This is a genomic window from Streptomyces sp. NPDC049585, from assembly GCF_040675615.1.
Taxonomy (GTDB): Bacteria; Actinomycetota; Actinomycetes; order Streptomycetales; family Streptomycetaceae; genus Streptomyces; species Streptomyces luteosporeus.
In genome coordinates, this window is record NZ_JBFAPE010000031.1 from 1 (window position 1) to 57,671 (window position 57,671).

At 72.9% G+C, this 57,671-nt stretch carries 49 protein-coding genes and 1 riboswitch (1 of these 50 running past the window's edge); of the genes, 38 read left to right on the forward strand and 11 right to left on the reverse strand.

All coding sequences use genetic code 11. The features are described from left to right. Positions 1-118: 118 nt before the first annotated feature. The gene (gene bldD, locus AB0K17_RS25125) at positions 119-619 is read right to left on the reverse strand and encodes a transcriptional regulator BldD (RefSeq protein ID WP_004948690.1); all 501 of its coding nucleotides are present in this window, start codon (positions 617-619) and stop codon (positions 119-121) included. Positions 620-852: 233 nt separating this feature from the next. On the opposite strand from bldD, the gene pyrR reads away from it, so the two are divergent. From pyrR to AB0K17_RS25195, 14 genes are all read left to right on the forward strand, one after another. Further along, positions 853-1,422, forward strand: coding sequence for a bifunctional pyr operon transcriptional regulator/uracil phosphoribosyltransferase PyrR (pyrR, locus tag AB0K17_RS25130; RefSeq protein ID WP_365968596.1), 570 nt, complete (start codon positions 853-855; stop codon positions 1,420-1,422). Between the two features lie 100 nt (positions 1,423-1,522). Further along, positions 1,523-2,506, forward strand: coding sequence for an aspartate carbamoyltransferase catalytic subunit (locus AB0K17_RS25135; protein ID WP_365984320.1), 984 nt, complete (start codon positions 1,523-1,525; stop codon positions 2,504-2,506). Then, complete coding sequence (locus AB0K17_RS25140; RefSeq protein WP_365968598.1) at positions 2,506-3,795, forward strand: dihydroorotase; 1,290 nt, start codon at positions 2,506-2,508, stop codon at positions 3,793-3,795. The genes AB0K17_RS25135 and AB0K17_RS25140 overlap by 1 nt, the downstream gene beginning before the upstream one ends. Then, positions 3,792-4,355, forward strand: a complete 564-nt coding sequence (locus AB0K17_RS25145) for a hypothetical protein (RefSeq protein WP_365968599.1) — start codon at positions 3,792-3,794, stop codon at positions 4,353-4,355. The genes AB0K17_RS25140 and AB0K17_RS25145 overlap by 4 nt, the downstream gene beginning before the upstream one ends. Beyond that, positions 4,352-5,494, forward strand: a complete 1,143-nt coding sequence (gene carA / locus AB0K17_RS25150) for a glutamine-hydrolyzing carbamoyl-phosphate synthase small subunit (protein WP_365968600.1) — start codon at positions 4,352-4,354, stop codon at positions 5,492-5,494. The genes AB0K17_RS25145 and carA overlap by 4 nt, the downstream gene beginning before the upstream one ends. After that, entirely contained in the window at positions 5,487-8,798 is a 3,312-nt protein-coding gene (gene carB / locus AB0K17_RS25155) for a carbamoyl-phosphate synthase large subunit (RefSeq protein ID WP_365984321.1), read from the forward strand. Before carA ends, carB begins: the two co-directional genes overlap by 8 nt. Positions 8,799-8,897: 99 nt before the next feature. After that, positions 8,898-10,022, forward strand: coding sequence for a quinone-dependent dihydroorotate dehydrogenase (locus AB0K17_RS25160; RefSeq protein WP_365984322.1), 1,125 nt, complete (start codon positions 8,898-8,900; stop codon positions 10,020-10,022). 146 nt (positions 10,023-10,168) lie between these two features. Next, positions 10,169-11,029, forward strand: a complete 861-nt coding sequence (pyrF, locus tag AB0K17_RS25165) for an orotidine-5'-phosphate decarboxylase (protein WP_365968603.1) — start codon at positions 10,169-10,171, stop codon at positions 11,027-11,029. A gap of 247 nt (positions 11,030-11,276) precedes the next feature. After that, a complete protein-coding gene (locus AB0K17_RS25170; protein WP_344434097.1) occupies positions 11,277-11,597 on the forward strand; it encodes an integration host factor in 321 nt (106 codons plus the stop codon). 64 nt (positions 11,598-11,661) lie between these two features. Beyond that, positions 11,662-12,252 (forward strand): guanylate kinase, encoded by a 591-nt coding sequence (gmk, locus tag AB0K17_RS25175; protein WP_365968604.1) that lies wholly within the window; start codon positions 11,662-11,664, stop codon positions 12,250-12,252. 34 nt (positions 12,253-12,286) lie between these two features. Then, positions 12,287-12,559 carry a DNA-directed RNA polymerase subunit omega gene (gene rpoZ / locus AB0K17_RS25180; RefSeq protein WP_344434095.1) on the forward strand — a complete coding sequence of 91 codons (273 nt, stop codon included), beginning with the start codon at positions 12,287-12,289 and terminating at the stop codon, positions 12,557-12,559. A gap of 107 nt (positions 12,560-12,666) precedes the next feature. After that, positions 12,667-13,872 (forward strand): bifunctional phosphopantothenoylcysteine decarboxylase/phosphopantothenate--cysteine ligase CoaBC, encoded by a 1,206-nt coding sequence (coaBC, locus tag AB0K17_RS25185; RefSeq protein WP_365968605.1) that lies wholly within the window; start codon positions 12,667-12,669, stop codon positions 13,870-13,872. Between the two features lie 174 nt (positions 13,873-14,046). After that, positions 14,047-15,255, forward strand: coding sequence for a methionine adenosyltransferase (gene metK / locus AB0K17_RS25190; RefSeq protein WP_344434093.1), 1,209 nt, complete (start codon positions 14,047-14,049; stop codon positions 15,253-15,255). Between the two features lie 140 nt (positions 15,256-15,395). Next, positions 15,396-17,558: a primosomal protein N' gene (locus AB0K17_RS25195; RefSeq protein WP_365984323.1), complete on the forward strand. Its 2,163-nt coding sequence runs from the start codon at positions 15,396-15,398 to the stop codon at positions 17,556-17,558. A 171-nt stretch (positions 17,559-17,729) separates the two neighbouring features. Here AB0K17_RS25195 and AB0K17_RS25200 read toward each other — a convergent pair whose 3' ends face one another. Then, positions 17,730-18,230 (reverse strand): hypothetical protein, encoded by a 501-nt coding sequence (locus AB0K17_RS25200; RefSeq protein ID WP_365968607.1) that lies wholly within the window; start codon positions 18,228-18,230, stop codon positions 17,730-17,732. Positions 18,231-18,502: 272 nt separating this feature from the next. Between AB0K17_RS25200 and fmt the strand changes: the two genes are divergently transcribed. From fmt to AB0K17_RS25240, 8 genes are all read left to right on the forward strand, one after another. After that, positions 18,503-19,447, forward strand: a complete 945-nt coding sequence (gene fmt / locus AB0K17_RS25205) for a methionyl-tRNA formyltransferase (protein ID WP_365984324.1) — start codon at positions 18,503-18,505, stop codon at positions 19,445-19,447. A gap of 39 nt (positions 19,448-19,486) precedes the next feature. Continuing rightward, a complete protein-coding gene (locus AB0K17_RS25210; RefSeq protein ID WP_365968609.1) occupies positions 19,487-20,932 on the forward strand; it encodes a transcription antitermination factor NusB in 1,446 nt (481 codons plus the stop codon). Positions 20,933-21,064: 132 nt separating this feature from the next. Further along, positions 21,065-21,751 (forward strand): ribulose-phosphate 3-epimerase, encoded by a 687-nt coding sequence (rpe, locus tag AB0K17_RS25215; protein ID WP_365984325.1) that lies wholly within the window; start codon positions 21,065-21,067, stop codon positions 21,749-21,751. A 181-nt stretch (positions 21,752-21,932) separates the two neighbouring features. Continuing rightward, a complete protein-coding gene (locus tag AB0K17_RS25220; RefSeq protein ID WP_344434282.1) occupies positions 21,933-22,922 on the forward strand; it encodes a sugar-binding domain-containing protein in 990 nt (329 codons plus the stop codon). Between the two features lie 271 nt (positions 22,923-23,193). After that, a complete protein-coding gene (locus AB0K17_RS25225) occupies positions 23,194-24,636 on the forward strand; it encodes a GuaB1 family IMP dehydrogenase-related protein (RefSeq protein WP_365968610.1) in 1,443 nt (480 codons plus the stop codon). A 431-nt stretch (positions 24,637-25,067) separates the two neighbouring features. Further along, entirely contained in the window at positions 25,068-26,972 is a 1,905-nt protein-coding gene (locus tag AB0K17_RS25230; RefSeq protein ID WP_365968611.1) for an amino acid permease, read from the forward strand. Positions 26,973-27,054: 82 nt separating this feature from the next. Further along, positions 27,055-27,621 carry a GNAT family protein gene (locus AB0K17_RS25235; RefSeq protein ID WP_365968612.1) on the forward strand — a complete coding sequence of 189 codons (567 nt, stop codon included), beginning with the start codon at positions 27,055-27,057 and terminating at the stop codon, positions 27,619-27,621. A 97-nt stretch (positions 27,622-27,718) separates the two neighbouring features. Further along, a complete protein-coding gene (locus AB0K17_RS25240; RefSeq protein WP_344434085.1) occupies positions 27,719-28,174 on the forward strand; it encodes an Lrp/AsnC family transcriptional regulator in 456 nt (151 codons plus the stop codon). Positions 28,175-28,285: 111 nt separating this feature from the next. Here AB0K17_RS25240 and AB0K17_RS25245 read toward each other — a convergent pair whose 3' ends face one another. Next, positions 28,286-29,407: a hypothetical protein gene (locus AB0K17_RS25245; RefSeq protein ID WP_365984326.1), complete on the reverse strand. Its 1,122-nt coding sequence runs from the start codon at positions 29,405-29,407 to the stop codon at positions 28,286-28,288. A gap of 60 nt (positions 29,408-29,467) precedes the next feature. On the opposite strand from AB0K17_RS25245, the gene AB0K17_RS25250 reads away from it, so the two are divergent. The 3 genes from AB0K17_RS25250 (at position 29,468) to AB0K17_RS25260 (ending at position 32,971) form a co-directional block, all read left to right on the forward strand. Next, positions 29,468-29,965, forward strand: coding sequence for a MarR family transcriptional regulator (locus tag AB0K17_RS25250; RefSeq protein ID WP_365984327.1), 498 nt, complete (start codon positions 29,468-29,470; stop codon positions 29,963-29,965). Positions 29,966-30,403: 438 nt separating this feature from the next. Next, on the forward strand, positions 30,404-31,204 hold the full coding sequence (locus AB0K17_RS25255; RefSeq protein WP_365968615.1) for a carbon-nitrogen hydrolase family protein: 801 nt from the start codon (positions 30,404-30,406) through the stop codon (positions 31,202-31,204). Between the two features lie 60 nt (positions 31,205-31,264). Then, entirely contained in the window at positions 31,265-32,971 is a 1,707-nt protein-coding gene (locus tag AB0K17_RS25260; RefSeq protein WP_365968616.1) for an NAD(P)/FAD-dependent oxidoreductase, read from the forward strand. A gap of 19 nt (positions 32,972-32,990) precedes the next feature. Here AB0K17_RS25260 and AB0K17_RS25265 read toward each other — a convergent pair whose 3' ends face one another. Together AB0K17_RS25265 and AB0K17_RS25270 are read right to left on the reverse strand one after the other, a co-directional pair. After that, entirely contained in the window at positions 32,991-33,683 is a 693-nt protein-coding gene (locus AB0K17_RS25265) for a DUF5995 family protein (RefSeq protein ID WP_365968617.1), read from the reverse strand. Positions 33,684-33,733: 50 nt separating this feature from the next. Next, positions 33,734-35,140: a solute carrier family 23 protein gene (locus AB0K17_RS25270; RefSeq protein WP_365968618.1), complete on the reverse strand. Its 1,407-nt coding sequence runs from the start codon at positions 35,138-35,140 to the stop codon at positions 33,734-33,736. A 235-nt stretch (positions 35,141-35,375) separates the two neighbouring features. Between AB0K17_RS25270 and AB0K17_RS25275 the strand changes: the two genes are divergently transcribed. After that, positions 35,376-36,233: a hypothetical protein gene (locus AB0K17_RS25275; protein ID WP_365984328.1), complete on the forward strand. Its 858-nt coding sequence runs from the start codon at positions 35,376-35,378 to the stop codon at positions 36,231-36,233. 117 nt (positions 36,234-36,350) lie between these two features. On the opposite strand, the gene AB0K17_RS25280 is transcribed toward AB0K17_RS25275, so the two are convergent. Further along, positions 36,351-37,538, reverse strand: coding sequence for an MFS transporter (locus tag AB0K17_RS25280; RefSeq protein ID WP_365984329.1), 1,188 nt, complete (start codon positions 37,536-37,538; stop codon positions 36,351-36,353). Positions 37,539-37,578: 40 nt separating this feature from the next. Continuing rightward, positions 37,579-39,963, reverse strand: coding sequence for a glycosyl hydrolase family 18 protein (locus AB0K17_RS25285; protein ID WP_365984330.1), 2,385 nt, complete (start codon positions 39,961-39,963; stop codon positions 37,579-37,581). A gap of 313 nt (positions 39,964-40,276) precedes the next feature. Next, positions 40,277-40,407: riboswitch (FMN riboswitch) on the forward strand. Between the two features lie 167 nt (positions 40,408-40,574). Between AB0K17_RS25285 and ribD the strand changes: the two genes are divergently transcribed. The 10 genes from ribD (at position 40,575) to AB0K17_RS25335 (ending at position 49,109) form a co-directional block, all read left to right on the forward strand. After that, positions 40,575-41,735: a bifunctional diaminohydroxyphosphoribosylaminopyrimidine deaminase/5-amino-6-(5-phosphoribosylamino)uracil reductase RibD gene (gene ribD, locus AB0K17_RS25290; RefSeq protein ID WP_365984331.1), complete on the forward strand. Its 1,161-nt coding sequence runs from the start codon at positions 40,575-40,577 to the stop codon at positions 41,733-41,735. A 1-nt stretch (position 41,736) separates the two neighbouring features. Continuing rightward, positions 41,737-42,348, forward strand: coding sequence for a riboflavin synthase (locus tag AB0K17_RS25295; protein WP_365968623.1), 612 nt, complete (start codon positions 41,737-41,739; stop codon positions 42,346-42,348). Further along, positions 42,345-42,995 (forward strand): nicotinamide mononucleotide transporter family protein, encoded by a 651-nt coding sequence (locus AB0K17_RS25300; protein WP_365968624.1) that lies wholly within the window; start codon positions 42,345-42,347, stop codon positions 42,993-42,995. Before AB0K17_RS25295 ends, AB0K17_RS25300 begins: the two co-directional genes overlap by 4 nt. After that, positions 42,992-44,272, forward strand: a complete 1,281-nt coding sequence (locus AB0K17_RS25305; protein ID WP_365968625.1) for a bifunctional 3,4-dihydroxy-2-butanone-4-phosphate synthase/GTP cyclohydrolase II — start codon at positions 42,992-42,994, stop codon at positions 44,270-44,272. The genes AB0K17_RS25300 and AB0K17_RS25305 overlap by 4 nt, the downstream gene beginning before the upstream one ends. A 46-nt stretch (positions 44,273-44,318) precedes the next feature. Beyond that, positions 44,319-44,804, forward strand: a complete 486-nt coding sequence (gene ribH, locus AB0K17_RS25310; protein ID WP_365968626.1) for a 6,7-dimethyl-8-ribityllumazine synthase — start codon at positions 44,319-44,321, stop codon at positions 44,802-44,804. A 33-nt stretch (positions 44,805-44,837) separates the two neighbouring features. Then, on the forward strand, positions 44,838-45,107 hold the full coding sequence (locus tag AB0K17_RS25315; RefSeq protein ID WP_109278790.1) for a phosphoribosyl-ATP diphosphatase: 270 nt from the start codon (positions 44,838-44,840) through the stop codon (positions 45,105-45,107). Positions 45,108-45,167: 60 nt separating this feature from the next. Further along, positions 45,168-46,016, forward strand: a complete 849-nt coding sequence (gene hisG / locus AB0K17_RS25320) for an ATP phosphoribosyltransferase (RefSeq protein ID WP_344434068.1) — start codon at positions 45,168-45,170, stop codon at positions 46,014-46,016. A gap of 32 nt (positions 46,017-46,048) precedes the next feature. Continuing rightward, complete coding sequence (locus AB0K17_RS25325; RefSeq protein WP_365984333.1) at positions 46,049-46,513, forward strand: PH domain-containing protein; 465 nt, start codon at positions 46,049-46,051, stop codon at positions 46,511-46,513. Between the two features lie 164 nt (positions 46,514-46,677). Next, positions 46,678-48,009, forward strand: a complete 1,332-nt coding sequence (locus AB0K17_RS25330) for a hemolysin family protein (protein ID WP_365968640.1) — start codon at positions 46,678-46,680, stop codon at positions 48,007-48,009. Beyond that, positions 48,006-49,109, forward strand: coding sequence for a hemolysin family protein (locus AB0K17_RS25335; RefSeq protein WP_365984334.1), 1,104 nt, complete (start codon positions 48,006-48,008; stop codon positions 49,107-49,109). The genes AB0K17_RS25330 and AB0K17_RS25335 overlap by 4 nt, the downstream gene beginning before the upstream one ends. Positions 49,110-49,308: 199 nt before the next feature. Here AB0K17_RS25335 and AB0K17_RS25340 read toward each other — a convergent pair whose 3' ends face one another. After that, positions 49,309-51,216 (reverse strand): AAA family ATPase, encoded by a 1,908-nt coding sequence (locus tag AB0K17_RS25340; protein WP_365984335.1) that lies wholly within the window; start codon positions 51,214-51,216, stop codon positions 49,309-49,311. A gap of 523 nt (positions 51,217-51,739) precedes the next feature. Further along, a complete protein-coding gene (locus AB0K17_RS25345) occupies positions 51,740-52,363 on the reverse strand; it encodes a hypothetical protein (protein ID WP_365984336.1) in 624 nt (207 codons plus the stop codon). A 164-nt stretch (positions 52,364-52,527) separates the two neighbouring features. Between AB0K17_RS25345 and AB0K17_RS25350 the strand changes: the two genes are divergently transcribed. Together AB0K17_RS25350 and AB0K17_RS25355 are read left to right on the forward strand one after the other, a co-directional pair. Then, positions 52,528-53,883: a C39 family peptidase gene (locus AB0K17_RS25350; RefSeq protein ID WP_365984337.1), complete on the forward strand. Its 1,356-nt coding sequence runs from the start codon at positions 52,528-52,530 to the stop codon at positions 53,881-53,883. A 620-nt stretch (positions 53,884-54,503) separates the two neighbouring features. Further along, the gene (locus tag AB0K17_RS25355) at positions 54,504-56,684 is read left to right on the forward strand and encodes an EAL domain-containing protein (protein ID WP_365984338.1); all 2,181 of its coding nucleotides are present in this window, start codon (positions 54,504-54,506) and stop codon (positions 56,682-56,684) included. A gap of 8 nt (positions 56,685-56,692) precedes the next feature. Here AB0K17_RS25355 and AB0K17_RS25360 read toward each other — a convergent pair whose 3' ends face one another. Together AB0K17_RS25360 and AB0K17_RS25365 are read right to left on the reverse strand one after the other, a co-directional pair. Then, positions 56,693-57,124 (reverse strand): DUF779 domain-containing protein, encoded by a 432-nt coding sequence (locus tag AB0K17_RS25360; RefSeq protein WP_365984339.1) that lies wholly within the window; start codon positions 57,122-57,124, stop codon positions 56,693-56,695. A gap of 101 nt (positions 57,125-57,225) precedes the next feature. Further along, positions 57,226-57,671, reverse strand: the 3' portion of a protein-coding gene (locus AB0K17_RS25365) for a class F sortase (RefSeq protein WP_365984340.1). Its footprint extends 334 nt past the window's final position; the window shows 446 of its 780 coding nt (coding positions 335-780); the start codon falls outside the window, past its right edge — the gene reads right to left on this strand; its stop codon occupies positions 57,226-57,228.

Genomic DNA, 57,671 nt, shown 5'->3' on the forward strand with positions numbered 1-57,671 from the left:
TGATCACTGCGCCCTGCCAGGTGGGGTTCTCCTCCCGTTCGCGCACGCGCCGGGACAGGGCCCGGGGCACGAAGCCCGCCCCACGGCGTTGGTGTGTGTCCTATGAGAAGCCGAAGGATCAGGCGTCCTCGTGCTGGACGGCGCGACGCGCGTCGGCGTCGAGCACACCCCAGCTGATCAGCTGCTCGGTGAGCACCGAGGGCGACTGGTCGTAGATCACGGCAAGGGTGCGCAGGTCGTCCTGGCGGATCGAGAGCACCTTGCCGTTGTAGTCGCCGCGCTGGCTCTGGATCGTGGCGGCGTAACGCTGCAGGGGGCCCGCCTTCTCGGCCGGGACGTGGGCGAGCCGCTCCAGGTCCAGGACCAGCTTCGGCGGGGGCTCGGCAGCGCCGCCGGGCGTGGTGCCGGGCAGCAGCTCCTGCACGGGCACGCCGTAGAAGTCGGCCAGCTCGGCAAGACGCTGCACGGTCACGGCACGGTCGCCGCGCTCGTACGAGCCCACTACCACGGCCTTCCAGCGACCCTGGGACTTCTCCTCGACGCCATGGAGGGAGAGGCCCTGCTGGGTGCGGATGGCGCGGAGCTTGGCCCCGAGCTGTTTGGCGTATTCGCTGGACATAAAGCTCCCCGGACGCTGTATCGACGAGCGGCGCATCCTCTGCGACTGCCGCGTGTCTGGTAACTCACTGTGAGGTTACGCAGCGTAATCTCGGTTCGTCAAGCCGAATGAGGCATACCCTCGGCCGTCAGGGGGTGGGTCGGTCGCCCGTCGCTACTCCTGGTACGGTAAATCCGTAAACCCGACGTCCTTTAAAGTCCGTCCCGTGAGGCGGAGAAGGAGGTCCGTTTCGCATGGACGCAATGAACAGCGCACGTCCCGTGCTCGAGGCACCGGACATCGCACGGGTCCTCACCCGTATCGCGCACGAGATCGTCGAACGCGCCAAGGGCGCCGACGACGTCGTACTCCTCGGCATCCCCACCCGCGGCGTGTCCCTCGCCCGCCGGCTGGCCGCCAAGCTCGAGGACATCACCGGATCCAAGATCCCGGTCGGCTCCCTCGACATCACCATGTACCGCGACGACCTGCGGCTGCGCCCCGCCCGTGCGCTCGCGCGCACCGAGATCCCCGGTGAGGGCATCGACGGCCGCCTGGTGATCCTCGTCGACGACGTGCTCTTCTCCGGACGCACCATCCGTGCCGCCCTCGACGCGATGAACGACATCGGCCGCCCCCGCGCGGTCCAGCTCGCCGTCCTCGTCGACCGCGGCCACCGTGAGCTGCCGATCCGTGCCGACTACGTCGGCAAGAACCTCCCCACCTCGCTGCGGGAGACGGTCAAGGTCCAGCTCACCGAGGAGGACGGCCGCGACAGCGTGCTCCTCGGCGCCGGCCCGGCAGAGCCCGCCGACGGGCAGTGACGCCGCACTTCCGCGGACCCGTGCACCCTCGCGCCCGGGCCCGTCGCCGCGGCATGCCCGTCCGCACCCCCGCACACCTCCCCAACCACGGAGCACCCGGATGCAGCGCCATCTGACCTCGGCCGCCGACCTCACCCGTGACGACGCCGTCCTGATCCTCGACACCGCCGAGGAGATGGCCCGGGTCGCCGACCGGCCCATCAAGAAGCTGCCGACCCTGCGCGGCCGCACCGTCGTCAACCTCTTCTTCGAGGACTCCACCCGCACCCGCATCTCGTTCGAGGCGGCCGCCAAGCGGCTGTCCGCCGACGTCATCAACTTCTCCGCCAAGGGCTCCTCGGTCTCCAAGGGCGAGTCCCTGAAGGACACCGCCCTGACGCTGGAGGCCATGGGCGCCGACGCCGTCGTCATCCGCCACCACGACTCCGGCGCCCCGCACCGCCTGGCCACCTCCGGCTGGATCGGCGGCTCGGTCGTCAACGCCGGCGACGGCACCCACGAGCACCCCACCCAGGCCCTGCTGGACGCCTTCACCATGCGCCGCCGCCTGGTCGGCCCGGACGTCGGCATGGGCCGCGACCTGGCCGGGCGCCGGATCACGATCGTCGGAGACGTGCTGCACAGCCGCGTGGCCCGCTCCAACGTCCACCTGCTGCACACGCTCGGCGCCGAGGTCACCCTGGTCGCCCCGCCCACCCTCGTGCCCATCGGCGTCGAGACCTGGCCCTGCGAGGTCTCCTACGACCTGGACGCGGTGCTGCCGAAGTCGGACGCCGTGATGATGCTGCGCGTCCAGCGCGAGCGCATGAACGCCGCGTTCTTCCCCACCGAGCGCGAGTACGCCCGCCGCTACGGGCTGAACGGCGACCGGATGGCGCGGATGCCCGAGGACGCCATCGTCATGCACCCCGGCCCGATGAACCGCGGCATGGAGATCACCGCCGAGGTCGCCGACTCCCCGCGCTGCACCGCCGTCGAGCAGGTCGCCAACGGCGTCAGCATCCGCATGGCCGTCCTGTACCTGCTGCTGGGCGGCTCCGAGCCCGCCGTCACCACGAACCACCGCACCGAGGAGAACAAGTAATGACCAAGATCCTGATCCGCGGTGCGAAGGTCCTCGGCGGTGAGCCGCAGGACGTGCTGATCGACGGCGAGACCATCGCCGAGGTGGGCACGGGCCTCGTGGCCCCCGACGGCGCCCAGGTGATCGAGGCCGACGGCCAGATCCTGCTGCCCGGCCTGGTCGACCTGCACACCCACCTGCGCGAGCCCGGCCGCGAGGACTCCGAGACCGTCCTGACCGGCACCCGCGCCGCCGCGTCCGGCGGCTACACCGCCGTCTTCGCCATGGCCAACACCTTCCCCGTCGCCGACACCGCCGGCGTCGTCGAGCAGGTCTGGCGCCTGGGCAAGGAGTCCGGCTACTGCGACGTCCAGCCCATCGGCGCCGTCACCGTCGGCCTGGAGGGCAAGAAGCTCGCCGAGCTCGGCGCCATGCACGACTCCGCCGCCGGGGTGAAGGTCTTCTCCGACGACGGCAAGTGCGTCGACGACGCGGTGATCATGCGCCGGGCGCTGGAGTACGTGAAGGCCTTCGGCGGCGTCGTCGCCCAGCACGCCCAGGAGCCGCGCCTGACCGAGGGCGCCCAGATGAACGAGGGCGTCGTCTCCGCGGAGCTGGGCCTGGGCGGCTGGCCGGCCGTCGCCGAGGAGTCGATCATCGCCCGGGACGTCCTGCTCGCCGAGCACGTCGGCTCCCGGGTGCACATCTGCCACCTGTCCACGGCCGGCTCGGTGGAGATCGTCCGCTGGGCCAAGTCGCGCGGCATCGACGTCACCGCCGAGGTCACCCCGCACCACCTGCTCCTGACCGACGAGCTCGTGCGCTCCTACAACCCGGTCTACAAGGTCAACCCGCCGCTGCGCACCGAGCGCGACGTGCTGGCCCTGCGCGAGGCCCTGGCCGACGGGACGATCGACATCGTCGCCACCGACCACGCCCCGCACCCGCACGAGGACAAGGACTGCGAGTGGGGCGCGGCCGCCATGGGCATGGTGGGCCTGGAGACCGCACTGTCGGTCGTCCAGCACACCATGGTCGACACCGGCCTGCTGGACTGGGCCGGCGTCGCCGAGCGCATGTCCGCCAAGCCCGCGGCCATCGGCCGGCTGGCCGGCCACGGTCGGCCGATCGCCGCCGGTGAGCCTGCCAACCTCACCCTGGTCGACTCCGCTTACCGTGGAGTCGTGGACCCCGCGGGCTTCGCCTCCCGCAGCCGCAACACCCCCTACGAGGGCCGCGAGCTGCCGGGTCGCGTCACCCACACCTTCCTGCGGGGCCGGGCGACGGTCATGGACGGGAACCTCACGTGACACCTGCACTGATCAATCTGGCGGCCGAGGAGAAGTCTGCCGCCGTCACCGACTGGGCCGCGCGCATCGGCTGGGTCGTCGGGCTGCTGCTGTTCATCGCGCTGGTCTACTGGCTGATGCGCGAGGGCTGGAAGTGGCGCGGCACGCTCCAGGGCGGCCTGCCCGAGCTGCCGGCCGCACCCGCCGAGCAGGGCGAGCCCGAGCTGCGGATGAGCGGCCGCTACCACGGCTCGACCACTGCCGGCCAGTGGCTCGACCGCATCGTGGCGCACGGCCTGGGCACCCGCAGCCGGGCCGAGCTCACCCTCACCGAGCAGGGCGTGACGGTCGTCCGGCCGGGCGCGGCGGACTTCTTCATCCCCGCGACCGCCCTGCGCGGCGCCCGCCTGGAGACGGGCATCGCCGGCAAGGTCCTCACCGAGGGCGGCCTGCTGGTGATCACCTGGGAGCACGGCGGCACGACCCTCGACTCCGGCTTCCGCTCCGACCACGCGGCCGAGCACGCCGCCTGGGTCGAGGCGATCAGCACCAAGAACAGCACTACGGAAGGCGCACGATGACGACCTCCACCAGGGGGACCGGCAAGATCCCCGCCGTACTCGTCCTGGAGGACGGCCGTACGTTCCGCGGCCGCGCCTACGGCGCCGTCGGCGCCACCTTCGGCGAGGCGGTGTTCTCCACCGGCATGACCGGCTACCAGGAGACCCTGACCGACCCCTCCTACCACCGCCAGGTCGTCGTCATGACGGCCCCGCACGTCGGCAACACCGGCGTCAACGACGAGGACCCGGAGTCCGCCCGCATCTGGGTGGCCGGCTACGTGGTGCGCGACCCCGCCCGCCTGCCGTCCAACTGGCGTTCGCGCCGCTCCCTGGACGAGGAGCTCGAGCGCCAGGGCGTCGTCGGCATCAGCGGCATCGACACCCGCGCCCTGACCCGCCACCTGCGCGAGCGCGGCGCGATGCGCGTGGGCATCTTCTCGGGCGACGCCCTCGCCGACGAGGCCGCGATGCTCGCCCAGGTGCAGGCCGCCCCGCAGATGAAGGGCGCCGACCTGTCCGCCGAGGTCGCCACCAAGGAGACCTACGTGGTCCCCGCGATCGGGGAGAAGCGTTTCACCGTCGCCGCCATCGACCTCGGCATCAAGGGCATGACCCCGCAGCGGATGGCCGAGCGCGGCATAGAGGTGCACGTCCTGCCCGCCACCGCCACCGTCGAGGACGTCTACGCGGTGAACCCGGACGGTGTGTTCTTCTCCAACGGCCCCGGCGACCCCTCCACCGCCGACCACCCCGTCTCGGTGATGCGCGGCGTGCTGGAACGCGGCACCCCGCTGTTCGGCATCTGCTTCGGCAACCAGATCCTCGGGCGCGCGCTCGGCTTCGGCACCTACAAGCTGAAGTACGGCCACCGCGGCATCAACCAGCCCGTGCAGGACCGCTCGACCGGCAAGGTCGAGGTCACCGCCCACAACCACGGCTTCGCCGTCGACGCCCCCCTGGAGGGCGCGACCGACACGCCGTACGGCCGCGTCGAGGTCTCCCACGTCTGTCTCAACGACAACGTGGTCGAGGGTCTCCAGCTCCTCGACCAGCCGGCATTCAGCGTCCAGTACCACCCCGAGGCAGCCGCAGGCCCGCACGACGCCGCGTACCTGTTCGACCGCTTCGTGACCCTGATGGAGGGCCAGCGTGCCTAAGCGCACCGACATCCAGTCCGTTCTGGTCATCGGCTCCGGCCCGATCGTCATCGGCCAGGCCGCGGAGTTCGACTACTCCGGCACCCAGGCCTGCCGCGTGCTGAAGTCCGAGGGCCTGCGGGTCATCCTCGTCAACTCCAACCCGGCCACGATCATGACCGACCCGGAGATCGCCGACGCCACCTACGTCGAGCCGATCACCCCGGAGTTCGTCGAGAAGATCATCGCCAAGGAGCGCCCCGACGCGCTGCTGCCCACCCTCGGCGGCCAGACCGCGCTCAACACCGCGATCTCGATGCACGAGAACGGCGTCCTGGAGAAGTACGGCGTCGAGCTGATCGGCGCCAACGTCGAGGCCATCCACAAGGGCGAGGACCGCGACCTGTTCAAGGGCGTCGTCGAGGCCGTCAACGCCAGGATCGGCCACGGCGAGTCCGCCCGCTCGGTCATCTGCCACACCATGGACGAGGTCCTCGCCGGCGTCGAGACCCTCGGCGGCTACCCGGTCGTCGTCCGCCCGTCCTTCACCATGGGCGGCGCCGGCTCCGGCTTCGCCCACGACGAGGAGGAGCTGCGCCGCATCGCGGGCCAGGGCCTCACGCTCTCCCCGACCACCGAGGTGCTCCTGGAGGAGTCCATCCTCGGCTGGAAGGAGTACGAGCTGGAGCTGATGCGCGACAAGAACGACAACGTCGTGGTCGTCTGCTCCATCGAGAACTTCGACCCCATGGGCGTGCACACCGGTGACTCCATCACCGTCGCCCCGGCGATGACGCTCACCGACCGCGAGTACCAGATCCTGCGGGACGTCGGCATCGCGATCATCCGCGAGGTCGGCGTCGACACCGGCGGCTGCAACATCCAGTTCGCGGTCAACCCCGAGGACGGCCGGGTCATCGTCATCGAGATGAACCCGCGCGTCTCGCGCTCCTCCGCGCTCGCCTCCAAGGCCACCGGCTTCCCGATCGCGAAGATCGCCGCCCGGCTGGCCGTCGGCTACACGCTCGACGAGATCCCCAACGACATCACCGAGCAGACCCCGGCCTCCTTCGAGCCCACGCTCGACTACGTCGTGGTCAAGGCCCCCCGCTTCGCGTTCGAGAAGTTCCCGGCCGCCGACGCCACCCTCACGACGACCATGAAGTCCGTCGGCGAGGCCATGGCCATCGGCCGCAACTTCACCGAGGCCCTGCAGAAGGCCCTGCGCTCGCTGGAGAAGAAGGGCTCCCAGTTCGACTTCGTCACCCCCGTCGGCGACAAGGACGAGCTGCTGGCCAAGGCCGTGCGCCCCACCGACGGCCGCATCAACACCGTCATGGACGCCATCCGCGCCGGCGCCACACCGCAGGAGGTCTTCGAGGCGACGAAGATCGACCCCTGGTTCGTCGACCAGCTCTTCCTGATCAAGGAGATCGCCGACGAGCTCGCCGCCGCCGAGCGCCTGGAGCCCGAGCTGCTGGCCGAGGCCAAGCGCCACGGCTTCTCCGACGCCCAGATCGGTGCCGTGCGCGGCCTGCGCGAGGACGTCGTGCGCGAGGTCCGCCGCTCCCTCGGCGTCCGCCCGGTCTACAAGACCGTCGACACCTGCGCCGCCGAGTTCGCCGCGAAGACGCCGTACTTCTACTCCTCCTACGACGAGGAGAGCGAGGTCGCCCCCCGCGAGAAGCCCGCGGTGATCATCCTGGGCTCCGGCCCGAACCGCATCGGCCAGGGCATCGAGTTCGACTACTCCTGCGTCCACGCCTCCTTCGCCCTGAGCGACGCCGGCTACGAGACCGTGATGGTCAACTGCAACCCCGAGACCGTCTCCACCGACTACGACACCTCCGACCGGCTCTACTTCGAGCCGCTCACCCTGGAGGACGTCCTGGAGGTCGTCCACGCCGAGATGCAGGCCGGCCCCGTCGCCGGTGTCATCGTCCAGCTCGGCGGCCAGACCCCGCTGGGCCTGGCCCAGGCCCTGAAGGACAACGGCGTGCCGATCGTCGGCACCTCGCCCGAGGCCATCGACCTCGCCGAGGAGCGCGGCGCCTTCGGCCGCGTGCTGACCGAGGCCGGGCTGCCCGCACCCAAGTACGGCACGGCCTTCTCCTTCGAGGAGGCCAAGGCCATCGCCGCGGAGATCGGCTACCCGGTCATGGTCCGCCCCTCCTACGTGCTCGGCGGCCGCGGCATGGAGATCGTCTACGACGAGCCCTCCCTCGCCGGCTACCTGGAGCGCCACGCCGGTCTGATCTCCGAGCACCCGGTGCTCATCGACCGCTTCCTCGACGACGCCATCGAGATCGACGTGGATGCGCTCTACGACGGCGAGGAGCTCTACCTCGGCGGCGTCATGGAGCACATCGAGGAGGCCGGCATCCACTCCGGCGACTCCGCGTGCGCCCTGCCGCCGATGACCCTGGGCGGCTACGACATCAAGCGCCTGCGCGCCTCCACCGAGGCCATCGCCAAGGGCGTGGGCGTCCGCGGCCTGATCAACATCCAGTTCGCCATGGCCGGGGACATCCTCTACGTCCTGGAGGCCAACCCGCGCGCCTCGCGCACCGTCCCCTTCACCTCCAAGGCGACCGCGGTGCCGCTGGCCAAGGCCGCCGCCCGCATCTCGCTCGGCGCCACCGTCGCCGAGCTGCGCGCCGAGGGCATGCTGCCCAAGGAGGGCGACGGCGGCACCCTGCCGCTGGACGCGCCCATCTCCGTCAAGGAGGCCGTGATGCCGTGGTCGCGCTTCCGCGACACCGCCGGCCGCGGCGTGGACACCGTCCTCGGCCCGGAGATGCGCTCCACCGGCGAGGTCATGGGCATCGACGACGTTTTCGGCACCGCCTACGCCAAGTCGCAGGCCGGCGCCTACGGCGCACTGCCCACCAAGGGCCGGGCCTTCGTCTCGGTCGCCAACCGCGACAAGCGCTCGATCATCTTCCCGGCCCGCGAGCTGGTCGCCCACGGCTTCGAGCTGCTCGCCACCTCCGGCACCGCCGAGGTGCTGCGCCGCAACGGCATCAACGCCACCGTGGTGCGCAAGCAGTCCGAGGGCGAGGGCCCGAATGGCGAGAAGACCATCGTCCAGCTTATCCACGACGGCGAGGTCGACCTCATCGTCAACACCCCCTACGGCACCGGCGGCCGCCTCGACGGCTACGAGATCCGCACCGCCGCCGTCGCCCGGGCGGTGCCCTGCCTGACCACGGTCCAGGCGGCCGCGGCCGCCGTCCAGGGCATCGACGCCCTGACCCGCGGCGAGGTCGGCGTCCGCTCGCTGCAGGAGCACGCGCAGCGGCTGACTGCCGCACGCGAGGCGTAGGACGCCCGGCCGAGGGGGACACCGCAGGCGGTGTCCCCCTCGGCATGCGCCCCGCCCGCACCCCGCCAAGGAAGCGTCACGCGCCACGGAAGGCCCGCCATGTACCGCCTCTTCTTCGACCTGATCTTCAAGCGCATGGACCCCGAGCGGGCCCACCACCTCGCCTTCGGCTGGATCCGGGCGCTGGCCCGCATCCCCGTCCTGCGCACCTTCGCCGCCGCCGTCCTCGCCCCCCGCCACAAGAGCCTGCGCACCGAGGCCCTCGGCCTGCGCATGCACGGCCCCTTCGGCCTGGCCGCCGGCTTCGACAAGAACGCCGCCGCCGTCGACGGCATGGCCATGCTCGGCTTCGACCACGTCGAGATCGGCACCGTCACCGCCCAGCCGCAGCCCGGCAACCCCAAGAAGCGTCTCTTCCGGCTGGTCGCCGACCGGGCGCTGATCAACCGCATGGGCTTCAACAACGACGGCTCGGCCGCCGTCGCGGAGCGCCTGGCGGCCCGCAAGGCCGTCTTCCGTACGACGGTGGGCGTCAACATCGGCAAGACCAAGATCGTGCCGGAGGCGGAGGCCGTCGCCGACTACGTCGCCTCCACCGAGCGCCTGGCCGCCCACGCCGACTACCTCGTCGTCAACGTCTCCTCGCCCAACACGCCCGGGCTGCGCAACCTCCAGGCCGTCGACCACCTGCGCCCGCTGCTCGCGGCCGTGCGCGAGGCCGCCGACCGCGCGGTCACCGCCCGCCGCGTCCCGCTCCTGGTCAAGATCGCCCCGGACCTGGCCGACGAGGACGTCGACGCCGTCGCCGACCTCGCCGTCGAGCTGGGCCTCGACGGCATCATCGCCACCAACACCACCATCGCCCGCGAGGGCCTGGGCCTGGTCACCCCGGCCCGCACCGTCGAGGCCATCGGCGCGGGCGGCCTGTCCGGCGCGCCCCTGAAGGAGCGCTCGCTGGAGGTCCTGCGCCGCCTGTACGCCCGTGTGGGCGACCGGATCACCCTCGTCGGCGTGGGCGGCATCACCACCGCCGACGACGCCTGGGAGCGCATCCTGGCGGGCGCCACGCTGGTCCAGGGCTACAGCGCCTTCATCTACGAGGGCCCCTTCTGGTGCCGCAGGATCCACAAGGGCCTGGCCGAGCGCCTGGCCGCCAGCCCCTACGCCACCCTCGCCGAGGCCGTGGGCGCCGACGCGCGCGGGGCGCGCGAGCAGGCCGCGTAGGGCAGCCGCCCGCCGGGTTGTGGGCAGTCGTTCCGCAAGGCGGAACGGGTGGGCACAACCCGGCCACCTGCCCGCACCCGACCCGGCACCGCACCCGGCCCGCACCCGGCACCGACACCGGCGGCCAGCACCTTCGGAGGAACCGTATGACCGAGACGACCACGCCCGCACCGTTCGGCGCACGCCTGCGCCATGCCATGGACACCAGGGGCCCGCTGTGCGTCGGCATCGACCCGCACGCCTCCCTGCTGGCCGACTGGGGTCTGAACGACGACATCGCCGGCCTGGAGCGCTTCACCCGCACCGTGGTGGAGGCCCTGGCCGACCGCGTCGCCGTCCTCAAGCCGCAGTCCGCGTTCTTCGAGCGCTTCGGCTCCCGCGGCATCGCCGTCCTGGAGCGCGCCGTGGCCGACTCCCGGGCCGCGGGCGCCCTGGTGCTGATGGACGCCAAGCGCGGCGACATCGGCTCCACGATGGCCGCCTACGCCGCCACCTACCTAGACCCCGCCTCCCCGCTGTTCTCGGACGCCGTCACCGTCAGCCCGTACCTCGGCTACGGCTCGCTGCGCCCGGCGCTGGACCTGGCGCGCGAGAGCGGCACGGGCGTCTTCGTGCTCGCCCTGACCTCCAACCCGGAGGGTGCCGAGGTGCAGCACGCGGTGCGCGAGGACGGCACCACGATCGCCGCGACGATGCTGGAGCACCTGCGGGCCGAGAACGCCGGTGCGGCGCCCATGGGCTCGTACGGGGCCGTCGTGGGGGCCACCCTGGGCTCCTCGGCCGGGGCCGCCCGTGCGGATCTGGCCATCAACGGGCCGCTCCTGGCCCCCGGCATCGGTGCGCAGGGCGCCACCGCGGCGGATCTGCCCAAGGTCTTCGGGGCGGCCGTGCGGGACGTCGTGCCCAACGTCAGCCGGGGGGTGCTGCGGCACGGCCCGGCCGTGGGGGCACTGCGCGAGAGCGCCGCCCGGTTCGCCGCCGAGGTGCGCGAGGCAGTGGGCTCCTGAGGCGTCCGCGGGGGGAGCGCGCGGGCGCCACCTGCGGAAAAAGTCGGTCATTATGTCCGGAAAAGTCCCGGTCGAGCGACTCTGACCTGGACTTTTCGCTTGTTCTCGCTGACTGGAGCGGCAACGGCCGCTAGTCTCCGACGAGAGCGAACGTGCAAGCGCGTTGCTCGTTGCTCCCCAGGTGTGGGCCGACTAGGTTCCTCACCGGTCCGTAATCCGACAGTTCGACATCCGAGGTGACGTAGGCGTGGCTCTTCCGCCCCTTACCCCTGAACAGCGCGCAGCCGCGCTCGAAAAGGCCGCCGCGGCTCGCCGGGAGCGCGCCGAGGTCAAGAATCGACTCAAGCACTCCGGCGCCTCGCTGCACGAGGTCATCGAGCAGGGCCAGAAGAACGAAGTCATCGGCAAGATGAAGGTCAGCGCCCTGCTGGAGTCCCTGCCCGGCGTGGGCAAGGTCCGGGCCAAGCAGATCATGGAGCGGCTGGGCATCTCCGAGAGCCGCCGGGTGCGCGGTCTCGGTTCGAACCAGATCGCCTCCCTGGAGCGGGAGTTCGGCTCCAAGGCCTGATCATCACTCGCCGCCGGGCGGCCCGGCGTTCCCAGGCACTCCCGGGAACCGGGATAATCGCTGCATGAGTACTGCAGTCTCCCGGGGGTCCTCCCCGGTGCCCCCGGCCAGACGACCGCGGCTGACCGTGCTCTCCGGCCCCTCCGGGGTCGGTAAGAGCACGGTCGTCGCCCACATGCGCAAGGCCCACCCCGAGGTCTGGCTCTCGGTGTCCTGCACCACCCGCAAGCCGCGGCCCGGGGAGCAGGACGGGGTCCAGTACTTCTTCGTCGACGACGAGCAGTTCGACAAGCTCATCGCCAATGGCGAGCTGCTGGAGTGGGCCGAGTTCGCGGGCAACCGCTACGGCACTCCGCGGGGGGCCGTGCTCGACCGCCTGGAGGCGGGCGAGCCGGTGCTGCTGGAGATCGACCTGCAGGGCGCCCGGCAGGTCCGCGAGACCATGCCGGAGGCCCAGCTGGTCTTCCTCGCGCCGCCCGGCTGGGACGAGCTGGTGCGCCGGCTCACCGGCCGGGGCACCGAGTCGCCCGAGGTGATCGAGCGCCGGCTGGCCGCGGCCCGGATCGAGCTGGCGGCGGAGTCGGAGTTCGACACCACGCTCGTCAACACCTCGGTCGAGGATGTCGCACGCGAGCTGCTAGCCTTGCTGCGCTGAACATCTTTCTTCACCCCCCTTCGGAAGGCAGAGAGTGTCCTCTTCCATCACCGCGCCCGAGGGCATCATCAACCCGCCGATTGATGAGCTGCTCGAGGCGACCGACTCGAAGTACAGCCTCGTGATCTACGCCGCCAAGCGCGCGCGCCAGATCAACGCGTACTACTCGCAGCTCGGCGAGGGCCTGCTGGAGTACGTCGGCCCGCTGGTGGACACCCACGTCCACGAGAAGCCGCTCTCCATCGCGCTCCGCGAGATCAACGCGGGCCTGCTGACCTCCGAGGCCGTCGACACCCCGGCGGCCTGAGGAACGAGAGTTTCCGTATCAAGGGCCCGGCAGCGCGTCTGCCGGGCCCTTGGTGTGTCATGGGTCTGCACGGTTTGCGTACGCGAGCGCGGGGAGAAGCGAGAGCGATGGAGAAGCCCAAGGTCGTCCTGGGGGTCAGCGGTGGCATCGCCGCCTACAAGGCGTGCGAGCTGCTGCGGCGGCTGACCGAGTCCGGGCACGACGTCCGCGTCGTCCCCACCGAGTCGGCCCTGCACTTCGTCGGCGAGGCCACCTGGGCGGCACTGTCCGGGCACCCGGCCGGCACCCGGGTGTGGGAGAGCGTCCACGAGGTGCCGCACGTGCGGATCGGCCAGCAGGCCGACCTCGTCGTCGTCGCGCCCGCCACCGCCGACATGCTCGCCAAGGCCGCCCACGGCCTGGCCGACGACCTGCTGACCAACACGCTGCTCACCGCGCGCTGCCCCGTCGTGTTCGCCCCGGCCATGCACACCGAGATGTGGGAGAACGCGGCCACCCAGGAGAACGTGGCGACCCTGCGCCGGCGCGGCGCGATCGTCATCGAGCCCGCCGTCGGCCGCCTGACCGGCGTCGACACCGGCAAGGGCCGGCTGCCCGACCCCGAGGAGATCTTCGAGGTCTGCCGCCGGGTGCTGGCCCGCGGCGCCGGCACCCCCGCCGACCTCGCGGGGCGGCACGTCGTGGTGAGCGCCGGCGGCACCCGTGAGCCGCTGGACCCCGTCCGCTTCCTGGGGAACCGTTCCTCCGGCAAGCAGGGCTACGCCCTCGCCCGCACCGCCGTGGCCCGCGGCGCCCGGGTCACGCTCGTGGCCGCCAACAGCGAGCTGCCCGACCCCGCCGGCGCCGACGTGGTGCACGTGGGCACCGCCGTCCAGCTGCGGGAGGCCGTCCTGAAGGCCGCCGCCGACGCGGACGCCGTGGTCATGGCCGCCGCCGTGGCCGACTTCCGGCCGGCCCGGTACGCCGAGGGCAAGATCAAGAAGCGGGAGGGGCAGGAGCCCGAGCCCGTCGCCCTGGTGCGCAACCCCGACGTCCTCGCCGAGCTCTCCGCCGAGCGGGCCCGCCCCGGCCAGGTCGTCGTCGGCTTCGCCGCCGAGACCGACGACGTGCTCGCCAACGGTCGCGCCAAGCTCGCCCGCAAGGGCTGCGACCTGCTGGTCGTCAACGAGGTGGGGGAGCGCAAGACCTTCGGCTCGGAGACCAACGAGGCCGTCGTCCTCGCCTCCGACGGCACGGAGACCCCCGTTCCCTACGGCCCGAAGGAAGCCCTCGCGGACGTCGTCTGGGACCTCATCGCCCCTCGCCTCACCTGACTCCCGTGTGACGCTTCGGTGACGGGAGTCACAGCCTGCGGCGTTCACCATGCGGCAGGGAAGGCCCGCAGGACGAGAACGCCGGATAAACTGGCACCGGATCCGAGTCGAGCGCAGCTCTCGGCCGGATCCGTCAATGATCAGCCAGCAGCCGCTGCAACCCCAGGGAGCGATGTGTCCCGCCGCCTGTTCACCTCGGAGTCCGTGACCGAGGGTCACCCCGACAAGATCGCCGACCAGATCAGCGATTCCATTCTCGACGCCCTCCTCAAGGAGGACCCGACCTCGCGTGTCGCCGTCGAGACCCTGATCACCACCGGCCTGGTGCACGTGGCCGGCGAGGTGACCACCAAGGCCTACGCGCCGATCGCCTCGCTCGTGCGCAACAAGATCCTCGAGATCGGCTACGACTCCTCCAAGAAGGGCTTCGACGGCGCTTCCTGCGGCGTCTCCGTCTCCATCGGCGCCCAGTCGCCGGACATCGCCCAGGGCGTCGACACGGCGTACGAGACCCGCGTCGAGGGCGACGAGGACGAGCTCGACCGCCAGGGTGCGGGCGACCAGGGCCTGATGTTCGGCTTCGCCTGCGACGAGACGCCGAACCTCATGCCGCTGCCCATCGAGCTGGCCCACCGCCTCTCGCGCCGCCTGACCGAGGTCCGCAAGAACGGGACCATCCCCTACCTGCGCCCCGACGGCAAGACCCAGGTGACCATCGAGTACGACGGCCACAAGGCCGTCCGCCTGGACACCGTGGTCGTCTCCTCCCAGCACGCGTCCGACATCGACCTGGACTCGCTGCTGGCCCCCGACATCCGCGAGTACGTCGTCGAGCACGTCCTCAAGGAGCTCGTCGAGGACGGCATCAAGCTGGACACCGACGGCTACCGCCTGCTGGTCAACCCCACCGGCCGCTTCGAGATCGGCGGCCCGATGGGCGACGCCGGCCTGACCGGCCGCAAGATCATCATCGACACCTACGGCGGCATGTCCCGCCACGGTGGCGGCGCCTTCTCCGGCAAGGACCCGTCCAAGGTCGACCGCTCGGCCGCCTACGCCATGCGCTGGGTCGCCAAGAACGTCGTCGCCGCGGGCCTGGCCGCCCGCTGCGAGGTCCAGGTCGCCTACGCCATCGGCAAGGCCGAGCCCGTCGGTCTGTTCGTCGAGACCTTCGGCACCAACACGGTCGACACCGAGAAGATCGAGAACGCCGTCGCCGAGGTCTTCGACCTCCGCCCGGCCGCGATCATCCGCGACCTCGACCTGCTCCGCCCGATCTACGCCCAGACCGCCGCCTACGGCCACTTCGGCCGTGAGCTGCCGGACTTCACCTGGGAGCGCACCGACCGCGTGGACGCCCTGAAGAAGGCCGTGGGCCTGTAAGGCCCCCCGGTTCGCACACCGGCCCCCGGACCGCACGAGCGGTCCGGGGGCCGCTGCGTTGCCGGCCTGTCCGGCCGAGCCGGCCGAAGCCCTGGCGCACCGCTCCTGCGCTGTCGGTGCCCTCTGGTAGGACTTGAACCGTGAGCAGCAAGAACGGGCGACCGGAGGGCGCGGGGGAGAGCGGGGAGGCCCCCGTGGCGGAGCAGCTCGCCTTCATCCGGGAGAGCGTGCGCAAGGCCAAGGCCCCGCGGGCCAGGCCGCGCACGTGGCGGGGGGCCGAGCTGGCGGCGGAGCTGCCCGTGGCGCGGGTGCTGGTCGACAAGGGGCCCGTGCACCTCGACCGGCTGTGGGACTACGCCGTGCCCGCCGAGCTGGACGCCGAGGCCCGGCCCGGGGTGCGGGTGCGGGTGCGCTTCGGCGCCGGTACGCGCAATGTGCGCGGCGGGCGGCGGGAGGGCGGCGGGCTGCTCGACGGGTTCATCGTCGAGCGCGTCGCGGTATCCGACTACAGCGGGCCGCTGGCCGCCCTCGCCCAGGTGCTCTCGCCCGAGCCGGTGCTCTCGCCCGCGCTGCTGGCGCTGTGCCGCGCGGTCGCCGACCGGTACGCCGGCTCCCTCGCCGACGTGCTGCAGCTCGCCGTGCCGCCCCGGCACGCCCGCATCGAGGCCGAGCCCTCGCCGGCACCCCTGGCGCCGCCCGCGGCGCCGGCCGCCGGCAGCTGGGCGCGATACCCGACGGGGCCGGCGTTCCTGCAGGCCCTCGCCCGCGGCGACCGCCCGCGCGCGGTGTGGACGGCCCTGCCCGGGCCGCACTGGCCCGACGAGCTGGCCCGGGCCGCCGCCGCCACGCTCGCCTCCGGGCGCGGCGCCCTGCTGGTCGTGCCGGACGGCCGGGTCGCCGCCCGGGTCGACGCCGCGCTCACCGAGCTGCTCGGCACCGGCCGGCATGTGCTGCTGACCGCCGACACCGGGCCGGAGGAGCGCTACCGCCGCTGGCTGGCGGTCAACCGGGGCTCGGTGCGGGTCGTGGTCGGCACCCGGGCCGCGATGTTCGCCCCCGTGCGCGACCTCGGCCTCGCGGCCGTCTGGGACGACGGCGACTCCAGCCACAGCGAGCCCCACGCCCCCCAGCCGCACGCCCGGGAGGTCCTGCTGCTGCGGGCCGCCCATGAGAAGGCCGGCTTCCTGCTCGGCGGCTTCGGCTGCACCGTCGAGGCCGCCCAGCTGGTCGACACCGGCTGGGCCCGTCCGCTGGCCGCCGAGCGCGAGACGGTACGGATGGTGGCGCCGCGCGTGCGGACCGTCGGCGAGAGCGACGAGGCGCGGGACGCGGCCGCCCGCACTGCCCGCCTGCCCTCCGTCGCCTGGGAGGTCGCCCGCGAAGGGCTCACCCGAGGCCCCGTGCTCGTCCAGGTGCCCCGGCGCGGCTACGTGCCGCGCCTGGCCTGCGAGCGCTGCCGCGAGCCCGCCCGGTGCGCCCACTGCGCCGGCCCGCTGGAGGCCCGAGGCGCCGACGGCGGCCTGCTGCACTGCGGCTGGTGCGGGCAGGAGGCGCGTAACTGGCACTGTGCCGAGTGCGGCGGCGCCCGGCTGCGCGCCAGCGTCGTCGGCGCGGGGCGTACGGCCGAGGAGCTGGGCCGGGCCTTCCCGTCGGTGCCCGTGCGCACCTCCGGGCGCGACCACGTGCTCGACACCGTGCCCGACCGGCCCGCGCTCGTCGTCTGCACCCCGGGTGCCGAGCCCGTCGCCGACGGCGGCTACGCCGCGGCCCTGCTCCTCGACGGCTGGGCCCTCCTCGGCCGCCCCGACCTGCGGGCGGGGGAGGAGGCACTGCGCCGCTGGCTGGACGCCGCCGCGCTCGTGCGCGGGCGCGAGGCCGGCGGCACGGTCGTCGTCGTGGCCGAGCCGACCCTGCGGCCGGTGCAGGCGCTCGTGCGGTGGGATCCGGCCGGGCACGCGGTGCGCGAGCTCGCCGACCGGGCGGAGCTGGGCTTCCCGCCCGTCTCCCGGATGGCGGCCGTCTCCGGGCCGCCGGAGGCCGTGGCGGACCTGATCGGCATGGCCGAACTGCCCCCGGGCACGGAGGTCCTCGGCCCGGTGCCGGTGCCGCCCACCCTGCCGGGGCGGCCGCGCCGGCAGGGCGGGCCGCCGCCGGGCGAGCACTGGGAGCGGGCCCTGCTGCGCGTACGGCCGGGGCAGGGGGCGGCGCTGGCGGCGGCGCTCAAGGCGGCGCAGGCGATACGGCTGGCGCGGCGGGAGGGGGAGCCGGTGCGCTTGCGGGTGGACCCGCCGGACATCGGCTGACGGGTGCCCCGTCAGAGGCACGGGCACGTGCCGATCTGCGGCTGCCGCGGCGTGGCGCGTTCGGCTGCGGGCGCATCGTGGCTGATCGCGCAGTTCCCCGCGCCCCTACGGGGCGCCCCGGTGCCGGCCAGCGGACGGAGCCCGGTCCCGGGGGTGCCCCGGCCGGGGCCGTCAGCCGTTGCGGGGGCCCGGGAAGGCCGTGGCGCGCTGCTCCTCGCGGTGGACGGCCTGGCCCGGCACCGTACGGGCGGCCGGGACGACCGGGACGGCGGCCGGCTCCGCGGTGCGCACCGGCTCCGGCGTCTCGGTCGCGCCCTGCGCACCCGCCCGGCGCGCGCCGTAACGCCGGTGGACCGCCTGCTTGGTGACGCCCAGTGCGGAGCCCACCGCGTCCCAGGAGAAGCCCAGCGAGCGGTCGAAGTCGACCGCCGCGGTCACCAGTGTCTCGACGCTGTCGCGCAGCTCCTGCGCGAGGCGCACGGTGGGGGCGGGGGCACGGCCGTAGACGACGAAGCCCGCGGAGGGGCCGGTGCGGCGCGGCCGGTAGACGTTGCCCAGCTGGGCGGTGAGGGTACGCAGGGCGTCCACCTGGCGACGGACCCTCTCGATGTCCCGGACCAGGAGATGCAGGCTGGCCCGTGCCTGGGCGTCGTGGGTTGCGTGGTCGGGCATGAACAAGCCTCTCGGACCGGCGGTTGAAGTGACGTCAATACGGGGTGAGGACTGACGGCCGCTCGACGAGCAACGGAACGGAAGCGGGCCGCCGTTGCGGCCCGTTTCGGTCAATCTCTCTTGACCCAACGCGCCAGCAGCCGCTGGGTCACGGTATGGGGGCGTGCAACCGCCGGAATGAGGCGCGCGCCATCCCGCACGCCCCCCGGGGCGCCCTCGCCTCTAGACTGAGGCGCCGTTTCGCCCGTATGCAGAGAGGTGGTCAGCCGACCATGAGGCTCGTCTTCGCCGGGACCCCCGAGGTCGCCGTCCCCGCCCTGGACGCCCTGATCGCCTCCGACCGGCACGAGGTCGTCGCCGTCGTCACCCGGCCCGACGCACCGGCCGGGCGCGGCCGCCGGCTCGTCGCCAGCCCGGTCGCCGAGCGCGCGCAGGAGGCGGGCATCGAGGTGCTCAAGCCCGCCCGCCCCCGGGACGAGGACTTCCTCGCCCGGCTGCGCGAGATCGCACCCGACTGCTGCCCCGTCGTCGCCTACGGCGCCCTGCTGCCCAAGGCCGCCCTCGACATCCCCGCCCACGGCTGGGTGAACCTGCACTTCTCCCTGCTGCCGGCCTGGCGCGGCGCCGCCCCCGTCCAGCACTCGATCCTCGCGGGCGACGAGATGACCGGTGCCTCGACCTTCCTCATCGAGGAGGGCCTGGACTCCGGGCCCGTCTACGGCGTGCTCACCGAGAAGGTCCGCCCCACCGACACCAGCGGCGACCTGCTGACCCGCCTCGCCTTCGCCGGCGCCGGGCTGCTCGCGGCCACCATGGACGGCATCGAGGACGGCACCCTCCAGGCCGTGCCCCAGCCCGCCGAGGGCGTCTCCCTGGCCCCGAAGATCTCCGTCGAGGACGCGCGCATCGACTGGTCCGCCCCCGCCCTGCGCGCCGACCGCGTCGTACGCGGCTGCGCCCCCGCCCCCGGCGCCTGGACGACCTTCCGCGGCGAACGCCTGAAGATCATGTCCCTGACCCCGGACCCCGCCCGCACCGACCTCGCCCCCGGCGAGATCGCCACCACCAAGAACTCCGTCCACGTCGGCACCGGCTCCCACGCCGTCCGGCTGCAGTGGGTCCAGCCGCAGGGCAAGAAGCCCATGCAGGCCGCCGACTGGGCGCGCGGGGTGCGCATCGCCGCGGGCGAACGGCTCGGCCAGGACGGACCGGCGTAGGCTGGTCGTCATCATCACCCCAGCTCCGGAGCACCTTTCGTGAACGATCAGGCGTCCCGCCGGAAGCCCGGCCGCCCCGCCAAGCCCTACCGCAGGCCCCAGAAGGACCCCGTCCGGATACTCGCCTTCGAGGCGCTGCGGGCCGTCGACGAGCGGGACGCCTACGCCAACCTCGTGCTGCCGCCGCTGCTGCGCAAGGCCCGGGAGAAGGACGGCTTCCAGGCCCGCGACGCGGCCCTGGCCACCGAGCTGGTCTACGGCACCCTGCGCCGCCAGGGCACCTACGACGCGATCATCGCCGCCTGCGTCGACCGGCCCCTGCGCGAGGTCGACCCGCCGGTGCTGGACGTCCTCGGCCTCGGCACCCATCAGCTGCTCGGCACCCGCATCCCCAGCCACGCCGCCGTCTCCGCCACCGTCGAGCTGGCCCGGGTCGTCCTCGGCGACGGCCGGGCGAAGTTCGTCAACGCCGTGCTGCGCCGCATCGCCGCGCACGACCTCGACGGCTGGCTGGAGCGGGTCGCCCCGCCGTACGAGGACGACCCCGAGGAGCACCTCGCCGTCGTCCACTCCCACCCCCGCTGGGTCGTCTCCGCCCTGTGGGACGCCCTCGGCGGCAGCCGGGCCGGCATCGAGGACCTCCTGGAGGCGGACAACGAGCGCCCCGAGGTCACCCTGGTCGCCCGCCCCGGACGAGCCACCACCGACGAACTCCTCACCGCCCTCGGCGCCGACTCCGCCCTGCCCGGCCGCTGGTCGCCGCACGCCGTACGGCTCGCCGAGGGCGGCGAGCCGGGGGCCCTGGAAGCCGTCCGCGAGGGCCGCGCCGGCGTCCAGGACGAAGGCAGCCAGCTCGTCGCCCTCGCCCTGGCCGAGGCGCCTCTGGAGGGGCCCGACGCGCGCTGGCTCGACGGCTGCGCCGGACCGGGCGGCAAGGCCGCCCTCCTGGGCGCCCTGGCCGCCCAGCGCGGCGCCGCCCTGCTCGCCTCCGAGAAGCAGCCGCACCGCGCCCGGCTGGTGGCGCGCGCCCTGGCCGGCAACCCGGGCCCGTACGAGGTCATCGCCGCGGACGGCACGCGGCCGCCGTGGCGCGAGGGCTCCTTCGACCGCGTGCTCGTCGACGTGCCCTGCTCGGGCCTCGGCGCCCTGCGCCGCCGCCCCGAGGCCCGCTGGCGCCGCCGCCCCGAGGACCTCGCCGGTTTCGCGCCCCTGCAGCGCGGCCTGCTCCGCGAGGCCCTGCGGGCCGTGCGCGTCGGTGGCGTCGTGGGCTACGCGACGTGCTCGCCGCACCTGGCCGAGACGCGGGCCGTCGTCGACGACGTGCTGCGCGGCCGCGGCGGGGAGGCGCCGGCGGCGGAGTGGATCGACGCGCGGCCGCTGATGCAGGGCGTTCCGGCCCTGGGCGAGGGCCCCGACGTCCAGCTGTGGCCGCACCTGCACGGCACGGACGCGATGTACCTGGCGCTGCTGCGCCGCACGGGCTGAGGCCACGTATCCCGGGGCTCCGCCCCGGACCCCGGTCCTCAATTGCCGGACGGGCCGATTCCGGCCCGTCCGGCAATTGAGGACATCGGGGGCCCACCGCGCCCCGCAACGTCGGCATGGCAGGCTAAAGGCATGGCAGCGCAGATCAATCCCAGCATTCTGTCCGCGGACTTCGCCCGGCTCGCCGATGAGGCGCGGGCCGTCGAGGGCGCCGACTGGCTTCACGTCGACGTGATGGACAACCACTTCGTCCCCAACCTCACCCTCGGCGTCCCCGTCGTGGAGTCGCTGCGGAAGGCCACGGACATCCCGCTGGACTGCCACCTGATGATCGAGGATCCCGACCGCTGGGCCCCGCAGTACGCGGAGGCCGGTGCCGGGTCGGTGACCTTCCACGCCGAGGCCGCCGCGGCGCCGGTGCGGCTGGCGCGGGAGATCCGGGCCAAGGGGGCGCGGGCGTCGATGGCGCTGAAGCCCGCCACTCCCATCGAGCCGTTCGAGGACCTGCTCCCCGAGCTGGACATGCTGCTGATCATGACCGTGGAGCCGGGCTTCGGCGGCCAGGCGTTCCTGGACATCATGCTGCCCAAGATCCGCCGCACCCGGGAGCTGATCTCGCGGCACAACCTGCAGCTGTGGCTGCAGGTCGACGGCGGCGTCTCGGCCGCAACGATCGAGCGCTGCGCCGAGGCCGGCGCGGACGTGTTCGTGGCCGGCTCCGCCGTCTACGGTACGGACGACCCGGCGGCAGCCGTACGCTCGCTGCGCGCACAGGCGGAGGAGACCATGGCGCGGACGCCCTGGGCCTGTGCCCACTAACGCGCCCCGCGCCGCTCGCCCGAATTGCTGAGGGCTAAGGTCAAGGTCTGATCAAGGACCGCCGAATCTGACAGGATGAGGCCGAGTCCTTTGAGCTCCACAGCAACACGCAGCAGCAGTAGACAAGCTCGACCACAGTAGTGAGGAGATCGCGGTGTCGACGGGCCGTTCGACCACGCCTATGGGGCCCGCCGAGCTGGTGCAGGCGGCGGCGATGGCCCGCCGCTTCTACCTCGAGGGCAAGTCGAAGATCCAGATCGCCGAGGAGTTCGGCGTGAGCCGCTTCAAGGTGGCGCGGGTGCTGGAGACGGCACTGGAGCGCGACCTCGTGCGGATCGAGATCCGGGTGCCGGCCGAGCTGGACGCGGAGCGCTCCGACGCGCTGCGCGCCCGCTACGGGCTGCGGCACGCGGTCGTCGTGGAGTCCCCGGCCGACGCGGCCGACGACGCGCCCGACCCCGAGAACCTCGGCGAGGTGGCAGCCGGCCTGCTCGGCGAGCTGGTCCACGAAGGCGACGTGCTCGGCCTCGCCTGGGGCCGGTCCACCATCCACATGGCCGCCGCCCTGCACCGGCTGCCGCCGTGCACCGTGGTCCAGCTCACGGGCGTGTACGACGCCGGCACGGCCGAGCGCGGTTCGGTGGAGGCCGTGCGCCGGGCCGCCCAGGTCTCCGGCGGCGAGGCCCACCCGATCTACGCGCCGATGCTGCTGCCGGACACGGCCACCGCGGCCGCACTGCGCGGCCAGACGGGCATCGCCCGGGCCTTCGAGTACTTCGACAAGGTCACCGTCGCGGCCGTGTCCATCGGCTCCTGGGAGCCCGGCATCTCCACGGTCTACGACATGCTCACCGACGCCGAGCGCGCCCACTACGCCTCGCTGGGGGCCGCCGCCGAGATGTCGGCGCACCTGTTCGACGCCGAGGGCCGGCGCATCGGCCGGGACCTGGGCGAGCGCTGCATCACCGTCGAGGCCGACCGGCTGCGCCGGATCCCCGAGGTCGTGGCGATCGCCGGCGGCCAGCGCAAGGCGGCGGCGATCGGCGCCGTGCTGCGCTCGGGCCTGGTGACGAGCCTGGTCACGGACACCGCCGCGGCCGACTACCTGCTGCACGAGACCGGCCCGGGCCCCCGCCCGGCCCTCGACCGGGCCGACCCCGACCAGGGCTGATCGACCTCTTTGCCGCGCCCGCCCCACTCGGGGCGGGCGCTCGCCCGTATCCGTACGCCGGCCCCCGTGCAATCGGACGAGCCGGTTGCTTGGCGGAAGCCACAAAAGACCCCCGGAACCCGCTGGCCGAAGTCACAGAATGTGACCCGGGGGCGCCACGAACGGGCGAAATCATGGATGATGGGTCCAGGAACCTCAGCCCGATCCGGGTCTGGTTCGGTGCTGACTCCCCACCCGCTCTGTACGTAAAACCGCAGGTGAGAGAGCCAGTATGCGATTCCTCAACGACCAGAAGCCGGCCTACGACCTCACGTACGACGACGTGTTCATGGTGCCGAGCCGTTCCGCCGTCGGTTCCCGTCAGGCCGTCGATCTGACCGCCCCGGACGGCACGGGCACCACCATTCCGCTCGTGGTCGCCAACATGACCGCCATCGCCGGCCGCCGCATGGCCGAGACCGTCGCCCGCCGCGGTGGCCTCGTGGTCATCCCGCAGGACATCCCGATCGAGGTCGTCACCGAGGTCATCTCCTGGGTCAAGAACCGTCACCTGGTTCTGGACACCCCCATCGTCCTCGCCCCCACCCAGACGGTCGCCGACGCGCTGTCGCTGCTGCCCAAGCGCGCCCACGGCGCCGGTGTGGTCGTCGACGCCGACCACCGTCCCGTCGGTGTCGTCACCGAGCACGACCTGACCGGTGTGGACCGCTTCACCCAGCTGTCCGAGGTCATGTCCAAGGAGCTGCTGCTCCTGGACGCCGACATCGACCCGCGCGAGGCCTTCAACCAGCTCGACGCCGCCCACCGCAAGCTCGCGCCCGCGGTCGACAAGGACGGCAAGCTGGCCGGCATCCTCACCCGCAAGGGCGCCCTGCGCGCCACGCTGTACACCCCCGCCACCGACAAGGACGGCAAGCTGCGCATCGCCGCGGCCGTGGGCATCAACGGCGACGTGGCCGGCAAGGCCAAGGCGCTGCTGGACGCCGGTGCGGACACCATCGTCGTGGACACCGCCCACGGTCACCAGGAGACGATGATCGCGGCGATCAAGGCCGTCCGGGCCCTGGACCCGCAGGTCCCGATCGTCGCCGGCAACATCGTCGCCGCCGAGGGCGTGCGCGACCTCATCGAGGCCGGCGCGGACATCATCAAGGTCGGTGTGGGCCCGGGCGCCATGTGCACCACCCGCATGATGACCGGCGTGGGCCGCCCGCAGTTCTCCGCGGTGCTCGAGTGCGCCGCCGAGGCGAAGAAGTACGGCAAGCACGTCTGGGCCGACGGTGGCGTCCGTCACCCGCGCGACGTCGCCATGGCGCTCGCCGCCGGTGCCTCCAACGTCATGATCGGCTCCTGGTTCGCCGGCACCTACGAGTCCCCGGGCGACCTGCAGCAGTCCGCCGACGGCCGGCTGTACAAGGAGAGCTTCGGCATGGCCTCCGCCCGCGCCGTGCGCAACCGCACGTCCGAGGAGTCCGCGTACGACCGGGCGCGCAAGGGCCTGTTCGAGGAGGGCATCTCCACCTCCCGCATGTTCCTCGACCCGACCCGCCCGGGCGTCGAGGACCTGATCGACTCGATCATCGCGGGCGTCCGCTCCTCCTGCACCTACGCCGGTGCCGCCTCCCTGGAGGAGTTCGCCGAGCGGGCCGTCGTCGGTGTCCAGAGCGCCGCCGGCTACGCCGAGGGCAAGCCGCTGCACGCCAGCTGGCAGTAATCCGCCACCAGCGCCGAGGGGCGCGTCCCGGTTCGCCGGGGCGCGCCCCTTTCGCATGCCCGCGCACAGGCGCTCCGGGCTCGCCGGTAGGTCGATTTCCGGCCGTCTTCGCCACCTTCGGCCGCACCCCGGCCGACGTGCCCTTTTCCGCCCCGTGTACCGATTCATTACCCGACGTGCAACGATCATCCGCTCTTGCGCAGCGCACGCAATGATCGAACGCGCATACGCAATAATGGTGCATTACGAGCGCGGACCCTCACCTCGTAGGGTCTGCGCAGAACGTGGAGTGGCGGATACCGCTTGCTCGGCGGTACCCCCTCCAAACGGGTTTGCTCTGCCATGCCGGCGCGCCCGTGGGGCACCGCCGCGGCCGCCGCCCGACGACCGACCGGTACCCCCCGACCGGCAGTCCTGAACGGAGCGACCCAGTGTTGGACCAAGGCACAGCGCCCCCCGCCACCGGTGAGAAGCAGCGCACCCCGCTGCCGACCGCCGGCTTCGGTGCCCGCATGATGCGGCGCAAGCCCGTCGAGCGCCTGGTCGCCGAGGGCGGCCAGGGCGAAGGCGGCACCCTGCGCCGCTCGCTCGGCATGTGGCAGCTGACGATGATCAGCATCGGCGCCACGCTGGGCACGGGCATCTTCGTCGTCCTCGGCAACGCCGTTCCCGACGCCGGCCCGGCCGTCGTGATCTCGTTCGTCCTGGCGGGCCTGACCGCGCTGTTCTCGGCCCTGTCCTACGCCGAGCTCGCCGGCACCATCCCGGTCTCCGGCTCCTCGTACTCCTACGCCTACGCCACCCTCGGCGAGGTCATCGCCTGGGTCTGCGGCTGGTGCCTGATCCTCGAGTACGGCGTCTCCGTCGCGGCCGTCGCCGTCGGCTGGGGCCAGTACCTCAACGAGCTCCTCGAAGGCACCATCGGCGTCACCATCCCCGCGTGGATGGCCAACCCGCCCGGTGTCGACGGCGGCGTCTTCAACCTGCCCGCCCTGCTCGTCGTGCTGCTGTGCATGGCGTTCCTGCTCGGCGGCGCCAAGGAGAGCGCCCGCGCCAACACCATCATGGTCGGCGTGAAGATCGCGGCCCTGCTGCTGTTCTGCGCCGTGGCCTTCACCGGCATCAAGGCCGGCAACTACAGCCCCTTCATGCCGCTCGGCCTGGGCGGTGTGAGCGCCGCCGGCGCCACGCTGTTCTTCAGCTACATCGGCTTCGACGCCGCCTCCACGGCGGGCGAGGAGGCCAAGGACCCCAAGCGGGACCTGCCCAAGGCCATCATGCTCTCGCTGCTGATCGTCACCGCGCTGTACGTGCTGGTGGCGGCCATCGCGGTCGGCGCCATGCCGTGGAACCAGTTCAAGGACTCCGAGGCCGCGCTCGCCGGCATCATGAAGGACGTCACCGGCCACGGCTACTGGGCCGTCTTCCTCGCCGCCGGCGCCGTCATCGCCATCGCGAGCGTGGTGCTGACCGTCCTCTACGGCCAGACCCGCATCCTGTTCGCGATGTCCCGCGACGGCCTGGTGCCGCGGACGTTCGCCAAGGTCAGCCGCAACGGCGTGCCGGTGTCCAACACCGTGATCGTCTCCGCCTTCTGCGGCATCCTCGCCGCAGTGGTCCCGCTCGGCCAGCTGGCGGACGCGACCAGCATCGGCACGCTCTTCGCCTTCGGCCTGGTCAACATCGCCGTCATCGTGCTCCGCTTCACCCGCCCCGGGATGAAGCGCAGCTTCCAGGTACCGCTTTCGGGTAGGCGTGTGAAGCTGTTCGGCCTGACGCTGCCGCTGGCGCCGGTCTTCCCGGCGATCGGCTTCGCGATGTGCGTCTACATGATGTTCAGCCTGGACGTCGTGACGTGGGAGGTCTTCCTCGGCTGGATGGCCGTCGGCCTGGTCATCTACTTCGCCTACGGCATGCGCAACTCCCGCCTGGTCAAGGCCGCCGCCGAGGCGGAGGGCAAGGCCGAGGAGACGGCCGACGCGAAGGAGCAGGCGAAGGCCGGCGAGAAGGAGCAGGTCAAGGTCGCCTCCGAGGCCGCCTCGAAGGCCGGCGACAACGCAGGGGCGAAGGCCGCCTCGAAGGCCGGCGCGGCCAAGAAGCCCGCTGCCAAGAAGGCCGCCGCCCGGAAGCCGGCCGCCCGGTCGACCGGGTCGACCGCCCGCAAGGGCACGCGCGGGACCGCGCAGAAGTCGGCACAGAAGACCGCACAGAAGACCGCGCAGAAGACCGCGCAGAAGTCCTCGCGAACGGCCGCGAAGCCGACGACCGGGAAGACCGGGAACAAGGCGGAGAAGCGCCCCGAAAAGGGCGCCGGGGCCGCCGACGCGGCGAAGTGATCTCCGCCGGGTCACCCCTATGATCGCCAGCTGCCGGGTCCGCCGTACGGGCCCGGCAGCACGCGTATCGGGAGGGGATCCGATGAGCACCAGCCAGCTCCTGCTGACCGGCGACCGCCTGGCCCTGGGCATGCCCCGGGACGAGATGCTCACCGAGTACCACAGATGGGAGACCGACCCCGGCACCGTCCTCGGCCGGGGCGCCCGCTTCCCCCGCACCTGGGAGGCCCGGGCGGAGGAGTGGGACCGCGAGCTGGACGACCGCGACCACGTGCGCTTCGAGATCGTGCGGCTGAAGGACAAGCAGCCGGTCGGGCTGACCGCGCTGCGGGTGGACGCCCGGGAGCACCGGGCGGAGTTCACGATCCTGCTGGCCCCCTCCTACCGCGGCAAGCGCTTCGCCGAGGAGGCCACCCGCCTCACCCTGGACTGGGCCTTCCACCTGGGCGCGCTGCGCGCGGTCTGGCTGCGGGTGCTGGAGCCCAACCGGGCCGCGATCACGGCCTTCGAGAAGGCCGGATTCCGGCCGACCGGCCGCTTTCGCAAATCGGGCCACTGGCTGGGGCAGTACGTCGACGAAGTGCTGATGGACGCCCTGCCCGACGAGTTTCCCGGGCCCTCGGCCATGGTCAGTGCGCTCGGCAGCTGAAGGCCGGTCGGCCGCTGTCGGGTCGGGCACCCGGCCGGGTACGTGATCTACTGCTCGTAGCAGCAGAGGTTACCCGGAGAAAAGTGATCCACCCGCCGTGCGATTGAACGAGCTCGACGAACGCATCGTGCATGCCCTGGCCGAGGACGCCAGGCGCTCCTACGCCGACATCGGCGCGGAGATCGGCCTGTCGGCACCCGCCGTCAAGAGGCGCGTGGACAGGCTGCGCGCCGAGGGCGCCATCACCGGCTTCACCGTCCGCGTCGACCCCGCCGCCCTGGGCTGGGAGACGGAGGGCTTCATCGAGCTGTACTGCCGCCGCAACACCTCGCCCGACGCCATCCACCGGGGCCTGTCGCGCTACCCGGAGGTGGCCTCGGCCTCCACCGTCACCGGTGAGGCCGACGCCCTCGTCCAGATCTTCGCCTCCGACATGCGGCACTTCGAGCGGGTGCTGGAGCGGATCGCGGGGGAGCCGTTCGTGGAGCGCACCAAGTCGGTGCTGGTGCTCTCGCCCCTGCTGCGCCGCTTCAGCTCCGGCGCGCCGTCCTAGGGCACGTCCGGCGCGCATCGCGCTGCGCCCCGTAGGGCGCGGGGAACTGCGCGACAAGCCACGACGCGCCCGTAGATCGAACGCCGCCCCGCGCCCCTGACGGGACGGTCCTCACCGGACGAAGCGCGAGACGCCGCCGCCGTCGTCCAGCCGCTTGATGCGCTGCTGGGCGGCGTACGCGGCGGCCGGGTAGCGCGGGTCGGGCCGCAGTGCGTACTCCCGCAGGCACGCCTCGGTGAACTTCACGACGTGCTCGTCGCCGTGCTCCACGGCCCGGGCGCCCAGCTCGTCGATCGGCGGCAGGTCCGCCGCCTCGGCGCGCCAGGCGTCGGTGCCCTCGCCGCGCCGGTCGGTCGTCATGCACAGCAGGAAGCCGACCTGGACCTGCCACAGGGCGGCCAGCGTGGGCTCGTACAGCTCGTGCGGCAGGTGCGGCAGCACCAGGCGGGCGGCGGCGGGCGCGGTGACGCCGTGGACCAGCGGTACGGGGAAGACCTCCGGGTGCCCGAGGTAGACGTCGGCGAACTGCACCGTCATCTCGCTCAGCAGCCGCGGCGCCTGCTGCGGGGCGAGCCGGACGAGCGCCTCGCTGTAGCCGTCGAGGTCGCCGAGCGAGGCGAAGCGCCGCCGGAACATGTCGGGCCCCGGGGTGCCGTGCTCCGGTGTGCGGGGGAGGGCGGCGACGGCCGACGGCACGTCGTGCGTGCCGCCCAGCCGTGGCCGGCCCGGCAGCTCGGTGTAGCGCGCGGCCCAGTACGCCAGCCCCCGCGCCAGCTCGTCCAGCTGCAGCCGGGTGGGCTCGCCGGCCGCGTACAGGCCGCGCACCGCGTGCGCCGTGCGGATCAGGCCGTGGGTCAGGCCGGCGAACAGGCCGGGCAGCAGGCGCGGCCACCAGCGCACCAGCACCTCGCGCCAGGGGGCCTCGGCCAGCTCGCGCACGAACAGGCGCTCCCAGTCGCCGGCCCGCTCGAAGGCGCCCAGGGCCGGGCGCCAGGACGCCTCGTCGGCCGGGTCCAGGGCGAAACGGGCGGCGGGCGGCTCGTGGTGCTCCACGGCACGGCGGTAGCGCTCGACCCAGCGGCCCACCTCGTCGCCGTGGCCGAGCACGGCGACCGCCTCGGCGCCCATGGGGCCGTGATTGGCCAGGTCGGCGCCCTGGCCCCGCTCGTACCCGAGATCGTCCAAGCGTTCCAGGGCCTCGTTGACCGCATCGGTGTAGCTGATCGACGGCATGGGGATGCACCTTTCGGAGAGCCGAACTGTTTGGATTTCCGAACCATCTAGACTCGCAGTATGCCGCACCGCAACGACACGGGGGAAGCGCCCCGGACGCCGAGCCCCGCCGAGCTCGAAGTCATCGCCCTCGTACCGCAGTTGGAGCCCTTCTTCCGGAAGTCCGTGGTGCACGACCAGATGCCCCCGATGCTGCTGGAGGCCATGGAGTCGGGCGGCCTGACCGCCCGGCACGGGGCCGTGCTGCCCCATCTGTTGGCCGGAGTGCCGCTGACGGTCGGCGAGATCGCCGGCCGGCTGAAGGTCTCGCTGCCCACCGCGAGCGAACTCGTGGGGGCACTGAGCCGGGCGGGCATCGTGCGGCGCGCGGAGGACCCGGCGAACCGGCGCCGGGTCCTGGTCACCCTCGCCGAGGAGTACCGCGGGGCGGTCGAGACGTTCCTCGGCCGGCGCATGGAACCGCTGCTGCGCGTGCTGGACGAGCTCGGCGCCCAGGAGCGGGCCGGCTTCCTGGCCGGCATGGAGGCATGGGTGCGCGCAGTGCGCAGCGCCCCGTAGGGGCGCGTGCAGGGCGTGTCCGGCGGATCATGCGGTGCCCCGTAAGGGGCGCGGGGAACTGCGCGACAAGCCACGACGTGCCCGCAGTCGACCCCCGGGGGTGGCGTGTCAGCTGCGGGCCGTCGCCGGCTGATCGCGCAGTTCCCCGCGCCCCTTACGGGGCGCCGTGGTGGCGCGTGACGAAGATCCGCCGGACACGGCTAGGCGCGGCACTTCGTCTGCGGGCGCATCGTGGCTGGTCGCGCAGTTCCCCGCGCCCCTTGCGGGGCGCCGTGGAGAAGGGCGGGAAAGGCGGAAGACCGCGCGCAACGAATCGCCGCCGGGGTGGAAAAACACGCAACGAATCGCGCGGCTGCGCGCAACGTCGATGCCTTGTACCGGCCGGTTACCGGACCGTACCGTCTTCTCAATTCGCCCATCCGCCCCGGAGAGGACCGCATGACGCCGCTGCGCATCGCGCTGTACCAAGGCCCCAGCGGCGTTCCCTCCGCCCTTGCCGACAGCCTCGACGCCCTGTCCGCCGCCGCCCGGCGGGCCGCTGCCGCCGGCGCCCGGCTGCTGCTGACGAACGAGCTGTTCCTGACCGGGTACGCCCTCGGCTCCGCCGTCCGCGACCTGGCCGAGCCCGCCGACGGGCCGTCCGCCCGGGCCGTGGCCCGCATCGCGGCCGAGCACGGCATCGCCATCGGCTACGGCTACCCCGAGCGCGACGGCGAGGCGGTCTTCAACACCCTGGGCCTCGTGGGCCCCGACGGGGCCCCGCTCGCCACGTACCGCAAGACGCACCTGTTCGGCGAGTACGAGACGACCTGCTTCACCCCCGGCGAGGACCTCGTCGTCCAGGCCGACCTCGACGGCGTCCGCCTCGGCCTGCTGATCTGCTACGACGTGGAGTTCCCCGAGACCGTACGGGCCCATGCGCTGGCCGGCACCGAGCTGCTGCTCGTGCCCACCGCCCTGATGCGGCCCTACGAGATCGTCCCGCAGACGATCGTCCCGGCCCGGGCCTGGGAGAGCCAGCTCTACATCGCCTACGTCAACCGTTGCGGCGACGAGGGTGAGTTCACCTTCGCGGGGCTGTCCTGCCTCGCCTCGCCCGACGGGACCGTACGGGCGCGGGCCGGCGCGGGCGAGGACCTGATCCTCGCCGATGTGGACCCGCGGCTGCTCGCCGCGTCCCGCGCCGAGAACACCTACCTGAGCGACCGCCGCCCCGGCCTGTACACCTCGCTCACCTGAACCCGGGGTCGTCCCCCCGCCGCCCCCTCGACACCCCCTGCCAGTAGGAGAGTCCAGCCGATGACGTCCACGGTGCCCCCCGCCGCCCACGACGAGCACGAGCAGGCCCAGCCCGCCCTGCCGCCGATCACCATGTTCGGCCCGGACTTCCCGTTCGCGTACGACGACTTCCTCGCCCACCCGGCGGGCCTGGGCCAGGTGCCGGCCACCGAGCACGGCACCGAGGTCGCCATCATCGGCGGTGGACTGTCCGGCATCGTGGCCGCCTACGAGCTGATGAAGATGGGCCTCAAGCCCGTCGTCTACGAGGCGGACCAGATCGGCGGACGGCTGCGGACCGTCGGTTTCGAGGGGTGCGACGACGAGCTGACGGCCGAGATGGGCGCGATGCGCTTCCCGCCGTCCTCCACCGCCTTCCAGCACTACATCGACCTGGTGGACCTGCAGACCAAGCCGTTCCCCAACCCGCTCGCGCCCGACACCCCCTCGACCGTCGTCGACCTCAAGGGCGAGTCGCACTACGCGGAGACCATCGACGACCTGCCGCAGGTCTACCGCGACGTGGCCACCGCGTGGAACGCCTGCCTGGAGGAGGGTGCCGACTTCTCCGACATGAACCGGGCCATGCGCGAGCGCGACGTGCCGCGCATCCGCGAGATCTGGGCCAAGCTGGTCGAGAAGCTCGACAACCAGACCTTCTACGGCTTCCTGTGCGAGTCGGAGGCCTTCAAGTCCTTCCGGCACCGCGAGATCTTCGGCCAGGTCGGCTTCGGCACCGGCGGTTGGGACACCGACTTCCCCAACTCCATCCTGGAGATCCTGCGCGTCGTCTACACCGAGGCCGACGACCACCACCGCGGCATCGTCGGCGGCAGCCAGCAGCTGCCGCTGCGCCTGTGGGAGCGCGAGCCCGAGAAGATCGTCCACTGGGCGCAGGGCACCTCGCTGTCCTCCCTGCACGGCGGCGCGCCGCGCCCGGCCGTGACCCGGCTGCACCGCACCGCCGGCAACCGCATCACGGTCACCGACGCGGCCGGCGACATCCGCACCTACCGGGCGGCGATCTTCACCGCCCAGTCCTGGATGCTGCTGTCGAAGATCGAGTGCGACGACTCGCTCTTCCCGATCGACCACTGGACGGCGATCGAGCGCACCCACTACATGGAGTCGTCCAAGCTCTTCGTGCCCGTGGACCGGCCGTTCTGGCTGGACAAGGACGAGGAGACCGGCCGGGACGTCATGTCGATGACGCTCACCGACCGCATGACCCGCGGCACCTACCTGCTGGACAACGGCCCCGACAAGCCCGCCGTGATCTGCCTGTCGTACACCTGGTGCGACGACAGCCTCAAGTGGCTGCCGCTGTCGGCGAACGAGCGCCTGGAGGTCATGCTCAAGTCGCTCGGCGAGATATACCCGAAGGTCGACATCCGCAAGCACATCATCGGCAACCCGGTGACGGTCTCCTGGGAGAACGAGCCCTACTTCATGGGCGCGTTCAAGGCCAACCTGCCCGGCCACTACCGCTACCAGCGGCGCCTGTACACCCACTTCATGCAGGACCGGCTGCCGGAGGACAAGCGGGGCATCTTCCTCGCGGGCGACGACATCTCCTGGACGGCCGGCTGGGCCGAGGGCGCGGTGCAGACGGCGCTCAACGCGGTGTGGGGCGTGATGCACCAGCTCGGCGGCGCCACCGACCCGACCAACCCCGGCCCCGGTGACGTCTACGACGAGATCGCCCCGGTCGAGCTGCCGGAGGACTGAGAAGCCGGTGGGTGCCTGCTCATCCCAGGGGGGTGAGCAGGCATCTGCCCACCATGCCCACGCTGGCGTCCACCCGGTCGGTGAACTCCTCCACCACGTCCGGCAGGTGGCGCACCGCCCACAGCGTGCGGAAGGACGCCCACGCCGCGCCGCGCGCGGCCTCCAGCGTCCAGGAGCCGACCAGGTGGGTGAGCGGATCGGCGACGTCCAGCAGGTCGGGGCCGGGCATCAGCTCCTCGCGGATCCGCTCCTCCATCGCCACCAGCATCGCGCCGATGCGGCGGAAGTCCGGTTGCAGGGCCCGCGGCTCGGTGTCCAGCACCCGGCAGGTCTCCAGCAGGGCCAGGGCCAGGTCGTGCCCGATGTGGGCGTTGATCCCCGCGAGGGCGAACTGCAGGGGCTGCACGGCCGGGTGGCCACGCAGCTGGAACAGCGGCTGCCAGCAGGCGGGCTGCCGCCGGCCGAGGGACGCCTGGTCGACGGCGTGCAGATAGCGCTTGGCGAAGCGGACGTCCAGCTCGGCCGCCGCCCGCCCGTCGCCGAACTCCCCGGCTGCGGCCCGGCGGCCGACCTCCTCGGTGACCGACAGGTACACCCGGTTGAACACGGCCACGCCGTCCCGCGGCGGCAGCGCGGCCCGGAGCCCGCGCATGCGCTCCAGCACCCCGTCGATACCGGTCGGCGGTGCCGGCTGTGCCCGCATGATCGTCATAAGCACAGAGTGACAGCTGAACACGGAGCGTAGGCGAATGGGTCCCCGAATTAATCAGAAGGGGTGACCGTCCCCCGCTCCTCCTCGACCGGGTCGTAGCTGCTCGTGCCCTCGTCCAGCAGCGGCTCCTGCTGCTTCATGTGGGCCGGGGCCAGGGCACGCAGCACGTGGTAGCCGGAGAGCACCACGATCGTGCCGAGCGCGATGCCGCTCAGCTCGAAGGAGCTGGAGAACTTCAGGCTCACCCCGCCGATGCCGATGATGATGCCCGCCGCGACCGGCACCAGGTTCAGCGGGTTGCGCAGGTCGACCTTGTTGTGCACCCAGATCTGCGCGCCCAGCAGGCCGATCATGCCGTACAGGATGACGGTGATCCCGCCGAGCACGCCGCCCGGCACGGCCGCGACGACGGCGCCGAACTTGGGGCAGACGCCGAAGAGCAGCGCGAACAGGGCCGCGGCCCAGTAGGCGGCGGTGGAGTAGACGCGGGTGGCGGCCATGACGCCGATGTTCTCCGAGTACGTGGTGTTGGCCGGGCCGCCGACCGCCGTGGAGAGCATGGTGGCGGCGCCGTCCGCGGCGATGGCCACGCCCAGCTGGTCGTCCAGCCGGTCCCCGGTCATCTCGCCGACCGCCTTGACGTGCCCGGCGTTCTCCGCGATCAGGGCGATGACCACCGGCAGGGCCACCAGCGCCGCGGACCAGCCGAAGCTCGGCGCGTGCAGGGAGGGCAGGCCGATCCAGTCCGCCTTGCCCACGCCCGACAGGTCCAGGCGCCAGTGGTCGACGGCCTCCGTGCCGCCGTTGACCGAGTGGATCCTTCCGAAGATGCGGTCGAGCGCCCACGAGAGCGCGTAGCCGAAGAGCAGACCCAGGAAGATGGCGATGCGCGACCAGAAGCCGCGCAGGCACACCACCGCCAGCCCGGTGACCAGCATGGTCAGCAGCGCCGTCCACTGGTCCTGCGGCCAGTACGTGCGCGCCGTGACCGGGGCGAGGTTGAATCCGATCAGCATCACCACGGCGCCGGTGACCACCGGCGGCATCGCCGCGTGGATGATCCGCGCGCCGAAGCGGTGCACCACCAGGCCGCTGAGCAGCAGTGCCCCGCCGACCACGAAGATCGCCCCGGTGACGGCGGCGGTGCCGCCGCCCTGGGCCCGGATGATGGCCGCCACGCCGACGAAGGACAGGCTGCAGCCCAGGTAGCTGGGCACCCGGCCGCGCGTCGCCAGCAGGAAGAGGATCGTGGCGACGCCCGACATCATGATGGCGAGGTTCGGGTCGAGACCCATCAGAACGGGCGCAACGAACGATGCGCCGAACATGGCGACCACGTGCTGGGCGCCCAGGCCCGCCGTGCGCGGCCAGGAGAGCCGTTCATCCGGTCGGACGACGGCCCCGGGTGCGGGCGTGCGCCCGTCGCCGTGCAGGGTCCAGCGCACGCCCAGGCCCATGTCTTGCTCCCATTGTTCGAGGTGGTGGGGGTGATGATCCGCATCATGCTACGGCCGGGCCGCGGCCCGGCCGGCCGGACCGGCTGCCGGAGCCGGCCGTGGGCCGCCAGGCGTGTTGCTGCGATCGGCTCAGAAAACAGCTCGTAGGGCTGTATGACCGCAAGGGGCGGCTGTTTCCCGCTTTCCGGGAGGTATGAGTCTCATTGTCCGATTTCCTGCAATTCAGGAGACACACATGCGCAAGCACGTCGGCCGCACTGCGGCCGCTGCGATCATCGCCGCCGCAACCGTTGTTCCGGTCGCCGGTATCGCTCAGGCCGCGCCCCAGATCGCGTCCGGCAACCAGACCTGGACCTGGGACGACGACCACGACGGCGACCGGGACCGCGACCACGGCCGCAAGGACCGTGACCGCGACCGCGACCACGGCCGGGACAAGGGCCGCGACCGCGACCGCGACTGCGACCACGGCCGCAAGGACCGTGACCGCGACCGCGACCACGGCCGGGACAAGGGCCGCGACCGGGACCGGGACCGCGACCACGGCCGCAAGGACCGTGACCGCGACCGCGACAACTGCGACCACGGCCGCCGCGACCGCGACCGCGACCGGGACCGGGACAACTGCGACCACGGCCGCCGTCACCACGACGACTGCGACCACGGCCGCCGCCACGGTGGCTGGAGCAGCTGGACCCGCACCTACGACCGCTGGGGCTGGGGCGGCTGGGGTGGCATCTGGAACGGCAGCTGGAACAAGCACCACGGCGGTGGCTGGGGCGACTGGGGTAACTGGGGCGGTTGGGGTGGCTGGGGCGGCCACGACGACTGCGACCGCCACGGCGGCCACGGCGGCCACGGTGGTCACGGCGGCCACGGCGGCCACGGCGGCTGGGGTGGCGGCTGGGGCGACCACAACCGCTGGGGCGGCGGCCACGACGACTGCGACCGCTGGGGCGGTGGCGGGCGTCACCACCGCAAGGACGACTGCGACGACGACGACAAGTGGGGCGGCCACCACCGCCACCACGGCGACTGCAACCGCAGCAGCTGGCGCAGCAGCAGCTGGCACAACTGGGGCATCGTGAAGTAATGCGACCCCGGCGCGCCTGAAAGTCCCCCTCCACCGCGGGCCGTGGCCGCACCCTCCGGGGTACGGCTCACGGCCCGCGGCGGTGCGCGCACACCGCCGAGGCGGGACGCCCGGCCGTCAGCGGCGGCGGACGGCCGGGCCGGTACGGGGCGCCGTGGCACGGCGGGCGGGGGCGCGCAGGACGCCCGCGCCCGCCACCAGCCCCGCACCGCACGCCGTCACCACGGCGAACGACACCACCAACGACGTTGCACCGGCGATCTGGCCGATGACGGCCGGGGCCACCAGGCCCGAGGTGTAGGTGACGGTCGCCACGCCCGCTATCGCCCGGCTGGGATCCGGCCCGCTGTGGCCGGCCGCGGCGAAGGCCAGCGGCACCACGACCGCGATGCCCAGACCCATCAGGCCGAAACCGGCGAAGGCCGGCACGGGCGAGCCGGCCAGCACGACCAGCACGCCGCCCAGCGTCGCCAGCGCGCCCCCGGCCCGTACGGTCCGTACGGGCCCCAAGCGGCGCACCGCCGCGTCCCCTGCCAGCCGGGCCGCGGCCATCGTGCAGGCGAAGGCGGTGGTGCAGCCCGCCGCGACGCCGGCGTCGGTGCCCACGACGTCGCGCAGGTAGACCGCGGCCCAGTCCAGGCCCGCGCCCTCGGCGAAGACCGCGCAGAAGCCGACCGCCCCGATCGCCAGCGCCGAGCGCGGCGGCAGCGCGAACCGGGGCGGCGCCGGCTCGTGCTCCGCGGCGCGCACGTCCGGCGCCCCGTGGCAGGCGACCAGGCCCGCCGCGGCCAGCACCGCGGCCGCCAGGGCGAGATGCACCCGGGCGTCCGTGCCGGCGTGCGCGGCGACGGTGCCCACCGCCGAGCCGGCCAGCGCGCCCGCGCTCCACATGCCGTGCAGCCCCGACATGATGGAGCGGCCCAGCTGCTCCTCGGTGCGCACCCCGAGCGCGTTCATCGCCACGTCCGCCATCCCGGACGTCGCCCCGTACAGCGCCAGCGCCCCGCACAGGGCGGGCACGCCGGGGGAGAGGGCCGGCAGCGCGAGGGAGGCGCACCACAGGAGGAGCAGGGCGCGCAGCGCCGTCCGCGAGCCGTAGCGGTGGCTGACCCGCCCCGCGAGCGGCATGGCGAGCGAGGCGCCGATCGCGGGGAAGGCCAGCGCCAGCCCGAGTGCCCCGGCGCCGGCGCCGGTGTGCTCCTGCAGCCACGGGATGCGGGTCGCGAAGCTGCCGGTGACCGCGCCGTGGACGGCGAAGACGGCGGCCATGGCGATACGGGCGCGCTGCGCGCTGCTGCTGCCCATGCGGCTCCTCCCCGGACCGGCGCACCGGGCCCCGCGTCCCTCAGCAGGTTCCCAGGTCCTGCCACACCCCCCACTCGCCGGTGGTGCCGGGCTCCTCGCCCTGCGTCCACCATTTCGCCTTCCAGGTACGGGACTTCCAGGAGACCGTGGCACCGCCACTGTAGGCGCTCGCCCGGTCCCAGGAGGGCGCGGCGCAGCTTCCACCGGTGGGCGTGGCCGTCGGCGTCGCAGTGGGTGTCGCGGTGGGCGTCGCCGTGGGTGTCGCGGTGGGTGTCGGCGTCGGGCCGCCGGGGTCGACCACGGTGGTGCCGCGGGCGAGGTCGCCGGCCAGGGCGTACGTGCTGCCGCCGAAGGTCACGCTCCAGTTGGAGGGCGTGGTGGCCGGCAGGTAGTACGTCAGGTCCACGACGGCGGTGGCACCGGGCGCGATCGACTGGTACGCGGGCAGGGTCACCGACACCCGGTGGTAGTCGCCCTTGAGGCCGCCGATGTTGTTGGGAGCGGTGTGGTCACTGCGAATGACCTTCAGCCCCCAGCCCGACTGGTCCTTGGCGTTCCCGGGCGCCGAGGTGCCGTAGTCGAACTGGAACTCCGCACCGCCCGGGACGGTCGCCCTGGTGCGGTTGGTGATGCGCAGCTTGGGCGTGATGGGGTAGTTGGAGTCGCCGAGCGGGAAGTCGGTGAGGGCCACGTCGATGTCGAGAGCCTTCTCCGGCAGGTCGGTGGTGGCCCGCCGGGCGCCGTAGCCGGGCGCGGCCCTGAAGGCGTCGTACAGGGCGTTCGTCAGGGTCGAGCCGGGCTCGTACTGGCCCTTGGCCGCGTTCCAGCCGTAGTCGCCGGCCAGTTCCCAGATCATCGTGCCGCCCAGGCCCTTGTCGACGACGTAACGCGCCTTGGCCTGCACCGACTGCTCGTCCTCGGTGGACAGGAACACCTTCTTCTCGGCGTTCCACAGCCAGGGGGCGGTCAGGGTGGTGTCGTAGTGGCGGGTGTAGCTGCCGGTGAGCTTGGTGCCGGCGGGGAAGCCGAAGCGGGTCAGGTAGTCGCCCGCGATGCCCTTCTCCAGGTTCTTCGCGTGCCACATCGGGTTGGAGCCGGCGGGCGACTCCTTGCCGTCGTCGTCCTTGTCGTTCCAGATGTTGTCGATGCCCACCGCGCCGTCGCCGCAGGACGTCAGCCCCGAGCCGGCCGGGCACGAGGCGGCCTTGGCCGTGCCCCACAGCCCGTCCGTGCCGCCGGTGACGTTCTTCCAGCCGCGCGTGTAGTACGGCAGCCCGAGGTTGATGCGCCCGGGCGGCAGGGCGCCGCGGAAGTAGTGGTGGGCCCAGTCGCCGTTGAGGTAGCCGATGCCGCCGCACTGCGCGGTGCCGTAGACGCCCCACTTGGCGAGCTCGGCGTCCTTGCCGTCGTCGTACAGCGCCGCGTTGGGGCCGACGAACTCGTTCCAGGCGCCGTGCAGGTCGTAGGACATGACGTTGACGTAGTCCAGGTACTTCGTGGCCTGGTAGGTCTCCATGCCGCGCAGCAGGTAGCCGGAGGACGGTGCGGCGACCGACAGCAGATAGTGCCGGCCGTCGGCGGCGCCCGCCCGGTCGAGCTTCTCGCGCAGGGACTTCAGCAGGGCCGTGTAGCCCCGGTTGAGGCCACCGCGCCGGGCGTTGGCCAGCGCCCAGTCCTTCGGGTGGCCGGCGTCCTTCATCGACGTGGGGTACTCGTAGTCGATGTCGACGCCGTTGAAGCCGTACTTGCGGACGAAGGCGACGGCGGAGTCGGCGAAGGTGTCGATGCCGCCCTGGTTGACCGAGCCGTCGGCGTTCGTCGCGGTCTTGTAGAAGCCGCCGGAGGCGACGCGCTTGCCGTTCTCGTCGATGTACCCGCCGGTCTCCGCCCAGCCGCCCACGGAGATGAGCGTCTTCACCTGGGGGTGGAGCTTTTTGTACTTGGTGAGCAGGTTGAAGTGGCCCTGGTAGGGCAGGACCGGGTCCATCTCGGCGCCCGGCACCCCCGGCCAGGTCATGCCGGTGGCGGGATTGCCCGGTCCGTCGGCGCCGACCGATATCCGGTCGTCCGGGCCGACGTGCGCGAAGGCGTAGTTGAGGTGGGTGACCTTGTCCCAGGGGATGTCGGGGGCGAGGTAGGCGGGGGTGCCGTCCTTGCCGGTGCGCCACCCGGTGAAGTAGCCGATGACGCGGCGCTGGTGGTCGGGGCCCATCTTCTCGCGGCCGGCAGCGTCGTAGACCGAACAGTAGGGGACGTCGACGCCGGGGGTGCGGTAGAGGCCGTCGGGGCGACAGGAGGACTGGTCCTCCGCCTGCGAGGCGGTCGCCGGCAGGGCGGCGACGATCAGTCCGGCGAGTGCGGCGCCGGCCGACGCGAGGGCGGCGGCGCGTCTGCGGCGCAGGCCGATGGTGCTCTTTCGGGACAACACGAGCGTTCCTCCAGTGGGGGGCTCTTGCCAGAGCTGTGCGTGGGGGGCTTGCGACGTGCTGTGGCCCGTGGTGTGCGCGCACCGCCGGGCCGTACTCCTCGGAGGTGTGGCAGAGGTTAAGAGGACTAGACCAGTGCGTCAATAGGTCTGGACCAGGATGTGGAAGGCTGCGAGGCGGAGTGTGAGTCCGCGCACGGTGTCAAGTCCCCATGGACATCGCGGCGCAGCTCGGCGTACGCTCGATGGCAGCCGGACCCGCATCGGAAGTCGCAGGTCAGGCGCCATGTACCCTTAATTGATCCATCACACGCAGCGCACTCCGGGGTCGGTGAAAGTCCGAACCGGCGGTTACAGTCCGCGACCCGGCCGCAGCCAGCGGCCGGTTGACCAGGTGAAATTCCTGGACCGACGGTTAAAGTCCGGATGGGAGGCAGTGCGCGGCGGGCATGCGACGGCACACCGCCACCGGTGACCGCGCGGGCACCCCCTTCTGCGGGGACCCGTGTGTCCTCTCCCGGCGTGCGAGCTGCCGTCGTCGTGTACCCGCTTCTTCGTCGTCCCGTACGACAGCCCCGGAGTCCGTTGCCCGACGAGGCAGGAGGACCCCGGTGGCCACCGCTACCGAAGCCGAGGCGATGCGACGCGCCATCGCGCTCGCCTCCCGCGCCCTCGGTTCCACCAGCCCCAACCCCGTCGTCGGCTGCGTCGTCCTCGACGCCCAGGGCCGCACGGCCGGCGAGGGCTGGCACCGGCGGGCCGGCGGCCCGCACGCCGAGGTGGCCGCCCTGCGCGCCGCCGCCGAGGCCGGCCGCGACGTCCGCGGCGGCACCGCCGTCGTCACCCTGGAGCCCTGCAACCACCCCGGTCGCACCGGCCCCTGCGCCCAGGCGCTCGTCGACGCCGGCATCGCCCGCGTCGTCTACGCCGTCGCCGACCCCAACCCCACCGCCTCCGGCGGCGCCGCCACCCTGGCCGCCGCCGGCGTGCGCACCGAGGGCGGACTGCTCGCCGACGAGGCCGCCGCCGGCAACGCCGCCTGGCTCACCTCCGTCCTGCACGGCCGCCCCTTCGTCACCTGGAAGTACGCCGCCACCCTCGACGGGCGCAGCGCCGCCGCCGACGGCACCAGCCGCTGGATCACCTCGGCCGCCTCCCGCGCCGACGTGCACCGGCTGCGCGCCGAGGCCGACGCCGTCGTCGTCGGCTCCGGCACGCTGCGCGCCGACGACCCGCACCTGGCCGTGCGCGGCGGCGTCCTCGACGAGCGCGAGGTCACCCAGCCGCTGCGGGTCGTCGTCACCACCGACGCCGCCGTCAGGCCCGGCGCCCGCGTGCTCGACGACGCCGCCCCCACCCTGATCGCCGTGGCCGAGGACGCCGACGCCCGGCACCTGGCCGGCACCGGCACCGTCCGCCTGCCGCGCGCCGCCGACGGCGCCGGGCTGGACGTCCGCGCCCTGCTCGCCGCCCTGCACGCCCGCGGCGTGTGCTCGGTCCTGCTGGAGGGCGGCCCGACGCTCGCCGGCGCCTTCCTGGCCGCCGGCGCCGTCGACCGCGTCGTCGGCTATCTCGCCCCCGCCCTGCTCGGCGCCGGACCGGCCGCCCTCGGCCACGCCGGCATCGGCACCGTCGCCGAGACCCTGCGGCTCGACGTCACCGACGTCACCCGGCTCGGCCCCGACCTGCGCATCACCGCCACCCCCCGCACCACCGCCCCCACTGCCGCACCCACTCCCACCGCCACCGCCACCGCCACCGAGGAGATCTGACGTGTTCACCGGAATCGTCGAGGAACTGGGCGAGGTCGTCGCCGTCGAGAAGCTGGGCGACTCCTCCCGGTTCCGCCTGCGCGGCCCGCTCGTCACCGACGGCGCCGCGCACGGCGACTCGATCGCCGTCAACGGCGTGTGCCTGACCGTCGTCGAGAGCGCCGACGGCGAGTTCACCGCCGACGTCATGGCCGAGACCCTGACCCGCTCCAGCCTCGGCGCCCTCGTCCCCGGCTCCCGCGTCAACCTGGAGCGGCCCATGGCGCTCGGCGGACGCCTCGGCGGCCACCTCGTCCAGGGCCATGTCGACGGCACCGGCACGATCACCGCGCGCGTGCCCGGCGAGCACTGGGAGATCGTGCGGATCGCGCTGCCCGCCGGCCTGGCGCGCTACGTCGTGGAGAAGGGCTCCATCACCGTCGACGGCGTGAGCCTGACCGTCGTCGAGGCCGGTGACGACTACTTCACCATCAGCCTCATCCCCACCACCCTGCAGCTGACCACCCTCGGCATCAAGCAGCCCGGCGACCCCGTCAACCTCGAGGTCGACGTCCTCGCCAAGTACGTCGAGCGGCTGCTCGGCGGCCGCGGCACCGCGGAGGCGAGCGCATGAGCGCCCTCGACTGGCTCAACGCAGAGGCCTTCGCGCTCTTCGGCCAGCACGTCATCTGGTCCGACATGATCGGCAACACCATCGGCCTCGCCGCCCTCGCCCTCGGCTGGCGGCGCTCCATATGGACCTGGCCCGCCCAGTTCCTCTCCGGCCTCATCCTCGTCGCCGCCTACGCCTCCGCGCACCTGAGCGGCGGCATCGGCAAGCAGCTCCTGGTCATCGGCGTCGCCCTGTGGGGCTGGCGGCAGTGGACCCGCGGCAGGCAGCAGGCCCAGGACGGCACCATCGCCGTGCGCTTCGCCACCTGGCGCGAGCGCGCCCTGCTGCTCGCCGGCACCGCCGTCGGTACCCTCGCCGTCGGCACCCTGTTCACCGCCGTGCCGGAACTGTCCTGGAACCCCTGGCCGGACGCGTACATCTTCGTCGGCACCCTCGCCGCGATGGTCGCCCAGGCCCGTGGGCTCGTGGAGTTCTGGTTCGCCTGGCTCCTCGTCGACGTCGTCGGCGTCCCGCTCGCCTTCGACAGCGGCCTCGCCTTCTCCGGCCTCGTCTACATCGTCTACTTCGCCCTCGTCCTGTGGGGCCTGCGCGACTGGTGGCTGCGCTCGCGGATCACCGGCACGGTTACGGAAGGAGCAGCGGCATGACCGCCCTGCAGAGCTGGTACGCGAGCGACGAGATCGTCCTCGACCCCGTCGAGCGCGCCATCGCCGACATCGCCGCCGGCCGGCCCGTCGTCGTCGTCGACGACGCCGACCGCGAGAACGAGGGCGACCTCGTCGTGGCCGCCGAGAAGGTCACCACCGAGATCGTCGCCTTCATGATGAGCGAGTGCCGCGGGCTGATCTGCGTGCCCCTGGAGGAGCAGGACGTCGACCGGCTCGACCTGCCGCAGATGGTCGAGCGCAACACCGAGTCCATGCGCACCGCCTTCACCGTCTCCGTCGACGCCACCCGCGCCCACGGCACCGACACCGGCATCTCCGCCGCCGACCGCGCCACCACCATCCGCCTGCTGGCCGACCCCGCCGCCATCCCCGGCGACTTCGTCCGCCCCGGCCACGTCTTCCCGCTGCGCGCCAAGCCCGGCGGCGTGCTGGCCCGCAACGGCCACACCGAGGCCGGCGTCGACCTCGCCCGCCTCGCCGGACTGCGGCCGGCCGCCGCCATCGTGGAGATCGCAGGCGAGGACGGCGCCATGCTCCGCCTGCCGGAGCTCGTGCCCTTCGCCCGCAAGCACGGGCTGTCCATCATCTCCATCGAGGACCTCATCGCCCACCGCCGCGCCGCCGAGCCCACCGTCCGCCGCGAGGCCGTCACCTCCCTGCCCACCGCCCACGGCGAGTTCCGGGCGTACGGCTACCGTTCCACCCTCGACGGCGTCGAGCACATCGCGCTGGTCGCCGGCGACCTCGGCGACGGCGAGGACGTCCTGGTGCGGGTGCACTCCGAGTGCCTGACCGGCGACGTCTTCGGCTCGCTGCGCTGCGACTGCGGCCCCCAGCTGCAGGCCTCACTCGAACGGATCGCCACCGAGGGCCGCGGCGTCGTGCTGTACCTGCGCGGCCACGAGGGCCGCGGCATCGGCCTGCTGCCCAAGCTGCGCGCCTACCAGCTGCAGGAGGACGGCCGCGACACCCTCGACGCCAACCTCGAACTGGGCCTGCCCGCCGACGCCCGCGACTACGCCGCCGGCGCCCGCATCCTCACCGACCTCGGGGTGCGCTCCCTGCGGCTGATGACCAACAACCCCGACAAGACCGCGGCCCTGGTCCGGCACGGCCTGAAGGTCACCGGCCGCGAGCCCATGCCCGTCCAGGCCGGCGAGCACAACCTGCGCTACCTGCGCACCAAGCGCGACCGCATGGGCCACGACCTGCCCTGGCTGGACGGCGGGCACGTCTCCGCCTGCGGCAACCAGTGACCGACCGGACCACACACCACATCCACAGGGAAGAAGAGGGAAGAACGTGAGCGGTAAGGGTGCCCCCCAGCTGAGCGTGCGCAACTGCCAGGACCTGCGCGTCGCGGTCGTCGCGGCCCAGTGGCACGAGAAGGTCATGGACGGCCTCGTCGACGGTGCCCTGCGGGCCCTGCACGAGCTCGGCATCGACGAGCCGACGCTGCTGCGCGTCCCCGGCAGCTGGGAGCTGCCCGTCGCGGCCAAGGTCCTCGCCGGCCGCGGCTACGACGCCGTCATCGCCCTGGGCGTCGTCATCCGCGGCGGCACGCCCCACTTCGACTACGTGTGCCAGGGCGTCACCCAGGGCCTGACCCAGGTCTCCGTCGACACGGGCGTCCCCGTCGGCTTCGGCGTGCTCACCTGCGACACCGACGAGCAGGCCCTGGACCGGGCGGGCCTGGAGGGCTCGAGCGAGGACAAGGGCCACGAGGCGGTCACCGCGGCCGTCGCCACGGCCGTCACGCTGCGCTCGGTGGCCGAGCCCTGGCACTGATGCGGGGCGGGGGCGGCGTAGGGTAGGACCACCATGTCCAAGAAGACGTTCGAGGAGCTCTTCGCCGAGCTCCAGCAGAAGGCCACCGGCGACCCCGCCACCTCCCGCACCGCCGAGCTGGTGGGCAAGGGCGTGCATGCCATCGGCAAGAAGGTCGTCGAGGAGGCCGCCGAGGTCTGGATGGCCGCCGAGTACGAGGGCGCCGAGGCCACGGCCGAGGAGATCTCCCAGCTGCTGTACCACCTTCAGGTGATGATGGTGGCCCGGGGCATCTCCCTGGACGACGTATACGCTCATCTCTGATCCCCTGGATCACAGCGACCCCCTCACTTTTTCCGTTTCTCGCACGAAGGACACCCCCTCATGCTGCGCATCGCCGTTCCCAACAAGGGTTCTCTCTCCGAGCCTGCGTCGGCGATGCTCCATGAGGCCGGCTACCGCCAGCGCAAGGACCGCAGGGAGCTGGTCCTCGTCGACGCCGCCAACGACGTCGAGTTCTTCTTCCTGCGCCCGCGCGACATCGCGGTCTACGTCGGCTCCGGCAAGCTCGACATCGGCATCACCGGCCGCGACCTGCTGCTGGACTCCGGCTCCCGGGCCGAGGAGATCATGCAGCTCGGCTTCGCCGGCTCCACCTTCCGCTACGCCACCCGGCCGGGCACGGCCAAGGACGTCGGCGACTTCGGCGGCATGACGATCGCCACCTCCTTCTCCGGCCTGGTCACCAAGCACCTGGCCGACAACGGCGTCGACGCCTCCGTCGTCCACCTCGACGGCGCCGTCGAGACCGCCATCCAGCTGGGCGTCGCCGAGATCATCGCCGACGTCGTGGAGACCGGCACCACCCTGCGCAACGCCGGCCTGGAGATCATCGGCGAGCCGATCCTGCACTCCGAGGCCGTCGTCATCCGCCGCACCGGCGCCCCCGCCGACGACCCCAAGGTGCAGCAGTTCCTGCGCCGTATGCAGGGCGTCCTGGTGGCCCGCCGCTACGTGATGATGGACTACGACATCCGTGTCGAGCACGTCGAGCGCGCCGTCGCCCTCACCCCCGGCCTGGAGTCGCCCACCGTCTCCCCGCTGCACCACGAGGGCTGGGTCGCCGTCCGCTCGATGGTCCCCGCCACCGACGCCCAGCGCATCATGGACGAGCTCTACGACCTGGGCGCCCGCGCCATCCTCACCACCGGCATCCACGCCTGCCGCCTCTGACGGACCGCCCGCGCCCGAGGAAGACCACCGAAGTGACCACCCCCGCACCGGCTGCCGGCCTGCCCGCCCTGCCCGTCACCTTCCGCCCCACCCGCACCCGCGTCGTCCTGCTCGGCACCGGCTTCGCGCTGCTCGCGGTGCTCACGGTGATGTCGTTCATGCTGCAGACGCTCACCACGGGGGACCGGGTCACCTTCATCTGCACCGGGCTCCTCGGGCTGGCGGTCCTCGCCCTGCTCAGCCGCCCCAAGGTCGTGGCCACCCAGGACGGTGTCACCGTCACCAACCTCACCACGACCCGGCGGCTGGCCTGGGCCCAGATCGTCCGCGTGAACCTGCGCTCCGGCGACTCCTGGGTCCACCTCGACCTCTCCGACGGCACCAGTCTGCCCGCCATGGGCATCCAGACCGGCATCGCCAAGCAGCAGGCCATCGCCGACGCCCGGGCCCTGCGCGCCCTGGTCGACGCCCACGGCACGGGCCGCTCCGGGACCTGAAACCGTGTCGCCCACGGTTCCTTGATTACTCTGGTGCCACGGGCACACACGTGCCCCGCCCCGCACCCGGGGCACCTGCGAACCGAGGAGTGACGTACTCCGGCAATGGACGGATCGTCCTGTAGTACCTGCGCCGCCCCCCACAGCGAGGCGGCGTCATGAGCATCACCGTGTCCCTGCTGCTGCTCGCGGCGGCCCTGCTCCTCATCCTGGCGAACGGCTTCTTCGTCGCCGCCGAATTCGGCCTGGTGACCGTCGAGAAGCCCGAGGCCGAACGGGCCGCGGCCGACGGCGACGCACGCGCCCGCACCGTCGTCGCCTCCCTGCGCGAGCTGTCCTTCCAGCTCTCCGGCACCCAACTGGGCATCACCATCACCTCCTTGGTGGTCGGCATGCTCGCCGAGCCCGCGCTCGGCCGGCTGCTCACCGGGCCGCTGGCCGCCCTCGGCGTACCGGCCGGCGCCGCACCCGGCACCGCCGTCGTCGCCGGCATGCTGCTGGCCTCCGCCGTGCAGATGGTGATCGGCGAACTCGTGCCCAAGAACTGGGCCGTCTCCCGGCCCCTGCAGGTCGCCCGGTTCGTGGCCGGCCCGCAGACCCTCTTCTCGCACCTCTTCCGACCCATGATCGCCCTGCTCGACACGGTCGCCAACCGGCTCGTACGCGCCCTGGGCGTCGAGCCCGCCGAGGAGCTGGCCTCCGCCCGCACCCCCGGCGAACTGGTCTCCCTCGCCCGGCACTCCGCCCGGGCCGGCGCCCTGGAGCAGGACACCGCCGACCTGTTCGTGCGCACCCTCTCCCTCGGCGGCCTGACCGCCCAGCACGTGATGACCCCCCGGGTGAAGGTCAGCGCCCTGCAGTCCACCGCGACCGCCGAGGACGTCCTGAACCTCACCCGCGCCACCGGCCTGTCCCGCTTCCCCGTCTACCGCGAACGCCTCGACGAGGTCGTCGGCATGGTCCACCTCAAGGACGCCCTCGCCGTCCCCGGCCCCGAACGGCTGCGCACCACCGTCGGCCGCATCGCCGTCGCCCCCCTGCTCGTCCCCGGCTCCCTGCCCGTGCAGCCCCTGCTGGAGCGGCTGCGCAGCGAACAGCCCATAGCCGTGGTCGTCGACGAGTACGGCGGCACGGCCGGGGTCGTCACCCTCGAGGACATCGTCGAGGAACTCGTCGGCGAGGTCCGCGACGAGCACGACGCCGCCGACGCCGGCCGCCCCGACCTCACACCCGTGCCCTGCGAGGACGGCCGCCAGGCCTGGGACGCCGAGGGCAGCAGCCGCCTCGACGCGCTGCGCCGCATCGGCCTCGAAGCCCCCGACGGCCCCTACGAGACCGTCGCCGGACTCGTCGCCGACCTGCTCGGCCGCATCCCCGTCCCCGGCGACCGCGCCGAGCTGCCCGGCTGGCGGCTGACCGTACGCCGCGTCGGCCACCACCGCGCCGAACGCGTACGACTCGTGCGCACCGAGACCGCGGCGGCGGTGCAGCGATGAACCTGCTGCAACTCCTCTTCGCCCTCCTGCTGGTCCTCGCCAACGGCTTCTTCGTCGGCGCCGAGTTCGCCCTCGTCTCCGTGCGCCGCAGCCAGATCGAGCCCAAAGCCGCGGCCGGCTCCGGCCGCGCCCGCACGGTCCTGACCGGCCTGGAGAACCTGCCGCAGATGATGGCGGCCGCCCAGTTCGGCATCACCATGTGCTCGCTGACCCTCGGCGCCGTCGCCGAACCCACCGTCGCCCGCGTCCTGGAACCCGCCTTCCACGCGATCCGGCTGCCCGACGGGCTCGTCCACCCCCTCGGCTACGTCATCGCCCTCGCCCTCGTGGTCGTCCTCCACCTGGTCGTCGGCGAGATGGTGCCCAAGAACCTGGCCATGTCCGCCCCCGACCGGGCCGCCCTGTGGCTCGGCCCCGGACTGGTCACCTTCGCCCGGCTGTGCCGGCCCGTCACCCGCCTGCTCGGCGCCTGCGCCCACGCGGTGCTGCGCCTCTTCCGCGTCGAACCCAAGGACGAGGTCGAGGCCGTCTTCACCAGCGAGCAGCTCAACCGGCTCGTCGAGGACTCCCGGCAGGCCGGCCTCCTCGAACCCGAACAGCAGGAACGCCTCGAGGACGCGCTCGGGCTCGGCAGCCGGCGCGTCACCGAGGTCCTGCTGGACCCGGCCTCGCTCGTGACCGTCGACCCCTCGGTCACCCCCCGGCAGGTCGAGGAGCTCACGGTACGCACCGGCTACTCCCGCTTCCCCATATGCGCCGCACCCGGCGGCACCGTGATGGGCTACCTGCACGTCAAGGACGTCCTGGACCTGGAGGACCGGGAACGGGCCGTGCCGCAGCACGTGTGGCGGCGCGTCGAGACGCTGCGGGCCGAACTGCCGCTCGACGACGCGCTGACCGTGATGCGGCGGGCGGCGGCGCACCTGGCCGCTGTCGCGGATGCGTCGGGCAGGATCCTGGGGCTCGTGGCCCTGGAGGACGTCCTGGAGATGCTGGTCGGCGAGGTCCGCGACCCGTCCCACCGCGAGATCCTGACGGAGCCGGTGGTTCTCCCCGGCCCCGCCCTCTCCCCGTCCCCGAGCGGGGCTGCCGCCCCCTAGGCCGCGTCCGGCGGGTCGTGCAGCGCCCCGTAAGGGGCGCGGGGCGGTGTCGATCTGCGGCTGCCGCCGCGTGGGCGCGATCAGCCGGCGACGGCCCGCAGCTTGCACGCCACCCGGGGTCCGGGCAATCTGCGGGCGCGTCGTGGCTTGTCGCGCAGTTCCCCGCGCCCCTACGGGGCGCCGTGGTCAAGCGCCGCCGTCACGGCGCCGGGTCCTGGGGGTCGTGGGGGTCCGCCGCGCCGCGGCGCCTCGTGCTCCAGCCGGGGCCCGAGAGCACCTCGCCGTACGCCTGCATCAGGTCCGCCAGCCGCAGTGTCGCGAGGTCCTCCCGCGTCGGCGTCCCCCCGTACCCGGACAGCCGCAGATCCCGGTACGCGCAGCTCTTCTCGTACAGCGTGCGCAGGAAGCGTCCGTTGCCGAGCTCGTCGATCCAGCCCTGCTCGACCACGTGGGCGCTGATGCTGCGCAGTTCGTCCAGGGCCTCCTCGTCCCAGCAGTCGCCGTTCTCGTCGGCGAGGACTTCGCCGATGCTGGTGAGCTCGGCGGGGCGGTAGCTGGGGAAGTCGACGCGGGTGGTGAAGCGGGAGGACAGGCCGGGGTTGGCGGCCAGGAGGCGGTCCATGCCCTCGGGGTAGCCGGCGAGGATGACGACGAGGCGGTCGCGGTTGTCCTCGGCGCGTTTGAGCAGGACCTGCAGGGCCTCGTCGCCGTACGCGTCGCCCTTGCTGTAGCCGGAGTTGGACAGGCTGTAGGCCTCGTCGACGAAGAGCACGCCGCCGAGGGCGGAGTCGATGAGGTCGTTGGCCTTGACGGCGGTCTGTCCGAGGAACTCCCCGACGAGATCGGCCCGCTGGGCCTCGACGAGGTGGTCGCCGCCGAGCAGTCCGAGGGCGTAGAAGACGCGGCCCAGGATGCGGGCGACGGTGGTCTTGCCGGTGCCGGAGGGGCCGGAGAAGACGAAGTGCCGTTTGGGGGGCTGGACGGGCAGGCCCTGGCCGGCCCGCAGCCGGGCCATGTGCAGCTGGGCGGACAGGGCGCGCACCTGTCGTTTGACGGGTTCGAGGCCGACCATGCGCTCCAGTTCGGCCAGGGCCCTGGCCAGCAGCACCGGGTCCGGGCGGCCGGGCAGCACGTGCGGCCCGGCCTGGGGCGGGACGCGGAACTTCTCGCGGATGCCGTCGGCCTCGACGGGTGCGCTGCCGGCGGGCTCGGGGCCGCTGTCGGTGAGCAGGTCGAGGGTGTCGACGGGCTGGGCCTCCGGCTCGCCGCCGCCCTCCGTGCCGTCCGCGGGCCCGCCGCCGACGGGGACGGCGGCCAGGTCGATGGGGTCCTCGCCGCCGAGGGTGTCGCCGTCGGCGATGGTGGTGAGCCGGGCGGAGGTGTCCATGAAGGAGGGGTCCACGCGGTGGACGGCCCGGTACAGCGGCAGGGCGGCGGCGCTGCGCCCGGTGCCCTCGTGGGCGCGGGCGAGCCAGTAGCGCAGCTCCTTGCGCTGCGGCTGTTCGCTGCGGCAGCGCATGAGCGCGGCGGACAGCAGGGGTTCGGCCTGGCCGTACATCTCCAGGCGCACCCGGGCCATGCCGCCGAACAGGCCGGCCTCGATGCCCAGCAGCGGGTCGTCCAGCAGCGGGTCGGTGTGCCGGACGAGCTGCTCCCAGTCCTTGACGAGGTAGGCGCGGCAGGCGTGCAGGAAGCGCACCTGGGGGTCGGTCTCCACCGGCGGGCAGCCGGCCAGGGCCCGGTCGAGCTCGGGGACGTGGCGCCCGTCGAGCCAGTGGGAGGCGTGGGCGAGCAGCAGGTCCCGGTGGCTTTCGAGGACCGGCTGGACCCACCAGCCCAGCCAGTACCAGGAGTTGAGCGGGCGCCGGTGCCGGGAGCGCTGCTCGCCGAACCGGTCGCGGTGGCGGTACATGCGCAGCAGTGCGGTGGTGGTCTCCGCGCGCAGCGCGTGCAGCCCGAGCCAGGCGTCGGCCATGCCGGGATCGATGCGGACGGCGGTGCGGAACTCCTTCTCCGCCTCCGTGTAGGCGCCCATGGTGTAGGCCTCGACGGCGCGCAGCCAGGCGAGGTCGGCCGGGGCGGGCGGGCCCTGCATGCCGAGATCCATCACGTCCCCCACAAACCTGCCCCCGTAGCGTCCCGTGCCGCCGGGCGAGTGCCTTGGCCGCGCCTTGTTACGAACCGCTGTGCTGTGGACGGGAGTTGACCAGCAGTGCCGGCGCCTCCGCCGAGGTGCCCGGGGGCAGTCCGCCGGTGGGGTGCGCCGCCTCGCATCGTACCTGCGCGCTCGGGGTCGGCCGAAGGGTGCGGGGGCGCAGTTCGCGGCGTGGGCGTGCACCGGGGGCGGTCGGGAAAGCGACCCGCAGAGCGATCACTGTGGGTGATGCGGGGACGCGGTGCGCGCGGACAAAGGCGACGAATCACCGGCCCGGGGGCAGTACGAAGCCCCCGATCACGGGGGAACAACCGGGGGCTTCGCGACTGCAAGCGGCCTTGGACGGCCGCACATTGAGAACGTAAGTCCTGTACGCCCCCCGGGTCAAGCGCAGTTGGGCCACTCGGTGTGATCGTTCGCGGACCAGGCCGGGACCCGACGGCCGCTCCTCACGCAGGGTGAGCAGGAGTCCTCGTCAGTCGGTTTTCCGGGGCATCTCCAGCACCTCGTACCCCTCCTTGCGCTGGAGTACCAGGAGTTCGGCAAAGGGGCGGGTGGGGTCGGTCAGGAAATGCGCCTGCTCCGCCCGCTTCCAGCCGTCCCAGAATTCGGTCAGCCCGGGACCGTCGCGGAGTTGACCCCTGGCCCAGGAGTCCTCATGAGGCAACTCCATCCACAACAGGCACGCGAGATACGGGCGTACGTCCCGGCGGCCCGCCCCGACGCCCTCCACCAGGACCACCGGGGCGGCCGGCAGCTCCCGCTCGGGCCCGAAGCGCCGGGCCACCCAGTCATAGGCCCGGTAGCGGCCGTTCTCGCCCTGCAGGAACGGTTCGAGCACCCCGGTGCGCAGCCGCCCGGTCCACTCGAAGAGCTCCTCGTGGGTGGCCAGGTCGTCCAGGTGCAGCACCGGCGCCCCGCCCAGGGCCCTGGCCAGGCGCCCGGCGAAGGTGGTCTTGCCCGAGCCCGCGTGCCCGTCCACGGCGACCAGCCGCACCGGACCGGCGGAGGGCGGCAGCGCCGCGAGGTACCGGGCGAGGTCCTCGACGCCGGCCGGATGCCGCGCCGGGTCCGTGGCCCGTCCGTTTCGTTCGTTCACCGCACCACCCTAGGTCGTGCCCTTCGGGCGGACCGGGCGGCTTCGAGGGCGCGCCGCGCGGGAATCAGTGGACGGGGCCGTCCGAACGGCGATAGTGGTCCGGCCCGGCACCGGGCCGGTCCCGTCCGTACGCCCGTCCACTCTTCGACTGGGGGAGCACCGTCATGTCCAGCAGACCCACTCCGCGCCGTACCGTGCTCGCCGCCCTCGCCGTCGCCGCGGCCGCGGCACCGCTGTCCGCGGCGGCGTCCGCGGTCGCGGCCACCGCCGACCCGGCCGGCTGCATCGACAACCGCTCCTGGACGACCTTCCCGCAGTGGGCCGGCGGCAAGGGCGCCGGCACCCGTGTCCTGGGCGGCGAGCGCCCCGGGCTGGTGCTGGAGCGGCCGCTCGGCACCCTGGAGTACGCCGACCCGCACACCGGCAGCTCGGCGCGCTGGGAGTACGCCAGCTGGAGCTCGCCGGTCCATGTGCCGGCCGCGCCGGCCACCGAGATCGTCGTCTCCTGGAACGCCCGCACCCCCGCCGGCACCTGGCTGCAGGTGGAGCTGCGCGCGGCCTACACCGACGGCGCGCACAGCCCCTGGTACGTCATGGGCCGCTGGACCTCCGGCGACGGCCCCGGCGACATCCGGCGCACCTCGCTCGACGGCCAGGGCGACGGCAGGAGCGCGGTGTCCACCGACACCCTGGCCGTCTCCGACAAGGCGAGCGGGGTGCGCCTGGCTTCGTACGAGGTGCGGCTCACCCTCCTGCGGCGCCCGGGCACCGCGCTGACCCCCGTGGTGTGGCGGCTGGGGGTGATGGCCTCGGACATCCCCGACCGGTTCACCGTGCCGGCCTCCCGGCCGGGGGAGGGCGCGGGCCACCGGCTGCGGGTGCCGCGCTACTCGCAGGAGATCCACAAGGGGCAGTACCCCCAGTACGACAACGGCGGCGAGGCCTGGTGCAGTCCGACCTCCTCGCAGATGGTCGTCGAGTACTGGGGCCGCAGGCCCTCCCGCGAGGACCTCGCCTGGGTCGACCCCTCCTACGCCGATCCCCAGGTCTGCCACGCCGCCCGCCAGACCTACGACTACCAGTACCAGGGCTGCGGCAACTGGCCGTTCAACGCCGCCTACGCCGCCACCTACCCCGACCTGCAGTCCGTGGTCACCCGGCTGCGCTCGCTGGCCGACGCCGAGCGGCTGATCCGGGCCGGGATCCCGCTCATCACCTCGCAGTCGTTCCTGGCCTCCGAGCTCGACGGGGCCGGGTACGGCACGGCCGGGCACCTGATGTGCATCGCGGGCTTCACCAAGGACGGCGACGTGGTCGCCCACGACCCGGCCAGCCCCTCGGACGCCGCGGTCGAGCGGGTCTACCGGCGCCGGCAGTTCGAGAACATCTGGCTGCGCACCCTGCGTCGCAACGCACAGGGCGAGGTCAGAAGCGGCTCCGGGGGCGTGTGCTACCTCTACTTCCCCGTGCGTCCCACGGCCCGTCAGGCCAGGGCGCTGGCCTCGGTCGGGGTGCGCTGAGGCGCCGGTCGCGGGGCGGTGCCCGGTGCTCCGCCCCGCCACGGGACCCCCACAGTTCCGTACATACTTCCTCCATGTGATCATTTGCTGTGGATCAAGGAGTGGTCACCGCTCGATCACCGAAGCGTCTCGGAGACGGCCCGCGGGGGCCGCGAGGTGCGCCGGGAGAGACGGATGTCACGCGATCGGATGGTTTCGGATCGGCAGGACGGGTCAGTCCGGGGAGGGCGAAGGCGCGGGGCGGGTGGCTGAATGCGGATGACCGTTTTCCGTTTGCTGCTTCCCTTCGAACGAACGATCAGTAGCCTCTGCTCAGTACTCCCATCCGCCCCAACCCCCTCGTGACCGAGCTGGAGACACAGTCTGATGGAGCGTCCCGTCCGGGCCCCTCAGGGCATCGACCTGTCGCGCGACCTCGACCGCGCGGTTTGTTCTGCGCCGCTGACGACCCCTCAACAGGACGCCCGGACCGCCCGGTGCGCCACCACGCCGGACGGAAATGCCGTACGGTCGGGGGAGCCGGGGGTGGGGTGGCGGCCGTGACCCGAGCGTTCGGTGGCAGAATGCTGCCCGTGAAGCAAACCGTCGCCCCGGTTTCGTACGCAGCCATGGATTCGGCCATGGGTACCACCGGCCGTGCCGCCGTCCGCGACGACCGGCTGCAGCGGTTCGCCGCGATCTGGAGCCGGGCGGTCCACCCCACGGTGACGGCTGCCGTCTCCCGCGCCGAGTTCGAGCGCTCCCTCGTGCCGCTGGCCGGCGTCCTGCGCGACGCCCTGCACGCCCGCCCCTTCGACCCCCGCCCCGCCCACGACGTCGGCGCCGCCCTCGTGGGCGCCCACTGCACCGACCCCGCGGCCCTGCCCCTGATCCTCGGCGTCATCGACGCCTACCTCGTGCTCTACCTGCCGCCCGAGCACCCCATGCCCGCCGAGGAGAGCCGCGCCCGCTGCTCCCGCCTCCAGCACGCGGTTGCCGCCGGCTTCGCCCGCGCCCTCGGCGAGCGCACCCGCGCCGAGCAGCAGGCCCTCACCGGTGCCGCCCGCGCCGCCCAGGCCGAGGCCGAACGCGCCCTGCACGCCAGCGAGACCGGCTTTCGCGCCGTCTTCGAGAAATCCCCCGTCGGCGTGGGCATCGCCGACACCGAGGGCCGCATCCTGGACGTCAACGAGGCGCTGGTGCGCATGTTCGGCAGCCCCGAGGGCACCCGCGCCACCGGGCGCAACGCCGGCGAGTTCGTCCACCCCGAGGACGCACCCGAGTTCTGGACCCTCTACCGCGAACTCGTACGCGGCGACCGCGACCACTACCGCATCGAGAAGCCCTACTACCGCAGCGACGGCAGCGTCCTGTGGACCGAGATGTCCGTCACCCTCCTGCGGGACGCCGCCGGCCAGCCGCAGTACCAGCTGGCCATCATGGAGGACATCACCGAGCGCCGCCGCCTGCACGAGCGCCTGCGCTACCAGGCCACCCACGACCCCCTGACCGAACTGCCCAACCGCACCCTGTTCTTCGAGCGCCTGGACGGCGCCCTGCGGCCCTCGCCGGACACCGGCACCCCCGGCCGGTTCGGCCTGTGCTACCTCGACCTCGACGGCTTCAAGGCCGTCAACGACAGCCTCGGCCACACGGTCGGGGACCGCCTGCTCGTCGCCGTCGCCGACCGGCTGCGCGCCTGCGCCACCTCCCCCCGCGAACTCGTCGCCCGGCTCGGCGGCGACGAATTCGTCGCCCTCGTCCACGACCCCGCCCCCGGCGAGGCCCCGGCCCTGGCCCGGCGCATGCTCACGGCCCTCGCCGACCCCGTCCGCCTCGACGACCGCGACCTGTCGGTGCGCGCGAGCATAGGCGTCGTCGAGGGCGCCGCCGGCGAGCTCGAAGCGGCGGAGGTCCTGCGCAGCGCCGACATCACCATGTACCGGGCCAAGGCGGCCGGCGGCAACCGCTACGAGCTGGCCGACGCCGACTCCGACGCCCGCGTCATCGTCCGGCACGGCCTGACCACCCGGCTGCCCGCCGCCCTCGACAACGGCGAGTTCTTCATCGAGTACCAGCCGCTCGTCCGGCTCGACGACGGCACCGTACGCGGCGCCGAGGCACTGGTGCGCTGGCTGCACCCCGTCCACGGGGTCCTCGGCCCCGACCGCTTCATACCCCTGGCCGAGAGCACCGGGCTCATCGTCCCGCTCGGCCGCTGGGTGCTGGAACAGGCCGTCCGCCAGGCCCGCGCCTGGCACGCCGCCGACCACCCCTTCCGCGTCAACGTCAACCTCTCGCCGTCCCAGCTGCGCCACCCCGCCCTCGTCGCCGACACCGTCGCCGTCCTCTCCGGAGCCGGCCTGGACCCCTCCGCCCTGTGCCTGGAGGTCACCGAGAACGCCCTCATCGGCGCCGACGAGGCGGAACTGCGCCCCCTGCGCCAACTCGCCGACCTCGGCGTCGACATCGCCCTCGACGACTTCGGCACGGGCTACTCCAACCTCTCCTACCTGCGCCGGCTGCCGGTCAGCACGCTCAAGCTCGACCGCTCCTTCACCCGCGGCATGCAGTGCGCCCCCGCCGACCCCGTCGACGTCAAGATCGTGGAAGGCATCGTCTCCCTCGCCCACACGCTCGACCTGTCGGTCACCGTCGAGGGCGTGGAGACCGGCACGCAGGCCGACCACCTGCGGTTACTCGGCTGCGACACGGCCCAGGGCTGGTACTACGCCCGCCCCGGCCCGCCCGACCGGCTGCACGCCCTCTCGCTGGCCGACGCCGCCGCCTGCCCGGCCGCCGCCCCGCCGGCCGTCTCCTGACGGGCAGGTCAGCCGGCTCCCTTGTGCAGCTCGTCCAGCGTGTCCAGCACGCGCGCCTCGGCGTCCGTGAGCAACCGCGAACGGATCAGGAAGCGCACGCCCTCGGGCGCCTCCAGCGAGAAGCCGCTGCCGCGGCCGGGCACCACATCCACCGTCAGGTGGGTGTGGCGCCACAGCTCGAACTGCTCGGCGGCCATCCAGAACCCGACGCGCTCGGGCACGCCCTCGACGGTCAGCTCCGCCAGCAGCACGTCCGAGCCACCGGTGCGGAACTCCCCGAGCGGATAGCACATGGGCGAACTGCCGTCGCAGCAGCCGCCGGACTGGTGGAACATGAGCGGCCCGTGCCGCTCCCGCAGCCGCCGGACCAGCCGGGCGGCGGCGGGTGTCAGGGCGATGCGGGAGACGGCGGGAACCTGCCGGCCTAAGTGGGGGTCCATCGGCTCATCCTCCTCGACGTACCGAGAGGGGACAGCCTGCCCCGGAGTGCAACTGATCGCCAGGTCGTGGGCGTTGGTCGGGCTCGGCAGGGGTCGGTTCGTCAGGCCCGGGGCCGTACCTGTGCCTGTGCCCGTGCCTGGGTCTGGCTCTGGCTCTGGCTCTCGTCCTCCTCGCCGTCCTCGGTCGGGGCGGCAGGCGACGGCTTGGGAGCGGTGGCGGTGTGGCCGACGCCTGTGAGATAGGCCGAGACCACGACGTTGGCGGTGTACTCGTGCTTGGCGCGGTTGTAGTCGCCCCCGCAGGTGATCAGGCGCAGTTCGGCGCGCTCGGGGTCCTTGGGGGCGTACACCTTCTCGTCGTCCCAGTGGTCCTTGTCGACGACCGTGACGTCCTCGACCGTGAACTCGGCGACGCTGCCGTCCTTGCGCGTGACCGTGATCTTCACGCCGCGCTTGATGGTGCTCAGTTCGTAGAAGACGGCCGGGGACTGCTGGGTGTCCACGTGCCCCACGAGGACGGCGGCACCCGTGCTGCCGGGGGCGGGCC

Coding starts and splice junctions, on each gene's coding strand:
- AB0K17_RS25220 (WP_344434282.1), top strand. CDS start 21,933: ATGGGGCCCGCCGAGCTGGTGCAGGCGGCGGCGATGGCCCGCCGCTTC.
- AB0K17_RS25235 (WP_365968612.1), top strand. CDS start 27,055: ATGAGCACCAGCCAGCTCCTGCTGACCGGCGACCGCCTGGCCCTGGGC.
- AB0K17_RS25335 (WP_365984334.1), top strand. CDS start 48,006: ATGAACCTGCTGCAACTCCTCTTCGCCCTCCTGCTGGTCCTCGCCAAC.
- AB0K17_RS25275 (WP_365984328.1), top strand. CDS start 35,376: ATGCGCAAGCACGTCGGCCGCACTGCGGCCGCTGCGATCATCGCCGCC.
- rpe (WP_365984325.1), top strand. CDS start 21,065: ATGGCAGCGCAGATCAATCCCAGCATTCTGTCCGCGGACTTCGCCCGG.
- AB0K17_RS25260 (WP_365968616.1), top strand. CDS start 31,265: ATGACGTCCACGGTGCCCCCCGCCGCCCACGACGAGCACGAGCAGGCC.
- AB0K17_RS25225 (WP_365968610.1), top strand. CDS start 23,194: ATGCGATTCCTCAACGACCAGAAGCCGGCCTACGACCTCACGTACGAC.
- AB0K17_RS25305 (WP_365968625.1), top strand. CDS start 42,992: ATGACCGCCCTGCAGAGCTGGTACGCGAGCGACGAGATCGTCCTCGAC.
- hisG (WP_344434068.1), top strand. CDS start 45,168: ATGCTGCGCATCGCCGTTCCCAACAAGGGTTCTCTCTCCGAGCCTGCG.
- AB0K17_RS25280 (WP_365984329.1), bottom strand. CDS start 37,538: ATGGGCAGCAGCAGCGCGCAGCGCGCCCGTATCGCCATGGCCGCCGTC.
- AB0K17_RS25255 (WP_365968615.1), top strand. CDS start 30,404: ATGACGCCGCTGCGCATCGCGCTGTACCAAGGCCCCAGCGGCGTTCCC.
- AB0K17_RS25300 (WP_365968624.1), top strand. CDS start 42,345: ATGAGCGCCCTCGACTGGCTCAACGCAGAGGCCTTCGCGCTCTTCGGC.
- fmt (WP_365984324.1), top strand. CDS start 18,503: ATGAGGCTCGTCTTCGCCGGGACCCCCGAGGTCGCCGTCCCCGCCCTG.
- pyrR (WP_365968596.1), top strand. CDS start 853: ATGGACGCAATGAACAGCGCACGTCCCGTGCTCGAGGCACCGGACATC.
- AB0K17_RS25265 (WP_365968617.1), bottom strand. CDS start 33,683: ATGACGATCATGCGGGCACAGCCGGCACCGCCGACCGGTATCGACGGG.
- AB0K17_RS25360 (WP_365984339.1), bottom strand. CDS start 57,124: ATGGACCCCCACTTAGGCCGGCAGGTTCCCGCCGTCTCCCGCATCGCC.
- pyrF (WP_365968603.1), top strand. CDS start 10,169: ATGACCGAGACGACCACGCCCGCACCGTTCGGCGCACGCCTGCGCCAT.
- AB0K17_RS25355 (WP_365984338.1), top strand. CDS start 54,504: ATGGGTACCACCGGCCGTGCCGCCGTCCGCGACGACCGGCTGCAGCGG.
- coaBC (WP_365968605.1), top strand. CDS start 12,667: ATGGAGAAGCCCAAGGTCGTCCTGGGGGTCAGCGGTGGCATCGCCGCC.
- carA (WP_365968600.1), top strand. CDS start 4,352: ATGACGACCTCCACCAGGGGGACCGGCAAGATCCCCGCCGTACTCGTC.
- AB0K17_RS25340 (WP_365984335.1), bottom strand. CDS start 51,216: ATGGATCTCGGCATGCAGGGCCCGCCCGCCCCGGCCGACCTCGCCTGG.
- AB0K17_RS25315 (WP_109278790.1), top strand. CDS start 44,838: ATGTCCAAGAAGACGTTCGAGGAGCTCTTCGCCGAGCTCCAGCAGAAG.
- AB0K17_RS25140 (WP_365968598.1), top strand. CDS start 2,506: ATGACCAAGATCCTGATCCGCGGTGCGAAGGTCCTCGGCGGTGAGCCG.
- AB0K17_RS25245 (WP_365984326.1), bottom strand. CDS start 29,407: ATGCCGTCGATCAGCTACACCGATGCGGTCAACGAGGCCCTGGAACGC.
- AB0K17_RS25270 (WP_365968618.1), bottom strand. CDS start 35,140: ATGGGCCTGGGCGTGCGCTGGACCCTGCACGGCGACGGGCGCACGCCC.
- AB0K17_RS25250 (WP_365984327.1), top strand. CDS start 29,468: ATGCCGCACCGCAACGACACGGGGGAAGCGCCCCGGACGCCGAGCCCC.
- gmk (WP_365968604.1), top strand. CDS start 11,662: ATGAGTACTGCAGTCTCCCGGGGGTCCTCCCCGGTGCCCCCGGCCAGA.
- AB0K17_RS25350 (WP_365984337.1), top strand. CDS start 52,528: ATGTCCAGCAGACCCACTCCGCGCCGTACCGTGCTCGCCGCCCTCGCC.
- bldD (WP_004948690.1), bottom strand. CDS start 619: ATGTCCAGCGAATACGCCAAACAGCTCGGGGCCAAGCTCCGCGCCATC.
- AB0K17_RS25135 (WP_365984320.1), top strand. CDS start 1,523: ATGCAGCGCCATCTGACCTCGGCCGCCGACCTCACCCGTGACGACGCC.
- AB0K17_RS25200 (WP_365968607.1), bottom strand. CDS start 18,230: ATGCCCGACCACGCAACCCACGACGCCCAGGCACGGGCCAGCCTGCAT.
- AB0K17_RS25160 (WP_365984322.1), top strand. CDS start 8,898: ATGTACCGCCTCTTCTTCGACCTGATCTTCAAGCGCATGGACCCCGAG.